Source organism: Tildeniella sp. (genome assembly GCF_059505325.1).
This window is the reverse complement of the sequence record NZ_JCACKI010000072.1, coordinates 112268-168698: the sequence shown is the minus strand read 5'-3', so window position 1 is coordinate 168698 and position 56431 is coordinate 112268. Positions and strand designations below refer to the sequence as shown.

General features: G+C 50.8%; 55 protein-coding genes and 2 pseudogenes (2 of these 57 cut by a window edge). 16 read left to right on the top strand and 41 right to left on the bottom strand.

Going from position 1 to position 56431, the window contains the following annotated elements; all coding sequences use genetic code 11:
• Window positions 1-116 carry the 5' end (the start) of a phosphoenolpyruvate mutase gene (gene aepX, locus AC5JO6_RS25745; RefSeq protein WP_496083891.1) on the bottom strand. The gene continues 1411 nt to the left of window position 1, outside the view, so 116 of the gene's 1527 nt are visible here — the first part of the coding sequence; the start codon lies at window positions 114-116; the stop codon falls past the left edge of the window.
• Between the two features lie 309 nt (window positions 117-425).
• Window positions 426-917, bottom strand: coding sequence for a hypothetical protein (locus AC5JO6_RS25740; protein ID WP_496083890.1), 492 nt, complete (start codon window positions 915-917; stop codon window positions 426-428).
• A 671-nt stretch (window positions 918-1588) separates the two neighbouring features.
• Here AC5JO6_RS25740 and AC5JO6_RS25735 point away from each other — a divergent pair.
• From AC5JO6_RS25735 to AC5JO6_RS25720, 4 genes are all read left to right on the top strand, one after another.
• Window positions 1589-1744, top strand: coding sequence for a hypothetical protein (locus tag AC5JO6_RS25735; RefSeq protein WP_496083889.1), 156 nt, complete (start codon window positions 1589-1591; stop codon window positions 1742-1744).
• A 153-nt stretch (window positions 1745-1897) separates the two neighbouring features.
• Window positions 1898-3583, top strand: a complete 1686-nt coding sequence (gene hflX, locus AC5JO6_RS25730) for a GTPase HflX (protein WP_496083931.1) — start codon at window positions 1898-1900, stop codon at window positions 3581-3583.
• 1289 nt (window positions 3584-4872) lie between these two features.
• Window positions 4873-5391 carry a hypothetical protein gene (locus tag AC5JO6_RS25725; RefSeq protein WP_496083930.1) on the top strand — a complete coding sequence of 173 codons (519 nt, stop codon included), beginning with the start codon at window positions 4873-4875 and terminating at the stop codon, window positions 5389-5391.
• 592 nt (window positions 5392-5983) lie between these two features.
• Window positions 5984-6607, top strand: coding sequence for a precorrin-8X methylmutase (locus tag AC5JO6_RS25720; protein WP_496083888.1), 624 nt, complete (start codon window positions 5984-5986; stop codon window positions 6605-6607).
• 52 nt (window positions 6608-6659) lie between these two features.
• On the opposite strand, the gene AC5JO6_RS25715 is transcribed toward AC5JO6_RS25720, so the two are convergent.
• Both AC5JO6_RS25715 and AC5JO6_RS25710 read right to left on the bottom strand, forming a co-directional pair.
• Complete coding sequence (locus AC5JO6_RS25715) at window positions 6660-7436, bottom strand: DUF8619 family protein (RefSeq protein ID WP_496083929.1); 777 nt, start codon at window positions 7434-7436, stop codon at window positions 6660-6662.
• Window positions 7437-7593: 157 nt separating this feature from the next.
• Entirely contained in the window at window positions 7594-8448 is an 855-nt protein-coding gene (locus AC5JO6_RS25710; protein WP_496083887.1) for a TPM domain-containing protein, read from the bottom strand.
• A gap of 205 nt (window positions 8449-8653) precedes the next feature.
• Between AC5JO6_RS25710 and AC5JO6_RS25705 the strand changes: the two genes are divergently transcribed.
• On the top strand, window positions 8654-9817 hold the full coding sequence (locus AC5JO6_RS25705; RefSeq protein WP_496083886.1) for a cysteine desulfurase family protein: 1164 nt from the start codon (window positions 8654-8656) through the stop codon (window positions 9815-9817).
• A 95-nt stretch (window positions 9818-9912) separates the two neighbouring features.
• Here the strand turns inward: AC5JO6_RS25705 and AC5JO6_RS25700 are convergent, their stop codons facing one another.
• Entirely contained in the window at window positions 9913-10068 is a 156-nt protein-coding gene (locus AC5JO6_RS25700) for a hypothetical protein (RefSeq protein ID WP_496083885.1), read from the bottom strand.
• Between the two features lie 240 nt (window positions 10069-10308).
• On the opposite strand from AC5JO6_RS25700, the gene AC5JO6_RS25695 reads away from it, so the two are divergent.
• Window positions 10309-11163, top strand: coding sequence for an alpha/beta fold hydrolase (locus AC5JO6_RS25695; protein ID WP_496083884.1), 855 nt, complete (start codon window positions 10309-10311; stop codon window positions 11161-11163).
• 73 nt (window positions 11164-11236) lie between these two features.
• Complete coding sequence (locus AC5JO6_RS25690; protein ID WP_496083883.1) at window positions 11237-12403, top strand: serine/threonine protein kinase; 1167 nt, start codon at window positions 11237-11239, stop codon at window positions 12401-12403.
• 119 nt (window positions 12404-12522) lie between these two features.
• Here AC5JO6_RS25690 and AC5JO6_RS25685 read toward each other — a convergent pair whose 3' ends face one another.
• From AC5JO6_RS25685 to AC5JO6_RS25670, 4 genes are all read right to left on the bottom strand, one after another.
• On the bottom strand, window positions 12523-12930 hold the full coding sequence (locus tag AC5JO6_RS25685; protein ID WP_496083882.1) for a C6orf136 family protein: 408 nt from the start codon (window positions 12928-12930) through the stop codon (window positions 12523-12525).
• Window positions 12920-14041: a M23 family metallopeptidase gene (locus AC5JO6_RS25680; protein WP_496083881.1), complete on the bottom strand. Its 1122-nt coding sequence runs from the start codon at window positions 14039-14041 to the stop codon at window positions 12920-12922. Before AC5JO6_RS25680 ends, AC5JO6_RS25685 begins: the two co-directional genes overlap by 11 nt.
• Window positions 14042-14117: 76 nt before the next feature.
• Entirely contained in the window at window positions 14118-16118 is a 2001-nt protein-coding gene (locus tag AC5JO6_RS25675; RefSeq protein ID WP_496083880.1) for a TolC family protein, read from the bottom strand.
• A 384-nt stretch (window positions 16119-16502) separates the two neighbouring features.
• Window positions 16503-18431 carry an alpha-amylase family glycosyl hydrolase gene (locus tag AC5JO6_RS25670; RefSeq protein WP_496083879.1) on the bottom strand — a complete coding sequence of 643 codons (1929 nt, stop codon included), beginning with the start codon at window positions 18429-18431 and terminating at the stop codon, window positions 16503-16505.
• A gap of 176 nt (window positions 18432-18607) precedes the next feature.
• Here AC5JO6_RS25670 and AC5JO6_RS25665 point away from each other — a divergent pair, with 176 nt between their 5' ends.
• Window positions 18608-19831 carry a DUF790 family protein gene (locus AC5JO6_RS25665; protein ID WP_496083878.1) on the top strand — a complete coding sequence of 408 codons (1224 nt, stop codon included), beginning with the start codon at window positions 18608-18610 and terminating at the stop codon, window positions 19829-19831.
• A gap of 106 nt (window positions 19832-19937) precedes the next feature.
• Here AC5JO6_RS25665 and AC5JO6_RS25660 read toward each other — a convergent pair whose 3' ends face one another.
• The 4 genes from AC5JO6_RS25660 to AC5JO6_RS25645 form a co-directional block, all read right to left on the bottom strand.
• A complete protein-coding gene (locus AC5JO6_RS25660; RefSeq protein WP_496083877.1) occupies window positions 19938-20756 on the bottom strand; it encodes a peptidoglycan-binding protein in 819 nt (272 codons plus the stop codon).
• Between the two features lie 598 nt (window positions 20757-21354).
• Window positions 21355-22407: a S1C family serine protease gene (locus tag AC5JO6_RS25655; RefSeq protein ID WP_496083876.1), complete on the bottom strand. Its 1053-nt coding sequence runs from the start codon at window positions 22405-22407 to the stop codon at window positions 21355-21357.
• Window positions 22408-22906: 499 nt separating this feature from the next.
• Window positions 22907-23971, bottom strand: coding sequence for a S1C family serine protease (locus tag AC5JO6_RS25650; protein ID WP_496083875.1), 1065 nt, complete (start codon window positions 23969-23971; stop codon window positions 22907-22909).
• 400 nt (window positions 23972-24371) lie between these two features.
• Window positions 24372-25514 carry a S1C family serine protease gene (locus AC5JO6_RS25645; protein WP_496083874.1) on the bottom strand — a complete coding sequence of 381 codons (1143 nt, stop codon included), beginning with the start codon at window positions 25512-25514 and terminating at the stop codon, window positions 24372-24374.
• A gap of 488 nt (window positions 25515-26002) precedes the next feature.
• Here AC5JO6_RS25645 and AC5JO6_RS25640 point away from each other — a divergent pair, with 488 nt between their 5' ends.
• Window positions 26003-26728, top strand: coding sequence for a TIGR04283 family arsenosugar biosynthesis glycosyltransferase (locus tag AC5JO6_RS25640; RefSeq protein WP_496083873.1), 726 nt, complete (start codon window positions 26003-26005; stop codon window positions 26726-26728).
• Between the two features lie 149 nt (window positions 26729-26877).
• Window positions 26878-28410 carry a glycosyltransferase family 39 protein gene (locus AC5JO6_RS25635; RefSeq protein WP_496083872.1) on the top strand — a complete coding sequence of 511 codons (1533 nt, stop codon included), beginning with the start codon at window positions 26878-26880 and terminating at the stop codon, window positions 28408-28410.
• Between the two features lie 155 nt (window positions 28411-28565).
• Here the strand turns inward: AC5JO6_RS25635 and AC5JO6_RS25630 are convergent, their stop codons facing one another.
• The 5 genes from AC5JO6_RS25630 to AC5JO6_RS25610 form a co-directional block, all read right to left on the bottom strand.
• Window positions 28566-29489, bottom strand: a complete 924-nt coding sequence (locus AC5JO6_RS25630; protein WP_496083871.1) for a glycosyltransferase family 2 protein — start codon at window positions 29487-29489, stop codon at window positions 28566-28568.
• Window positions 29490-29495: 6 nt separating this feature from the next.
• Window positions 29496-30995: a lipopolysaccharide biosynthesis protein gene (locus tag AC5JO6_RS25625; protein ID WP_496083870.1), complete on the bottom strand. Its 1500-nt coding sequence runs from the start codon at window positions 30993-30995 to the stop codon at window positions 29496-29498.
• Window positions 30996-31033: 38 nt separating this feature from the next.
• Entirely contained in the window at window positions 31034-32038 is a 1005-nt protein-coding gene (locus AC5JO6_RS25620; protein WP_496083869.1) for a glycosyltransferase family 2 protein, read from the bottom strand.
• A gap of 192 nt (window positions 32039-32230) precedes the next feature.
• Window positions 32231-33751, bottom strand: a complete 1521-nt coding sequence (locus AC5JO6_RS25615) for an NAD(P)/FAD-dependent oxidoreductase (protein WP_496083868.1) — start codon at window positions 33749-33751, stop codon at window positions 32231-32233.
• A 334-nt stretch (window positions 33752-34085) separates the two neighbouring features.
• Complete coding sequence (locus AC5JO6_RS25610) at window positions 34086-35171, bottom strand: glycosyltransferase family 2 protein (RefSeq protein ID WP_496083867.1); 1086 nt, start codon at window positions 35169-35171, stop codon at window positions 34086-34088.
• A gap of 303 nt (window positions 35172-35474) precedes the next feature.
• Here AC5JO6_RS25610 and AC5JO6_RS25605 point away from each other — a divergent pair, with 303 nt between their 5' ends.
• A complete protein-coding gene (locus tag AC5JO6_RS25605) occupies window positions 35475-35795 on the top strand; it encodes a hypothetical protein (RefSeq protein WP_496083866.1) in 321 nt (106 codons plus the stop codon).
• A 186-nt stretch (window positions 35796-35981) separates the two neighbouring features.
• Window positions 35982-36122: a hypothetical protein gene (locus tag AC5JO6_RS25600; RefSeq protein WP_496083865.1), complete on the top strand. Its 141-nt coding sequence runs from the start codon at window positions 35982-35984 to the stop codon at window positions 36120-36122.
• A 100-nt stretch (window positions 36123-36222) separates the two neighbouring features.
• Here AC5JO6_RS25600 and AC5JO6_RS25595 read toward each other — a convergent pair whose 3' ends face one another.
• From AC5JO6_RS25595 to AC5JO6_RS25560, 8 genes are all read right to left on the bottom strand, one after another.
• The gene (locus AC5JO6_RS25595; protein ID WP_496083864.1) at window positions 36223-38025 is read right to left on the bottom strand and encodes an AAA family ATPase; all 1803 of its coding nucleotides are present in this window, start codon (window positions 38023-38025) and stop codon (window positions 36223-36225) included.
• Window positions 38026-38229: 204 nt separating this feature from the next.
• The gene (locus AC5JO6_RS25590) at window positions 38230-38553 is read right to left on the bottom strand and encodes an antibiotic biosynthesis monooxygenase (protein ID WP_496083863.1); all 324 of its coding nucleotides are present in this window, start codon (window positions 38551-38553) and stop codon (window positions 38230-38232) included.
• 24 nt (window positions 38554-38577) lie between these two features.
• Complete coding sequence (locus tag AC5JO6_RS25585) at window positions 38578-39321, bottom strand: SDR family oxidoreductase (RefSeq protein ID WP_496083862.1); 744 nt, start codon at window positions 39319-39321, stop codon at window positions 38578-38580.
• 459 nt (window positions 39322-39780) lie between these two features.
• The gene (locus tag AC5JO6_RS25580) at window positions 39781-40779 is read right to left on the bottom strand and encodes an alpha/beta fold hydrolase (RefSeq protein WP_496083861.1); all 999 of its coding nucleotides are present in this window, start codon (window positions 40777-40779) and stop codon (window positions 39781-39783) included.
• 19 nt (window positions 40780-40798) lie between these two features.
• Window positions 40799-41539: a glucose 1-dehydrogenase gene (locus tag AC5JO6_RS25575; protein WP_496083860.1), complete on the bottom strand. Its 741-nt coding sequence runs from the start codon at window positions 41537-41539 to the stop codon at window positions 40799-40801.
• A gap of 40 nt (window positions 41540-41579) precedes the next feature.
• Entirely contained in the window at window positions 41580-42803 is a 1224-nt protein-coding gene (locus AC5JO6_RS25570; protein ID WP_496083859.1) for an MFS transporter, read from the bottom strand.
• Between the two features lie 81 nt (window positions 42804-42884).
• Window positions 42885-43397: an NmrA family NAD(P)-binding protein gene (locus tag AC5JO6_RS25565; RefSeq protein WP_496083858.1), complete on the bottom strand. Its 513-nt coding sequence runs from the start codon at window positions 43395-43397 to the stop codon at window positions 42885-42887.
• A 69-nt stretch (window positions 43398-43466) separates the two neighbouring features.
• Window positions 43467-44198: an SDR family oxidoreductase gene (locus tag AC5JO6_RS25560; protein ID WP_496083857.1), complete on the bottom strand. Its 732-nt coding sequence runs from the start codon at window positions 44196-44198 to the stop codon at window positions 43467-43469.
• 116 nt (window positions 44199-44314) lie between these two features.
• On the opposite strand from AC5JO6_RS25560, the gene AC5JO6_RS25555 reads away from it, so the two are divergent.
• Together AC5JO6_RS25555 and AC5JO6_RS25550 are read left to right on the top strand one after the other, a co-directional pair.
• Window positions 44315-44638 (top strand): winged helix-turn-helix transcriptional regulator, encoded by a 324-nt coding sequence (locus AC5JO6_RS25555; protein WP_496083856.1) that lies wholly within the window; start codon window positions 44315-44317, stop codon window positions 44636-44638.
• Window positions 44639-44686: 48 nt separating this feature from the next.
• Window positions 44687-44875, top strand: a pseudogene (locus AC5JO6_RS25550) (NAD(P)-dependent oxidoreductase); the annotation flags it as partial.
• Here AC5JO6_RS25550 and AC5JO6_RS25545 read toward each other — a convergent pair.
• The 5 genes from AC5JO6_RS25545 to AC5JO6_RS25525 all read right to left on the bottom strand — a co-directional run bounded on the left by AC5JO6_RS25545 (window position 44798) and on the right by AC5JO6_RS25525 (window position 48961).
• Window positions 44798-45031: a hypothetical protein gene (locus AC5JO6_RS25545; RefSeq protein ID WP_496083932.1), complete on the bottom strand. Its 234-nt coding sequence runs from the start codon at window positions 45029-45031 to the stop codon at window positions 44798-44800. The pseudogene AC5JO6_RS25550 and the gene AC5JO6_RS25545 overlap by 78 nt on opposite strands.
• Before the next feature lie 29 nt (window positions 45032-45060).
• Window positions 45061-46425, bottom strand: coding sequence for a lactonase family protein (locus AC5JO6_RS25540; protein ID WP_496083855.1), 1365 nt, complete (start codon window positions 46423-46425; stop codon window positions 45061-45063).
• A 61-nt stretch (window positions 46426-46486) separates the two neighbouring features.
• Entirely contained in the window at window positions 46487-47881 is a 1395-nt protein-coding gene (locus AC5JO6_RS25535; protein WP_496083854.1) for an LVIVD repeat-containing protein, read from the bottom strand.
• A 144-nt stretch (window positions 47882-48025) separates the two neighbouring features.
• Window positions 48026-48520: a MarR family winged helix-turn-helix transcriptional regulator gene (locus AC5JO6_RS25530; RefSeq protein ID WP_496083853.1), complete on the bottom strand. Its 495-nt coding sequence runs from the start codon at window positions 48518-48520 to the stop codon at window positions 48026-48028.
• An 81-nt stretch (window positions 48521-48601) separates the two neighbouring features.
• A complete protein-coding gene (locus tag AC5JO6_RS25525) occupies window positions 48602-48961 on the bottom strand; it encodes a MerR family transcriptional regulator (protein WP_496083852.1) in 360 nt (119 codons plus the stop codon).
• Between the two features lie 90 nt (window positions 48962-49051).
• On the opposite strand from AC5JO6_RS25525, the gene AC5JO6_RS25520 reads away from it, so the two are divergent.
• Window positions 49052-49906 (top strand): SDR family oxidoreductase, encoded by an 855-nt coding sequence (locus AC5JO6_RS25520; RefSeq protein WP_496083851.1) that lies wholly within the window; start codon window positions 49052-49054, stop codon window positions 49904-49906.
• Window positions 49907-49990: 84 nt separating this feature from the next.
• Here the strand turns inward: AC5JO6_RS25520 and AC5JO6_RS25515 are convergent, their stop codons facing one another.
• The 7 genes and pseudogenes from AC5JO6_RS25515 to AC5JO6_RS25485 all read right to left on the bottom strand — a co-directional run bounded on the left by AC5JO6_RS25515 (window position 49991) and on the right by AC5JO6_RS25485 (window position 54313).
• Window positions 49991-50278: a putative quinol monooxygenase gene (locus AC5JO6_RS25515; protein ID WP_496083850.1), complete on the bottom strand. Its 288-nt coding sequence runs from the start codon at window positions 50276-50278 to the stop codon at window positions 49991-49993.
• Window positions 50279-50347: 69 nt separating this feature from the next.
• Window positions 50348-50589: pseudogene (locus AC5JO6_RS25510) on the bottom strand (IS1 family transposase); the annotation flags it as partial.
• Window positions 50565-50957: a phospholipase D-like domain-containing protein gene (locus AC5JO6_RS25505; protein ID WP_496083849.1), complete on the bottom strand. Its 393-nt coding sequence runs from the start codon at window positions 50955-50957 to the stop codon at window positions 50565-50567. The pseudogene AC5JO6_RS25510 and the gene AC5JO6_RS25505, both read right to left, overlap by 25 nt.
• A 23-nt stretch (window positions 50958-50980) precedes the next feature.
• Window positions 50981-51712: an ABC transporter ATP-binding protein gene (locus tag AC5JO6_RS25500; protein WP_496083848.1), complete on the bottom strand. Its 732-nt coding sequence runs from the start codon at window positions 51710-51712 to the stop codon at window positions 50981-50983.
• Between the two features lie 96 nt (window positions 51713-51808).
• The gene (locus AC5JO6_RS25495) at window positions 51809-52036 is read right to left on the bottom strand and encodes a ferredoxin family protein (RefSeq protein ID WP_496083847.1); all 228 of its coding nucleotides are present in this window, start codon (window positions 52034-52036) and stop codon (window positions 51809-51811) included.
• Between the two features lie 88 nt (window positions 52037-52124).
• Window positions 52125-53366, bottom strand: a complete 1242-nt coding sequence (locus tag AC5JO6_RS25490; RefSeq protein WP_496083846.1) for an ATP phosphoribosyltransferase regulatory subunit — start codon at window positions 53364-53366, stop codon at window positions 52125-52127.
• The gene (locus tag AC5JO6_RS25485; protein ID WP_496083845.1) at window positions 53366-54313 is read right to left on the bottom strand and encodes a J domain-containing protein; all 948 of its coding nucleotides are present in this window, start codon (window positions 54311-54313) and stop codon (window positions 53366-53368) included. The genes AC5JO6_RS25490 and AC5JO6_RS25485 overlap by 1 nt, the downstream gene beginning before the upstream one ends.
• A gap of 93 nt (window positions 54314-54406) precedes the next feature.
• Here AC5JO6_RS25485 and AC5JO6_RS25480 point away from each other — a divergent pair, with 93 nt between their 5' ends.
• Window positions 54407-54571 (top strand): hypothetical protein, encoded by a 165-nt coding sequence (locus AC5JO6_RS25480; protein WP_496083844.1) that lies wholly within the window; start codon window positions 54407-54409, stop codon window positions 54569-54571.
• Here the strand turns inward: AC5JO6_RS25480 and AC5JO6_RS25475 are convergent.
• The 3 genes from AC5JO6_RS25475 to AC5JO6_RS25465 all read right to left on the bottom strand — a co-directional run.
• Window positions 54514-55350: an inositol monophosphatase family protein gene (locus tag AC5JO6_RS25475; RefSeq protein ID WP_496083843.1), complete on the bottom strand. Its 837-nt coding sequence runs from the start codon at window positions 55348-55350 to the stop codon at window positions 54514-54516. The genes AC5JO6_RS25480 and AC5JO6_RS25475 overlap by 58 nt on opposite strands.
• A 124-nt stretch (window positions 55351-55474) precedes the next feature.
• Window positions 55475-56077, bottom strand: coding sequence for a thermonuclease family protein (locus AC5JO6_RS25470; RefSeq protein WP_496083842.1), 603 nt, complete (start codon window positions 56075-56077; stop codon window positions 55475-55477).
• Window positions 56078-56080: 3 nt separating this feature from the next.
• Window positions 56081-56431: the 3' portion of a 2Fe-2S iron-sulfur cluster-binding protein gene (locus tag AC5JO6_RS25465; RefSeq protein WP_496083841.1), read on the bottom strand. Its footprint extends 18 nt past the window's final position; 351 of the gene's 369 nt are visible here — the last part of the coding sequence; the start codon falls outside the window, past its right edge — the gene reads right to left on this strand; it ends in the stop codon at window positions 56081-56083.

Here is a 56431-nt window from a genome sequence, read left to right as displayed (position 1 = left end):
GCGTCAAAGCCAGCCTCTTGTGCCACAAGAGCCGAAAGTGTATTATGTGCCTCTATTAGAGTAGCTATCCTAGAACCATAGAGCATTTCACGAAGGCGATTGGCACTGGTGGGCATGAAAGGGGGATTACATCATTAGACTATCGTTCTCCAGAAGTATACCTTTTCGACGGCTCGACCCGATAACCGCAGGCTGCTGACGCGAGAATTTAACAATAATAGATTTGCTACTCCTAGAGAGGCACGAATTTGTTTGTTCCTGCACTGCTTGAAGAATCGTAGAGGAACTCCTTACGATTTAGAGGCTGTTTGAAAAGCCGGATCGACCGTTGTGAAATGTCAATTATCCTGGGCCCTTCCCAGCTTTTGGTGATCAGTGTTCATAGAGCAACCATCGTTGCTAGATAGTACCAACGATACTAAGGATTATGGCGCGACAAAGACTTGGGCGTCTGTCACTGCTCCAGTTTCGGGATGGACCACTGGCACCGTCAGTCCGCAGTAGTCCACAAAGAGCTTGTCGCCCCCTTTGTACACTTGCCGCATCGATAGCTTTTGCTGCGCTCGCCAACGGTTGTAGCGCCGACAAAAGCCCCCGTAACTCAATTGCCACTGCCCTTGTTCCAATCCTCCCTGCCACAGCAGGGCAAGCGTTACGCCTTTGCGTTGCAACTCGATTGCCACCTGAGCAAAATCGATAGTCTCAGTTTTGGGCAAGACTTTGCGTTTGCCTTTGCCCAGCAGTTCCAACGCTTCGCTATCACTCATCTGACTCAGCTGCGCATCGCTTAAGCCTTTCGCCGTCGCTCGTCGCACGTAATCCTGCACGGTTGAACGGGCTACAGCACAACTCTGGGCAATCGCGCACTGGCTGTACCCCAACTCATGCATCCGGATCATTTCCCGAAACTTTGCCATTGGCAGTAATCCTCCTTGTTGCTTTCGTTTCCCCATCTCCCACACCCCCTCACTGATGAACCAGTGCAGTGTAGTCAGAGGTAGCCGATGTTGAGTGTGAATTACCTGCCGAGGTATCCGGAGAATTAGGTGCCGAAAGAATCGTTACTCAGGTGCCGAAGCATCCGGAGAATCCGGTGCCGAGCTATCGTGAAATTTTGCAATTATGACGCTAGATCACCAAAAGCTGGGAAGAGCCCCTACAGACTGCTAGATAAAGTCAGTTAAGAGTCCTAAAAGTTTTAAGAATTGCTAAGAGATTGTTTGACTTTTTTATTGAATTTTAATGTAAATAAGGAGTTTCTTGAAGTCTAAGTTGAACACAATTGTTTTAGATTTTTACAAAACCTTACATTCCTGGATGAAAGAGTGAGGCTTCTAGCCTTCTAAATTGTTTTACTTTTTTACTGGTTAACAGCGAGAAAGCCAAAGTCGCCAAAGCTACCCTCTACGTTCGCGGCGTACGGAATCGTGAGGAGTCGTTCACTGTCTCGTTAAGCATTTGGGAAAAATCGACTGCATGGCGAACACTGCCGTTTCTTAAAAAAGGATCGCTCATCATTTGCACAGGCAAACTTGAACCGAACCCGTATATTTCCAGCAATGGCAACACGCCACGCGCTGGATTATCAATGACGGTGCTGGATATCGATCTCGATAATGTGAAGAGTGCTGAAGATGAAGACAATCAGATCAACGATGATTACGCTGATGCTCCAGCGCCTGAAGCAACTGTACTAGAAACAGACGCACAGAAAAAGAAAGGTAAAGCACCTGTGACGGCTTAACGGGGAGTTGGGAGTCGGGAGTCGGGAGTCGGGAGTAGCGGGTCGTAACTCAAAACTCCCCTCTCACCTCACTTCTCTCTCCTCTCCCAAAAAGCAAAACTCTGCCCCGCAATTGATTAAAATGAACACAGTTGCGTTTGGCTAGTTGCTTTTATCGAAACGGTTTATGGAAATCTCCAGGGCTTGAAGACCAGCCAGGTCAAGCAGTTGCAGCGGTTGTATCACCAGCGGCTACCGGGCGATCGCATCACCACGCCCGAATTTGCCCAACGGTTAGCAGCGGTCAGCACTGAGTTGAACCAGCCTTTGTGTGCGTATGTGAATCGGCGCGGACAGGTAATGCGGGTTGGAGTAGGCACGCCTCGCCAGACGCAGATTCCCCCGCTGGAACTGCCCCGCTATGGTGCCGAGCGACTTTGTGGGATTCGGTGTCTTTCAACCCAGTTGAAGTTTGAGCCGCCCAGTGACTCAGCGCTGACGGCAATGGCGATGCAGCGGCTGGACGCGCTGGTAACGCTAACCCTCACAGGCGGCGGCTTTGAACGTCGGGGAGGTGGCGCAACAGGGTATGTTAAAGAGACATACTTAGCGCATTTGGTACCGCATCCCGAAACTGCCTGGACGGTTTCGCCGCCTCTGAGCCTAGATGTGTTGACCAATCAAGACTTTCTCAATCTCGTTGAGGGACTGGAAGAAGAGTTTCGGCGAGACTATACCGCACAGCAGGTCGATCGCGATCATGATCAAGTGTTACTGGTAGGACTGATGACCGACAACCGAGCCGTACAGCGCTTCAAAGATGGGTTGACGGAGTTGGAGCGCCTGGTGGAAACAGCGGGTGGTCAAGTGCTGCAAACGCTTCAGCAGAAGCGCTCCCATCCCCATCATCAAACAGTGGTCGGTGAAGGCAAGGTACAGGAAATTGCGCTGGCGGCGCAGTCTGTTGGCGCAAATCTGATCGTGTTCGATCGCGATCTTTCCCCCGCGCAAGTGCGAAATTTAGAAACCTTGATTGGCATTCGCGTGGTCGATCGTACCGAAGTCATTCTCGATATCTTTGCTCAGCGCGCGCGATCGGGTGCCGGAAAACTTCAGGTCGAACTGGCGCAACTGGAATATATGCTGCCGCGACTTACCGGACGTGGGCAGGCAATGTCTCGCTTGGGCGGCGGTATTGGCACACGCGGACCAGGGGAAACGAAACTAGAAACCGAGCGACGGGCAATCCAGCGACGGATTACGCGCTTGCAGCAGGAAGTGAATCAGCTACAGGCGCACCGGGCACGAATGCGGCAACGACGGCAGCATGAAGAGGTGCCGTCGGTAGCCGTTGTTGGGTATACAAATGCCGGGAAGTCTACGCTGCTGAATGTGCTGACAAATGCCGAGGTCTATGCAGCAGACCAACTGTTTGCGACTCTAGATCCCACGACGCGACGACTCGTCGTACCCGATGCGGTGACAGATGAGCCGATCGCCCTGCTCCTGACCGACACTGTGGGCTTCATCCATGACTTACCGCCCTCATTGCTGGATGCCTTTCGCGCCACGCTGGAGGAAGTCACGGAAGCCGAAGCGCTGCTGCATGTGGTGGATCTGTCTCATCCCGCATGGCAAAGCCAGATTCGATCGGTGATGAAAATTCTATCAGACATGCCGATCGCACCCGGTCCCGCACTGGTCGCCTTCAACAAAATCGATCAGGTAGACGGCGACACGCTGGAACTGGCGCGAGAAGAGTATCCACAGGCAATCTTCATCTCCGCCAGCGAATGTCTGGGTCTGGAAACCTTGCGCCGCAAGCTTGCCCAACTGGTGCATTACGCTGTTTCTTCATAGCATCAGGGTGAAGTTTAACGGGGAGACTACGATCGATTGAGAGTCAGCGTTGAGCGATCGAAACAGATTCCCAATTTCTTTGCTCAGTCCTGCTGTGGGGCTAGACCAGATGCAGAAGTCCAGAATCTAGTAACTGAGTCTCTGGCGCTCGCTGTTGAGTGATCAACTCGCGCGATCGAGTGTTTAATACGCATCGTTAAGTCTTTGAGACTCGTTGTTGAGTGTTTAGGGTTCAGCCCTGAGCCTTTGAAACTCGCCATTGAGTCTCTGATACTCGTCAATGAGTCTTCGATATTCGTTAATGAGTCTTTGATACCCGTCAATGAGTCTTCGATATTCGTTAATGAGTCTTTGATGCCCGTCAATGAGTCTTCGATACTCGTTAATGAGTCTTTAAGCTTCAGTGACGAAGCTTGGACGTTCGTTATCGGATCCTTAGAGTTCACCGCTGATTGACTGACAAAAGTTCTGATGTAGGTTGGTGTTGAGCGGAGCGTAACCCAACACCAGTAACGGTTTCGTTGGGTTACGCTAACGCTAACCCAACCTACGGCAGGATAAGGGTTTCAAGAGTTTTGTCAGTCAACCAGGAGTTCACCGTTGACTGTGAGCGTCATGGAGAAGGCAAGCCGTAGCACCAAGCGCCACAAATCGTCCTGCTTAAATAGCTAAAGAAGCTTCAGTAAACACAATTGATTGAGTTGGAATCGTATGGCAAACTTGACAGGTTTCGCCACCGATATGTCGAGTTTCCGTCAAGGAAATCTGATTATCTCTAGCGTGAACATCACTGATGCAACCCTTAAACCGAGACTTGATAGAATTACCTAAAGCTTGAGTCATCTCAGAGTCAGGCTCATGGCTAGAGAAGAAGTAGATATCCATAGGTTAAAATTGAGTGAAGGTAAAGTTCGCTGTGCCTTGTGAGCAAAATCTATCAGAACTATTCGACATCTCAGGCTTCGGCTTAAGCAATCATTAAATGAATATTTCTCGTATTTATAGCTTTATCTTGCAACAATACTTAAAATTACTCATCGGCTCAGAGATATATTTTGAGACTGTTTAAATTGCATACTTGCGGTCATAGAAGTGTTTAGAACTAGGCGTGAGTATTCTATATTTAAAGATGCAGTTTAAATCTAAACGCTGTCTCAACACTCACTAAACGCATTCCAACTGCTGCTACAGTGTCTCACCTCAAGTTAGTATTGTGTCAGCACTACAGCCCAAACAGCGGCACGATCGCTCCATCAGGAGAATCGCTCTGCACCACTCCTGAACGCTTCATGCTTATTAAATCTTCGGTTTATCTGCCCTTTCCACGATCGCTCGTTTACGCTACTTACCGCGATAAGTTGGTCGATCTGGTTCCTTTTCTGTCTAACGTTCGGCAGGTTGAAGTGAAGTCTCGTCAAGAAAAAGCAGGACTGCTTTACCTGGTTAACATCTGGCATGGCGGCGGCGAAATTCCCGCACTGGCACGCGCGATTCTCAGTGAAGCAATGCTGTCTTGGACGGATCACGCAACCTGGAACGACGCTAAATTCACAACCGATTGGCGCATTGAAACCCATGCCTTTACTGAAGCAGTTCACTGTGCTGGTAGGAACTGCTTTGTGGAAGAAGGGAATGGTACTCGCATTGACTGTTTGGGTGAGCTAGCGATCGATCCTAACAAAACTGGCGTTCCGTGGTTTGTTTCGGGTAAGGTGGCGCAGACGGTTGAGGATTTTCTCAGCAAAAAAATTGAACCTAACTTGTTGCAAGTGAGCGAGGGCGTGCGTCACTATTTGGAGCGATCGTAGAAGGGTAGAATCCAGCCTTTATAAAGCTACGTTTAAGGACAAACGGTTGCTGCTAGCGATCTCTAAAGCCGCGTTAATTCACTACCCTAAGTAGCTGGGTGAAATTAAACGTAGGATGTGTTAAGCATAGCCGTAACGCATCAAAACCTTTAGCAGCATGGGTTACGCTTCACTTTTCTTGAATGCCGAAGGCTATACCCATCCTACGCAGATTTTATATTTAGTTGAACCTTCCTACTTAGTCGTATTTGTGAACTTTAAGCGACAAGTTCAAACTCATAAAATACCTTGAACGAATCTCGGCGACTAAACGCTTATTCCTAAATAAGTGTTAGCTAACTGGTTCATTGTAAGGACGGTGTCCCTTCAGCCTTACTGCAACGTGGCGATCCGGTTTGAATGATGAGAATGGCGCTGTATGAGCGGTCAGCAATTAGCGGTCAGCAAAAAAGCTGACCGCTAACTAATTCAGTCTTGCTCACAAATGATTCAGGACTGCTATAGATACAGCGATCGCGTAAATTGTCGCCATTTTGGTCTGGCAAGTGTAGGCTAATTACCACAGGGCAAATATTTTTCAGAAAGGGTTGCGATGGAATGGCACACAACGGACGCTCAAAGTCTGGCGATTATCGATCGCGAGATTGGTGAACACATCTTCTCACCAGCCGAATATGAACTTGTGCGACGGGTCATCTACGCAACGGCTGATTTTGAATATAAGTCGCTGGTGCGCTTCTCAGACGCAGCGCTACAGTCTGGAGCGGCGGCTCTTGCAGCCCGTAGCACGATCGTAGTAGATGTGCCGATGGTGCAAGTGGGTATCACGACCAACATTCAGAATACCTTTGCCAACCCGGTCTATTGCAGTATGGAAGCGCTGACCCGTCCGCAAAAGGAAAAGACTCGTGCTGCGTGGGGCATTGAAACGTTAGCTCGACGCTACCCAGAAGGCGTTTTTGTGGTGGGTCAGGCACAAACAGCACTCACTGCATTAGTCGATTTGATTGAGGCAGAAGAGATTCGCCCAGCGCTGATTATTGCGACTCCTTCTGGGTTTATCGATGTGGAAACGGCAAAGGAGCGGTTAGCAGATTCACTGATTCCACACATTCGGATTGCTGGACGCAAAGGTAGCGCTGTTGTAGCTGCCGCGATCGTCAACGGCTTGGTTGACCTGGCATGGCAAGCCTACGGGCGCGAACAGAAGGGGTGACGTAACGTGCATTGCAGGGGCTTCACTAGCAGTTCCAGCAGCACACTCCTTTTTACCAGTCGATCGAGGGTCGGCTACGCGGCGATCGCCGACGAGGGCGACGGCTTAGCTCGATCGCGCCACCACCACTGTCATACCGCTCTTGTGAGGGCAGGTCAGGCTCTGGTTCAAACTGGTTGCTACGGTTGCGTGCATTTAGTCTGCGGCTGACTTCAACAAACGACTCATGCAGCAATAGCGGGTAATCACTGACCCAAATGTTGTGACTGGGAACATAAATATCTGAAGTTTTGCTAATGCGACCCAGATCGCCTCGGTTAGACATCACTAGCATCTCTGCCGCATCGCCGATCGCGATCGCCTGATGGTAGCGCTTCAGCGGCACCTGTAGACGACTCGTAAAGCCCGTCTCATCACCCACCACTAAGTTCAAGCGGCGCTCACGGTTTTCAACAATGACCAACTCGCCGCGCTCATTGACCGTTTCCTCTTTGCCAATCAGTTCCTCTGTGGCATAGACATCAACCACTTCGCCTTGCCAAAAACCACTGTAGGGATATTTGCGCGCCTCAATATTTTTCAGGCTCGACCACAGTACGGGTCCCCACAGCCAATACAGCCCAACGACAATGCCGAGCAAAAAACGAATGAAGCCAAAGCTCTCGCCCAGAAGACCACCCAGCAATAAGACGATCGTCACGCCCACAAGCGAAACCAGCAAGCGTAGCAGCAACGCGGGAAACTTTCCCCAGCAGTAGACGTATTGCGGACCTGTAGCCACCGCGGGAATCAAATTTTCAAACGTCTTACGGGTAAGTGGAATGAGCATGGGTGTGGTGAATAGGCACGATCGCGGATAACGAACTGCTATGAGCCTAACATTAGACATCTCGATCAGCCTACTGAGTGACGGTCAGCTATCAGCTATCAGCTATCAGCGTTCCTTTGAGCTGACGGCTGATAGCTGACTGCTAGAGCCATACTCCTTAAGCGTCTGATGAAGGAGTGCGGCTGAGCACAGGCACCAGAAAGGCAGCCAGCGCACCCACCACAAAGCCAGCAATATTACGGAACAGCGGTAGCCAATCAGAGGTACGGGTGACGACAGGACCAATGCCAAAGGCAATGAAGAGAATGCCCCATAGCGGCGAGAAAATCAGCGCCCACTGCCACGCTACAATCTGTCCTTCTTTACGCGGCTTGGCGGCAAAACCACACACCACACCGCCCACGATCGACGTAATGAGGGTAAGAATCCACTGCTCTGGAGGCAAACCAGGCACTACCAGACAGCCACCTCGACGCAGGCATAGCTTGATCGACTCTAGTGCTTCTAAAATCGATTGGTCTTCACCATGTTCACGCACAAAGAACTGATTGCCAAAACGGGTCTGCAATTCAATCCAGAAGGTACGCGGCATCAGCGGGTAAAAGTCATCCCCAACGCTGAAGTTAAGGAGATTGCCTCCGCGTGGATCAGCCACAAGCAGGACACTGTGGTCATCGAGTCCCCAATAGTCTTTGACCGCAATGCCTGGTGTCCGCTCAAACTGAGTCAGCACCCGTAGCTTCCACCCGGTTTCTGCCTCGAAGCGTTCCAAATCTTTCGCCAGCGTTGCTTCCTGTTCACCCGTCAGCGCTTTTGCTAAGTCGATAATGGGCGTTTGCACGTCTGGTAATAACTCTGGGTTGTTGAAGGCGTAGGCGGCTGAACGCGTCAAACCGTTGAGCGGACAGACCCAGAGGCAGACAGCTAGTAAAAGAACGGCTGTGCAATGCAAGAGTTGTTTGACTTGAGGCTGTAGCGATCGCCCTGTAACAAAAGCATGAGAAATGGACATGGGAAATATTAGCTGGCTGTAAGAATTGACGGATGAAAAGCGTAATCTTTCTTTACACTCTTTAATCTTATCTCTCATCTTAGGAAGGTAAAGGATTGCCGTCAATCACTCACGGGTAAAACTATGGTGCACTGTGTCACGATCGCTGACTGCAGAAGCGATCGCCTAGACTATGAGAATCTGCGACATGACTTGAGAGGTTCGCATGGCTCAGCGCCCAATCTACTTAGACTGTAATGCCACAACGCCCGTTGATCAGCGTGTGCTGGCTGCCATGCTTCCTTACTTTACAGAGCACTTTGGTAACGCCGCGAGTGTCAACCACCTCTACGGTTGGGAAGCTGAAGCCGCTGTGCAGCAAGCGAGAGAGACCTTAGCCGCCGCGATCGAGGCACAGCCAGAAGAGCTTGTGTTTACCAGTGGTGCGACTGAGGCAAACAACCTGGCAATCAAAGGTGTAGCAGAGGCATACATTAGCAAGGGGCGACACATTATCACCGTTGCCACTGAGCATAGTGCGGTGCTTGATCCCTGCCGCTATCTGCAAGCTTTGGGCTTTGAAGTAACGGTGCTGTCTGTGCAACAGGATGGACTGCTCGCCTTGACAACTTTAGAGCAAGCGCTGCGATCGGATACGATCCTGGTGTCTGTGATGGCAGCCAACAACGAGATTGGGGTCTTACAGCCGTTAGCCGCGATCGGGGCACTCTGTCGCGCCCATCAGGTGCTGTTTCATACAGACGCAGCACAGGCGATCGGCAAAATTCCTCTCGACGTAGAGGCGATGCAGATTGATCTGATGTCGCTGACTGCCCACAAAGTGTATGGACCGAAAGGCATTGGCGCTCTGTACGTGCGGCGACGCAGCCCTAGAGTCCAGTTGGCACCCCAACTGCATGGTGGTGGACACGAGCGCGGGCTGCGATCGGGCACACTGCCAACCCCTCAATTAGTCGGTTTTGCGAAAGCCGTCGAGTTAGCCATTGGAGACATGCCGAGTGAAACTGAGCGGGTGACACGACTACGCGATCGCCTCTGGCAAAAGCTGAACGTGCTGGATGGAGTGCAGTTGAACGGTCATGCGACTCAACGGTTAGGCGGAAATTTGAACATCAGCGTTGCAGGCATTGACGGACAAGCGTTGCTGTTGGGGTTACAGCCTGTGGTTGCGGTTTCTTCTGGTTCTGCCTGCTCATCTGTTAAAACGGCACCATCCCATGTTTTACAAGCCCTGGGGCAATCAGATGCCCTTGCCTATGCATCGATACGATTTGGGATTGGACGGTTCAATACAATAGCGGAGATCGATCGGGTCGCAGAGTGCGCGATCGCGACGATTCGATCGTTGCGTCAGGTTGCTACCGTTTGAAGCATCCGCCACAGCACAGGTGTAGCAACAGAAAAGGGTTCCCTCATGAGGGAACCCTTTTCTACACAAATTAAATGCAGGCAGCAAACTGCTGCTTAGCTCATGCCAGCACTACGAGGTTGGTTCCGCACAGCCGCTTCGCTAGAAACGCCAATTTCGGCAGCCATACGGCTCAAGGCAGACTGTTCACGGTTTTTAGCAACGTGCTGATGGCGGGACATTAAAGCGCGTGCTTGATCTTGGGTAGACATGATTTAATTTCCTTCTTTTTTATTTATTGCTCCTGACTACCAATATAACAGAAAATTCTGTATCTAAAGCTACAAAAAGTGAGTTTGATAAAACTTTACGTCCTCCATTGTTGCCGCAATCGGCGAACAAGCTTCACACCAAGCGTCTCTCTCGACAGCAAGACAGAACTGTATGGCAACTTGCTCTACGATCCCGTCAGGCGGTAAGCTCAGACGACAGAACGTAGCGTAGAAAATATTGTGGCAACAGGCGATAACTGGATTGAGGTCGGCAAACTGACATGGTTTTATCGCGAAGCGCTGCCGCTCAACAGTAGCGATCGCGTGCCCGTGGTATTGCTGCATGGCATTCCAGCCCAGAGCTATAGCTGGCGCAAAATTCTACCAACTTTGGCAAATCAAGGCTTTCGAGCGATCGCGCCTGACTGGATTGGCTCTGGCTTTTCGGCGCAGCCCGATCGGCGCGATTTTGCCTACACTCCAGAGGCATTTCTCGAAGCGCTGGAGGCGTTTCTCCAAGCCATGAACATTGAGCGGTTTACGCTCGTTGTACAAGGGTTTTTGGGTTCCGTTGGGCTGCAATATGCGCTGCGCCACCCAGAGCAGATCGATCGTCTCGCCATTCTCAACGCACCCTTAACGACAGCCGCAAAACTGCCCTGGAAGCTGCGGCAATTGGGCATACCGCTGGTGGGCGACATGATGACGCAAGATCCACTGTTAGTCGATCGTGCCCTGGAAGGTGCTGGTGGCTATCGCGTTGAAGACGCTGATCTCGATATTTACCGACGACCATTTTTGAGAAGTTCTGACGCAGGGCGGGCGCTGCTGGCAACGATTCAGAATCTACAGCTTCAACAGGTGACAGCAGAAATCGAAGCAGGCTTTCAGCAGTGGAAGCAACCTATACTGGTGGCGTGGGGTATGCGTGATCCGTGGCTACGGCTAGACATCGCCAAACAGTTCACCCATGCCCTCCCTGATGCAGAGTTGGTAGAGCTAGAAGAAGTGGGGCATTACCCTCAAGAAGATTGGCACGAAAAAGTTAGCGATGCGCTGCTGCCCTTTCTCCGCCGCCATCACGCTGAACCCTGAATACCCTCAAATATCCCGTTGCGGAACGGCGTTAGGGGGGTTATAACCAACCTATAAGCACTGGTAATAGACGATGGCTGGTCAGATACTGGGCGATCGCTACGAAGTAGAACGACAGATTGGTAAACAAACTGGGCGCTGGACACTGCTTGCCCGTGACACGACTACGCAAGAGCGGGTTGTGATCAAGCTCCTGTTTTTGGATGAGGCGCTTGAATGGGATGATCTGAAGCTCTTCGAGCGCGAGGTGGAGACCCTCAAGTCCCTTTCGCATCCGTCGATCCCGCGCTATCTGGGCTTTTTTGAACATCAACTGCCCAACGATAAGGCGCTTGCGCTCATCCAAACCTACGTTGAAGGCAAATCGCTAGAGCAATGTTTACAAGAACAGCGGCTTTTTACAGAAGCAGAAACGAAACAGCTTGCTAAAGCACTACTGCACATTCTCATCTATCTGCATGGGCAACAGCCACCGATCGTGCATCGAGACATCAAGCCCAGCAACATTCTGCTGGCAAACCGTCAGGCTTACTTAGTCGATTTTGGCTCGGTTAAATCGCTGAAAAATAGCGGCGACACCAGCGCTTTTACAGTGGTCGGCACCTATGGTTACATGCCGCCTGAACAATTTAGTGGACGTGCGATTCCAGCGTCAGACCTTTACAGTTTGGGCGCAACGCTCACGACAATGCTGGCGGGTACACATCCTTCTAGCCTGCCGCACAAAGGCATGAAGCTAGACTTTGAGAAAATTGCTAACCTCAGCCCCGCGTATGCAGAATGGCTTGGCTGGTTAACCGATCCGAATCTAGACTATCGGGTGCAGTCAGCTCAAGAAGCGCTTATGGCACTAGAGCAGGGCACTGGAAAACCAAGCGCGATCGCACCCGTAGCCAAGCCCAGTGACACCAAAGTTTTCCTTACCAAAGCGTCTACCAGCCTTGAAATCCTCATGCCATCGATTTTAGGACAAGCCCACCTCCAAATCGACCAGCAGCACATTTCTCTCACTAGCAAACGGTTAGGTTTCCAGTCTGGACGTTCTCAAACATCACTACGCACACAAATTAGTCGGTTAGAGTATCGCAAAGAAAGCGAACAGGGCAATGCTGAACCTCACCTTGCGGTTTGGGCTGGCACCCAGAAATATGAACTCCGAAGTAATCCGCCGTTGACAATACCAGAGTTAGACTGGCTGGCGTACGAGCTTTCCACCTGGTTGAAGCTACCGATTACTTGAGAAGTGATCAGCTATCAGCTATCAGCTTTTAAGCATGACGAGAGGCTTTGGCAGTGGAGTGGAGGAAAAAGCTGTCTTCTCCTCATGGCTGAGCGCTGACCGCTGATAGCTGACCGCTCTTAGCCCGCCTGAACAAACTGCCTCAAAATGGCTCCAGGCGATCGATCCCAGGTGTCAACGTGCGTTCTGATCAAGCCATCCGGGTTCAGCGTATAGATTGAATAACCGTTGAAAAAAAGCTTTGCCTTCCAGGGCAGTCGCAAGGTGCCGCGTACAGTCCAATCGGCACGAATGGTTTCTGGAGAGGCTTGGTGAGCGTTGTGCAGGTCAAAATGAAGGTCAGTGAAGAAGAGGCGACCATGAAACCGCAGCGTCCAGAAGATGATGCGGTAGTTGAACTTGCCCTTGAACCGATTCACGGGATCGCTAAACTCAACGTCTCGACTGTAGATGTCGTAGGAAAGATCACGCTCAAACAGCGTTGGTAACTCGTGCTGAAGGGTTGCGATCGTTCGTTCAACCTGCATCTGCCGCACTGTTTGGCTTTTTCAGATCCTCTCGTTGGCTAAGCTTCTTCAGTTCCTCTACTTGCAACGTAATGTCGCCCTTAGCACCCACATTTACAGCGCCAAGACGACCACCCAAGCCCAGTCCTGCCCCCGTAGCTTGAGCAAAGTCAAACGATTTCACCAATTGTGCCAGGGCATATTCCAACTGCGCGCCAGGATCCATTGCAACCCATCCCTCTGCGGTCAGTTGGCGAAACTCAAAGTGCAGGTGTGGTCCAGTCGATAACCCTGTGCTGCCGACTCTTCCAATGACCATTCCTTGTTTCACCCATTCACCGGGCTTCACAAAAATTTCGGATAAGTGCCCATAAAGCGTTTGCTGAGTGCCTTTGTTGTGCTCGACGGCAACAGCTAAGCCATAACCGCCCAGAAAATCAGCCAAGGCTACTTTACCCGCATAGGCTGCAAGGACGGGCGTTCCCATGGGTGCGCCTAGATCAGTACCTGAGTGAAAGCGTTGCCCGCCCTCAATAGGATGTGTACGCCAACCAAAGAGAGAGGTAATGGGCGCTGGAATCGAGAGGGGAAAAATGAGACGAATATTACCATTGCTCAAGATTGCGGGTGGGCGCAAGGTGCGGTAATAGTAGTCCTTCACAGAAGGGACGGCACGACCAGACGTGACGTTGTAATCAACGACGGCTGTCGAACCAACATTAAGCGGTGACGCTACATTCGGCAGTTGGGGTCGCCGAGCAACACTGCCGCTCGGCTCCGTTGCACCAATGTTGTAACTAGTGGAATCAATGTAGCGATCGTCTGCACCACTAGCAGCGGTTGGCGCTACGACTTTAAGGTCAGTGCTGAGCGGCGCTTCTACCGTTGGAAACGCCTCTGGTGCAGCAGGCGCGATCGCGCTGGGCGGAGCGGAAGACGGCTGAGGGGTTTCTAAGCTTGAAGGAGGTGTAGTGCTTTCGGGAGCAGACTCCACGACCAGATCAGCGGACTGTGCCCAGACGGTGCCACCACTGAGAATAGCAACGGCGCTAACAACGCTCATTCCCTGGCTTAGGAGCGATCGACGAGAAGCGTCAGAGAGAAAACGGGCGACAGTGACGTGGGAAAGCATGGTGAGATCCTTATGTCTAGCAAACCGAAAGAGGACGGGGTGAAGCTTCAGCTTCATGGTAAACAAAGAAGAACCATTAAGGTGTGCTGTTAGAAGGAGGAGTGGTGGTGCTAGGCGTAGCGCCTGGGGGTGTTGTTGGCGGTGTAGTCCCAGGAGTCGTTGTGCTGGGCACTAAGGGGGTGGCTGGCGTGCCACCTGGAGGTGATGCCAGACTGGGAGTGGTGGCACCGGTCGGAATGGGCAGATGGGTCACTGCACGTTCGAGGGTCGCTAACGATCGGTTATAGCCGATAATCGCATTGACCCGATTACCCTCAGCCGTCGTTAAAGCATTTTCAGCGTTGATCGTATCGGTTGAGGTGCCAACCCCAGCCTGAAAGCGCAAGCGCGCTAGGCGAAGTGCTTCTTGTGCCTGACCCAAGGCTCTCGTCGTGGTGCCAATATTCTCAAAGTTGGAGAGCAAGTTAGCGTACCCTTGCTCAACGGCGAACCGCACCTGGTTGCTTTGATCGGCAAAGTTTTGCTCTGCGATCGCAATGTTTGCTTCTGCCTGTTGTGCTTGAGCCACTGATGCGCCACCGTCATATAAGTTCCAGTTCACGCCTAATTGAAAAGCATACCCATCCCCAATGCGAGAGTCATCGTCTAAAATATCTGACAACTGATACTGTGCTTGCGCGGTAACGGTAGGACCTAAGCCTGCCAAAGCGGCTCGCCGTTGCTGCTGCGCTTGTTCTCGCTGCACAAGCTGCTGTTCCAGCTCTGCCCGGTTTTTTAGCGCCAGAACGATGCTTTCTTCCAGCGACAGGTTCCATTCGCCTGCAACATCAACCGGGTCAGCCGCCGCCAGGTCGATCGCGGGTGAAAGACTCAATCGTTGCGCGAGCTGTCGCCGACTGATCTGCTGTTGCGCAATGGCGTTCGTCAGGTTCTGACGTGAGTTTGCCAACTGCACCTCAGATTGTAGAACGTCAAAGCGAGTGCCTAAGCCTGCCCGCTCCAATGCTTGCGTATCGCGCAGACTGGCTTCGTTATTTCGCACCGATGACTGTTGAATCCGCACCGACTCATCGCTCTGCTGCAAGTTGTAGTAATCGCCTGCAACATCCAGCCTCAGTTGCTCTTGACTGATCTCAACTTGAAGTTCATCCGAGCGTAGCTGCCTCTCAGCGGCTCGAATATTAGCTGGGCGTTGACCAGAGGTAAAAATGTCATAGCTCAGCGTTGCTGATGCACTAAAGGCATTACTGATCGCACTCTCATCGTTACTGCTGCCACCCAACAGCTCAGACAGCGCGTTGTTTTGGTTGCGACCGCTGTTGGCAGACAGTGAACGGCTGAGCGTGCTTTGAACACTTAATGTTGGGAAGCTCGCCGCCTGAGACTGGCGCAAGGCTGCCTTACTGCGTTCTAACTGTAAGCGAGTCACCTGTAGACTTCGGTTGTTGCGCTGTGCCAACTCGATCGCCTGTTGTAACGTGATCGGCTGAATGCCCCGCAGCTTTACTTCCTCTGGTTTCGTCGGGAAGCTTAATGGATTCGGGTCGGGGTTCAGGTATTCTGGCGCAATACCGGGCTTAGCAGGTCCCAGTGGTCTAGAAGGACCGGGGTCTGGCGTTGAAAGGGGAGGCTGCGTTGTCGTCGGAGCCTGTTGTTGAGAGCTAGAAGGTAGAGGCGCAAGGTTCGGTGTAGTGGAGGGATTTGTCTGCGCGATCACAGCCTTTTTAGGCTCTGGTATGATCGCCACAGAGGGGTTAAATTTGCTTGACGGCGCGATCGCGGTCGTTCTTTGCGCCACACTTGTCTGAGCGTTTCGCCGACTAAACTCAGGCGCGATCGCGGTCAGTGCAATATTTTCGGTCGGAACTATCTTGGACTTTACTATCCTTGGCTGGTCGAGAGATGCTGCTTCTACAGAGGCTGTAGATTCTTGCAGGGAGAAAGGCTGTAGTAGCTCATCGGCGTTAGGAATGGCTGGGGAGTGACTGGGGAGTGGCTCCGATAAGCCCGGTGGCGCATTACCGAAAGCAACTAAAACTCCCACACCCACAACAATTAAATGACGAGAAGGTTGCATACGTTTCTTACTTGCAAGCGAAAAAACTTGGTTGATGGCACCGATCGAGGAGCAACCTTATGCAGAATAGCTGCTTGATCGTCAAATTGGCAAAGCCATCGTTCAAAATACAAAGCCATTTGACAAAAAGCCATCGCTTCAGGAGTGTACTGTACTAACGCTAACTAAAAGCAGACTCAACAACTGACCATCAGCCTGGCCACCGAAACCCCTTAGCTAAGAGGGCTTTTAGGAAAACAAGACGATGTCATAACCTTGGACTAACACTACGGGCAAGTGGTTCACTACTACTTCATCCACTAGCGTCACCTAACCGGGTGAAATAAAGATCTCTTATCAAGCTATGCGCCAAGAACTTGATTGTTTTAAGAGAGCCAGCCCACTTTAAGATTCGGGACCAGATGCCCAGAGATCTCGCCATTTGACGGTGCCTTCGCTGGCAATGACCCAGCGACGCGCGACCAGGTTTTCTCGCAGCGGTGATTGCCCCTCGCGCCACATTGCATACTTATAGGTGATCATTTTGCCAGCGCTTTCCTCAAAAGGAATTTCACCAAACCAGGTGTTGGTATTGATGTATTCCAGTGGGTACGCCTTGGCGATGTCCCATTTCCCCAGTTCAGGGCAATCGCCTGTGACGACGATCGTTTCTCCAGGCTGAGTCTCGACACCGTTCAACTGTACGCGCACGATCGTCTGCCCTTTGATGCGTCCTCCGACATGGCTGATGATGATCGCGCTACGGGTGGGAAGTGCCAAACGTTGAATCTTGTTGTCACTGACCTCAAATTTGTTGCGGGTCAGCACGCAGGTATGTTCGCCATCAGGTAGCTCAGTATCGACATCTTCGATCGTCGTTGCCTCACCGCGATTGAGCGCGACAAAACAGATGGAGTCGCGGTAGCGTCGGGCATAGCAATAGACATCGGGTGTCAGGTGCTTTTGCCAATGTCCACCCATTGAGACAGCAGGATTCAGGCGGCGCAGACCTGAGAGTAGGCGAATCGAACGATACAGTTCCGTCTCAGTGTCCCAGCTAACCATCATGGGGCGATTGTAAGGATCGTTGCCGCCATCGGTATCGTCGTGGAGATACTGCTCGGTGCCGTAGTAGATACAGGGAATACCGCGACTGGTCATGATGAGGGCGATCGCAACAGACAGCATTTCGGGGTCAGGGTTCAAGCTCTGGAACCGGGGCATGTCGTGGTTGTCAATGAACGTCACCAGTTCGTTTGCCCCAAAATAGCGATGATCCAGGTCAAAAATAGCCTGAATGAGCTGAAAGCCGTCGTCTGCCCCTTGTGCCAGTGCTGCACGAATGGCAACGCATAGCCCAAAGTCGAGCAAGGTCATGCCAGAACGGTTCACAAATTCGACGGATTGATCATCAGCGGGATGGCTATAAATCCATTCGCCAAAAATAAAGACATCCGGTCGATGCGCCTGAATATCGGCGTTGAACTCCTGCCAGAACCAAATCGGCATGTGTTTGACGGTATCGACGCGCAGGGCATCGACACCGCGATCGAGCCACTGTTTGATGGCACTTTTAATGTAATCGCGGTAGTCGCTATTGTTTTCGTTAAAAGTTGCCAGCCCCGCGAGTTCGCGGTTCTGCATTTGCCACTCGTCTTCCCAGTCCGTGATTTCGCCGTAGTGGTGATACCAGTTATTTTTGTCGTCGTTGAAATCAGCAATTTTGACCCCATCGTCATAAAGCTCACCTTTTTTGCCGCTGAAATCAGGGTTGCTGTGGTTGCAGACGATATCGAGCACGAGCTTCATTTTGCGCTGATGCAACGCTTCAATCAGGCGATCGAAGATCGTATTTTTTTGCTCCTGAGTATTGTTCAACGATGGATCTTCGTCTTTGCCAATGTAGCGAGGATTAAGACGCTTAAAATCTCTTGTCCAATAGCCGTGAATCGCAGCATTATCAACAAAGAGTGCCTCTACTTGCTCAAATAACGGTGTGAGCCAGAGGGCTGTTACACCCATGTTTTTGAGATAATCAAGCTTATCGATCACACCTTGTAGATCGCCACCCCAATACTTGCCCCAGTCTTGCCCCTCCGGATCAAACAGCTCTGGGTTGGGTCCTTCGCTGTTATCAGGATCGCCGTCACAAAAGCGATCGACAACCGCAAAATAAATGGTTTCCTGACGAAATTCAATGTCTCTAGTGTAAAGAAACTCTAGGTCAATCTCACTATCTTGCCTGGGTTCTGCTATCAGTAATTCGACTTCTGTTTGATGGTCATCCGTTGCGTACTGAGCAGGAGAACCTTGAGAGGGAGGAGTTGCTACCATAGTATGTCTAGAAAGTCCAATATTGAGCAGGGTTAGTCCCTTGGAACAGTTAAGTTCATCAAGTCAACACGAGTTAACCTCGTTTTGTAGAATTTACGATTTGTGTCCTCGTTTGGGTATCTCACTTTGGACAGTATTTTTCAACATTTCGTCCGTCTAAAGACGTAAAGCTTAAGATGTTGCCTACGGATTTGCTCATGTATCGCTACAGCGGTGAAGAAATCGTGCCCAAACGTTTAGCGATCGGCGGGCAAACGCTGGCGATCGCCAACAGCTTGATTGCTCTCTTCCAAGCTGCAAAAGGTGGCACCAGGGGTGAACTGAAGCGGCAACTGCAAGCGTTAGAGGGTGAAAACACTGACTACAGAATGAAGCGCGGTCTTGCCCATCTACTCACCAGCGAAAGCTTCAGCCACTTTGAAACGATCAGTCCTCTTGATCCCCTGGCACTGCGGCAGCGAGTTTTTGCACTCTCAGCCCAAAAAGCAGGCGGTTCGTCAGCCACTCAGTCAACACTACAGCACCTTGCAGAGTGCCTCAGTCAAGAACTGGGGCACGACGTTTTGCCCACCCAGATTCACGCTGGTCTCTACGCTGACCTGCCCGACAATCAGATTTTGACTCGCTTTGAAGCGCCCACAGCAGAAGCACTACTGCATCGTTACAACCTATCTCAAGTGCAAGGTGTGTTCTACCGCGCCAGCCATATCACGCTGAATGCCCATCGCAACGATCCCGGCGAGTATAAGCTGCTCTTTCGTTACCTCAAGCTCTTTCGGTTGATGACCTACATCGAAGGCGATGCGGATCATGGCTTTACGCTCACGATCGATGGTCCCACCAGCCTCTTCAAACCCAACACACACTATGGCTTGAAGCTAGCAATGCTGTTGCCTGCCTTGCTGCATGTGACTAAATGGAATCTGACCGCCACGCTGCAACAACGGGATCTGTATTCTGGCAAAGTGCGATCGGGTCGCTTTACGCTGAACTCCGACTGCGGTTTGGTTACACACTATCCCCCTGGCAAAACCTACGACAGCATGGTGGAAGAAAGTTTTGTCGATCGCTGGCTGAAAACCAAGACTGACTGGCAGCTAGAGCGCGAAGTCGATCTAATCCCCATCCCCGGCAGTGTCATGATTCCCGATTTTCGCCTCGCTCACCCCGATGGACGTACTTTTTTGCTAGAAATCGTTGGCTACTGGCGACCCGAATATTTGCAGAAAAAATTTTCCCAGGTGCGACAGTCGGGGCGCGATGACCTGATCTTGGCAATTTCAGAACGGCTGAACTTAGAAAAGGCGGGCGTTAAAGTAGACCACCTTCCTGCCAAAGTGGTTTGGTTTAAGGACCAACTAATGCCCAAAACTGTCCTGGCGTTGCTAGAGCAAGCTTAATTAAACAAGAACTCTGGCGCTGCTTCAGCAAAAGCAACACCAGAGCGACATAAACCAACATTCGTTGAGTAGTGCGTAAGTAGCAATCACTTACGCCAGTTGAGAGTTAACGGTAGCCAATATAATCACTGGCAACCCAGCCGCCGCTTGTCAGCTGCGACCAGCTACGACCAGATGCGTATTGCGTAGCGCCCGTAAGTCTTACAGGTGCGCCATAGCCCAAGCCTCCAATGACGTAGCCCCCCGGACCGCTGCGAACCAGGAGACCACTGCCAGCGGCTGCGTAACTACCACTGCCGATCGGAACAGTCCCACCATTGCCGCCACCGCTGTAGCTACTGAGATAGGCACTAGCAACCCAACCGCCACTGGAAAGTTGAGACCAATTACGACCGCCAGCATACTGCTCTGCGCCAGTCAAACTCACTCTCGACCCATAACCACGGCTACCGATTGCGTAGCCAGCAGGAGCGTTACGAACAATCAAGCCGCTGCCAGCCGTGACATACGCTCCACCAGAGACGGGCACCGAACCACCACTACTGCCAGGACCACCAGGACCAAGGTTTGCAACTAGACCCAGAGCAGGCAGCGTTGCACGTCCTGCGATACCATCGACTGCTAAGCCCCGGTTAGCCTGAAACGTTCTCAAGGCTGATAGTGTTTCACGACCAAAAATGCCATCACGGGAAACTCCAAGCGCTGCTTGAAGTGCTTCTACACCTGAACCTCTTTGTCCGTAGTAGATGGTTGCTTGAGCTTGATCAGCATGAGACAGTGTGGTTGCTACAACGCCTGCTGCAACAAAACTCATAGCGAGAGAACCTGACGCTTTAAAGTCAATAGTTTCAAAGGCTGTCACTTCCGGATCAAGAGTGGGATCTTCGTGGGCAACAGCGGCATGAATGAAGGCTAATGTTTCCATATGGTACCTGTAAGACAGTCTATGGTGATCGATAGAATTAAAAACCTGCCTCAGTGAGTAACCGCAGCGTATGCAGCATTCGCAGCAGGTATTGAAAGGCTTTGAAGACGCACAAAAGCGGCTTCAATCAAGTCGAAATTCTTCCAGAATTTTGGCTTAAGTAGCCTTGAAACGTTCAAGCTTGAACTTGAGCAGCACTAAATGCCCGATCGCTAGCCGTGCATATTAATTGCTTAGATTCGATCAGCTTGATCTAAAACGGAGAACGTTTAGAGAGATGTTTCTGTTGAAATAATATCAGAGGGCTTGACGATAGTAAAGTCTATAAACGATGAAAAGGAGAATGGATACAAATCCTGCTGATAAAGCAACCACACCCTCATCGGTTCTTGCTGCTTTTTGATAGCATCAAAGCTGATCATGCAGGCTCTAAAGTGGTAAAGACTGATCGGTTGAGTGGTTACTATAAGCGCGATATTTCAGCTTCAAAGTGAAACGCGAGGGCTACGTTTAACCAATTAATCATCATAAAGGGTGATGAATGTAGTGAACTGGACAGCAGAGGCAAGGGCTTTCATCCATTTTTTGCCACGGCTGCTCAAAAACCGACCCGTACATCTTGCTGTCGTTGGTTCCGGCTGATGGTGAAAACAGCGCTACTGGGACGGCGCTGCAAAAATATTTGCAGATCTTCAACTCGATCAAGCCGCTGACTGTCAACTGCTACCAAACGATCGCCTGCGCTCAGCCCTGCTCTCTCAGCGGGGGAGTCTGGCTCTACAAGTTGAATCACGAGCGATTGACTGTCAACCATTGCCCCTAAGCGAACGTCGCTCGGTGTTGCGGGCGGCAAACCAAAATTAGCAGGAGCCTCTGGTGGTGTCGTCTGCTGGTCAGTCTCGGTCTGTGCTGAAGGCATAGCAGGCGCTGAAGGACGTGCGGCGATTGCCGCTGCTTTTTGTCGATTTTGCTCAATGAAGCCTTGGGCGATTGTCGTTGTTGTCGCAAACCCAATGCCAACATTCTTACCGGAATCTGATAGCCAGATTGCCTTGTTGATGCCAATCATGTCACCCTGACTGTTGAGCAACGGTCCGCCTGAGTTTCCAGGATGCAAAAGGATGGAAGATTGTAGATCACCATTCTCAAGGGTGCTTTTGAGCGTCCCTCGAGTAATCACGCCAGCACGACCATAGGGACTACCGATCGCGCACACTTTTTGTCCAATTTGGATCGCTTCTGGCTTAGCCAGACGGATCGCTGGCAAGCGTTCTTTTGTGTTGAGCTGCACGAGTGCCAAATCATTCACGCGGTCAGTGGCGACGACCTGTCCCTGGTAGAGCTGTCCGCCCCAGCTTCTAGCTCTTACCTGTCCGTCACTGGCAGCTTTGACAACGTGATGGTTGGTTAGCACCAAGCCTTCTGAGCTGACAATGGTACCTGATCCAAAATCGCTGTCGATATAGAGTGTTAGAACAGATGTACGAGCTGTCTGGCAGACATTGGCACTCGTCGGCTCAGACTGGTTTGGTTTTGCTTTCGTCTCAGCGGGACGGGGCAGAGACAGGTTAGGGATGGATGGAATAAACGCAGCCAGAGTATGAGCCAATAACAACAGTCCAACTGCCCATACCCAACGATTGAATCTCATAAAATTGATGTTCAGAGCGCCCGCGTTGACGAACTTGGGTAACGTTGCCCACTTTTAGCAAAAGGCATTGATATAGCTGTCGCCACAAAGCTTAGGACATTGGAAGCAAAGGGGGTGTGGGGGCAATGCCCCCAGCCAGCTTTCGACCTGAGCTTCGACGTGAGCGCTCAGCCGAACAGCGCTCAAGCTGAAGGGGTTCCACCCTGCACCCCGTCCTCACCAGTATGGCTGTGGTTATAATCCCAATCGCACTCGCTAAAGCCCATCATACTCTGCTGCTAAAAACCGACGCAGAGAGAAAGAGTCATTGTAGACTAGTATTTCTATACTATAGATCGTCCTCAGTGTCAGAAGGTACGTCGCAGAGAGGCATTTCACTAGACTTACGCATTGGAAGCGTGCAGTTTGATCCGCAAAGCGTCCGTCCAGAGCGTTCCATCTTTTTCTAGCGAAGCGACAGCACGGGGTTGGAGGATCTCGTCTACATCAGTCCTGCTAACTAGAAATTCACCTGAACGTTTGTGACCTGTTGGTTACGATCGATGGTCAAAATGGCAGTACTGGGTTGGGCACTGAGAAATGTTTGTAGCTGCTGTAGTGCATTTAATTGGGTGCCGTTGATGGCAATGACCCGATCGCCAATTTGTAGTCCGCCCAGGGCAGCGGGAGAATCACGCTCTATTTGTTGTACGGTCATAGTTCGATCGTCAAAGCTGGCACCTAACCCTGCGGTAGAGGCAACGCGTTCTTGTGTCGGCTGCGGCAATGTTGCTGGAGAAGGCACTAAGCCTGGTGCCGGAAGAGGCGCTTGCACTGGTGTAATGATTGGCTGCTTCGTCATGGTGATGGGTTGCTTCGCCATTGCAGTAACCGGAGTGCGGCGATTCTTGTTCACAAAATTTTGTGCTACTCGTGCGCTCGTGGCATAGCTAATGCCAGTATTTTCGCCACGATTGGACACCCAGATTGATTTATTCACGCCTACCAACATCCCCTGAGCATCCAGTAGCGGTCCCCCGGAATTGCCGTAGGTGAGGCGCACGGCTGATTGCAGGTCGCCATTCGCCAGCAAATTTTTGAACGTGCCCTGGCTTAGAATGCCTGCGCGACCTGCGAGGCTACCGATCGCACAGACTTTCTGCCCCGCCTGTGGGCTGCTGCTGGCTAATGGCACTGTTGAGAGTGTCTCTTCCACTGGCATTTGTACAAGCGCCAGGTCGTTACGCGTATCACTCGCGATCGCCCGCCCAATATAGCGATGACCGTTTGCCAGTTTGACGTAAATTTTAACTTTATTGGGACTTTTAACCGCTTCTTTAACCACGTGTAGCGCTGTCAAAATGGTGCCATCTGCGTCAACAATGCTGCCAGTCCCAATTTCTGCACCCGCATAAAGCGTGACAACCGCCTTTGCAGCTTGCTGACAATTGCGATAACCATCGGCAGACTTCGCTGATGTGCCTGCGGTCACTTGCGCGATCGAGCGCTCAGGTATGCCGATTACAGAGGCACTATGAATCAACACAGAGGATGCGGAAAAAAGCAGCAAAGACTTGAATTTCATGTTGGTTGAGTCAAGAATGAAGACACCAAAACCGATGCTGTTGCCGTAGCGTTCCAAAAAAAGAAGGCGATCGCTCGGAACGCAAAGATACTTAACTGGGAAAAAAATTAGTGAGAAGACTGTCGCGGTAAATGCAGCTTCAATGGCTCATCGCTTCACGTGCCCATGCCGATCGTGTTGCTAAACTAGCACGTTCAATGGCTCTAAAATTTCAAAGCTATAGCGATCCGATTTGAATGATGAGAATGACGCTGGTATGAGCGATCAACAATCAGCTTTTTTGCTGACGGCTGACGGCTGACCGCTCAATGATCCAGTCTTGCTCACCCATGATTTAGGACTGCTATATGGCAGATTGACGCGCAGTGAAAGTGAGAGGTTCCAGTTTGGGGGGTTTAGCTTAAAAGCGCACCTGAACGCTGGCTATTTTCTGACCACGTGCGATCGTAAAAAGTGCCGCATCGGGCTGTTGTTCGAGAAACGATTGCAGGGCAGTGAAGTCACCGAGCCGTCTACCATTGATGGCAAGGAGTCGATCGCCGGGTCGAAAACCGCTGCTAGCGGCGGCTGAACCTACCTGCACCTGTTGCACCACCAAATTGCGTATATCAACCGTCATGCCCAAACGTCTACCTGTGGCTGAGCGTGACTGTGGGGCGATCGGCTTGACCGCCGTCGGTGCTGGAGTTGATTGCTGATTGGGAACTTCGGGAGCTGTCCATGTCCACTCTGTTACAGGGGGTTCAACGGTGGGAGATTCAATGGCGAGGGACTCAGAAAGTAAGGGTGCCGATGTTGGGTCAATGGTTGGAGCGATCGCAGCAGGAGCCTTCGCAGCCACAGAGTTGCCGAGTAAATTTCTGACTGCCTGTACATTAGTGGCAAAGCTGATGCCAGTATTTCTACCCGATCGAGACTCTAAAATGGCTTTGTTCACGCCAATCATTTCGCCCTGAGGGTTGAGTAGGGGTCCACCCGAATTGCCAGGATAAAGCCGGATTTTTGCCTGTAAGTCACCATTGCTTCTGATCAGGCTCAGCGTACCTTCACTTAAAGCACCAGGACGACCATAGGGACTGCCGATCGCGCAAACCTGCTGACCAAGCTGCACCGCATTAGCACTCGCCAACGGCACGATCGGAAACTGAACGATCGGGAACTGATTTTGAGCATCCAGTTGCAGTAGCGCCAAGTCATTGCGGATGTCTACTTTAATCACCCGTCCCCGATATTGCTTACCATTAGCTGTTCGAGCAACGATCGTCTGACTGCCCGCACGATCCTTGATGACGTGGTTGCTGGTAATCACTAAACCCTCTGGACTCACGATACTGCCAGAACCCGTTTCATCGCCAGCATAGACTGTAACCACGGCTGGGCTAATTGTTTGGCAATTTCGGTAGGTGTCTGGTGCCGTCTCTGCGTCAGGCGTGAATCGAACCGCTGTCAACCGATTGGCAGCTCGAATGGGAGCCGTCATAGAGGTGGTAACGCCCACTAGCCACACAGAGAACGCAAGCAGAAGTAAGTACTTAGATTTCATAGATTGCACATGATTAATGTCTGGAAGGGTTAAAGCTTGACAGGCAGCTCTCTGTCTTGGTTGCTGACACACAGCCAAGACAAAGACAGTATTTGATTGCAATGCTTACAGGCGTTTACAGGCGCTGGCGCTCGGAGCGTTTTAAGTGCGTGTTGTAGGGGTACCACCAACTTTCGCTACTGAGAAAACAGCATCCGGATGCTTTCGACATGCGCCTACTGCGATCGCTCAACTTTTTCTCACCGCTCAATTTTTTCTCACCACACTAAGTCTGACTAAAAGTAAGCTGATGGTTTTGAGCGCTATCAGGTTCCTTGTAGAGTAGCCTTCGACTGAAGTCGCAGCTACACGGGCAAAATCTGCCGCCGCAGGTTGCAAAACCTTCATTTTTCGGTAGTCCGCACAGGCGGACTTCGTTTACGTAGTCGCGGTTTTAACCGCCAGACATTCAAACCACCTCTTAGAACACGACAAGGATGCAGAGTGTTGTGACAAAGGAACCCGTGAATCAGCCCTTGATGTCTGGACGCGATCGACCTATTTCGATCATCATCCCCACGTTGAATGAAGCAGAAACCTTACCTCAAACGCTGAGAGCACTGCAAAATCTCCCTCAGGTGGAGGTGATTGTGGTAGATGGTGGCAGTCTGGATGACACCGTGAGCATCGCAGTGGACTGGAACGTCAGAGTGGTCTGTTCAGCCGCAGGACGTGCCCACCAGATGAATGTGGGTGGTGCTGTGGCTAACGGCGATATTTTGCTGTTCCTACATGCAGATACAGTGCTTCCGAGGCAATTCGATCGTCTAATGCGTCAAACGTTAACGCAGCCGGGTGTGATCGCTGGAGCATTCAAGCTGGCAATTGATGGACATAGTCCAGGTCTACGCTTAGTGGAATGGGGTGTAAATATGCGATCGCGCCTATGCCAAATGCCTTACGGCGATCAAGCTATTTATCTCCCAGCAATCACCTTTCGAGCGATCGGCGGCTTTCCAGAGTTGCCAATTATGGAGGACTTTGCCCTCATGCAACGCTTAAGGCGACGTGGACGGATTGCGATCGTGCCTGATAAGGTACTGACCTCTGGTCGTCGCTGGCAGAAACTGGGCGTTTTTCATACCACTGCCGTTAACCAATTGATCATTCTTGGCTATCTACTGGGCGTTTCTCCAACCTTACTAGCGCACTGGTATCGCAGTTTTGGGAAATAACTTTAGGCACTAGCTCGTCGTGGCTGAAGCGATAGTCCACCTTGCAGAGAATACATTTATCTGATAGTTTTTAAGCCAGCGGTTGGCTGTTTGCAAGGTGTTAGTAGTCTTCAAACAAAGCGGCAGCGTTGTACTTCTACCCTTTTGTAATGAAGCTTTCTGATAAGTTTTCCTTCTTGAATTTCAATCAGCTCACTTCATCGACCCTACTCGATCGCTTATCGCTACTGATTGTTTTTTGGGGAATTTTTCTGCGTATTTCTCAATACTTGAACAATCGTTCGTTATGGGGAGACGAAGTGATGTTGGTGTTGAATTTACTGAACCGTTCCTACCTGGAATTGTTACGACCGTTAGATTATGATCAGGCGGCTCCGCCGGGGTTCCTTTGGATTGAAAAAACGGCAATTCAAGTATTTGGCAATAGCGAATATTCTTTGCGGTTATTTCCCTTAATTGCTGGCATTGTTTCAATGATTGCCTTCTATTACTTGAGCAAGTGGGCAGTGTCAACGATCGCGGTTCCTATTGCTTTGATTCTTTTCGCCTGCTCCAAATTTATACTTTATTTTTCTACTGAAACTAAGCAATATTCCAGTGATGTCATGCTGGCACTTTTGCTATGCCTCTTATTAATACCTCTACGTGGGAAACTCTTAGCAAAAGGGCGATCGCTCTTGCTAGGAGTGATTGGGGCGATCGTAGTTTGGTTTTCGCATCCTGCTGTTTTTGTATTGGCAGGAATTGAAACCGCCAACTGGATCACGCTTTCCTCAGAAAAGCGAAAACCTGTTCTGATCAACCGCTTACCAAGCTATTGTTTATGGATTGCTAGCTTTGCTACACTTTACTTCATCATTACAGCGAATGTAATGACGAGTCGTAATTTGCAAAGAATGTGGGGACGTGAATATCCAGAAACAATATTTGATCTGCCCTGGTTATTTGATTCCTTTGGGCGAGTCTTCTATAATCCTTTGGGCTATGCAGGACCCTTCGATGGCATAGCGCTGATTGCCTTCGTCATTGGCTGCTTTGCCTTCTTCAGGCTCAATCGAAAGGTGGAGCTTTTGCTTTTAATGGCTCCCTCTTTTACAACCTTAGCCGCTGCCTATTTACACAAATACCCGTTTCTATCACGCCTAATTTTGTTTCTGGCTCCGTTCTTTATTCTGGTCATTGCTGAAGGCATCGGCTCTCTTTTAGCTCAATTTTCTAAACGCAAAGCGGTTGGCATTGTGGGTGTTGTATTGGCGAGTTTATTGCTCATACCTCCCCTGCAACAGACGACGAGCTTTATCTTTCATCCAGAAAAGAAAGAGGAACTCCGACCCGTGCTTGCGTATGTCAAAACTCGTCAGCAACCAGGCGATATTCTTTATGTGGGCGATGCCTTTAATAACTTCCGGTATTATGCAGACAAATTTGGCTATACCAAAGCCGATTACGTCGGTAACTATGATGCCTTTTTATTTCATTACAAACGTGATTTCTCACCTCAGATTTGGCACACTTTCATGCAAGCGAATCATCTCAAACCTGGACAACGGCTATGGTTTCTCTTTGCAGGAGTTAATGAGAAAGGACGAGGTGTGTCTAAGGCTCGTTTGGATTCCATTGGGCAACGATTGGATTCCATTGAACAACCTGGAGCGTCTGCCTATTTGTATCAGTTAAAGTGATAGTAATTCTGTTTGTTTAAGGTGCAATGGACGATCGCACCCTGCGGTTTTGGAAATCTGATTGATCGATAAGTCTTTCGGCGATCGCCTGCCTCGTCTGGCAGTCTTTTGTTAGTCAGTCAACTCGAAAACACAACGTTTCTGCGGCGGCGATCTTAGCCGCGATAGGACGGAGCACCGCATTTCAAGCGCACCAGTTCCCACACATACCAGTAAGACACAAAAAACATGACTCGTGACACGTGAACTTTTTGCTGAAGGGTTTTCAAGCGGCGATCGAGCAGAAAGTTGAAGCCTAGCATGACGATCGGAGCCAGCAAATACTGAGCGATGGTAAGAATAAAAAATTGTTGACGTTGCCAGAAGGGAGCTTTTTGGTGTAGGTCGTAGCGTCCCCCAATGATGCGGCGGGCGCGGCGCTGTAGTTCTGACCAATGATGTCGGGCAGGATGCGTCACCTGCACGGTTTCGCCATAGATGAGAGTGTATCCGGCTTGATGGACGCGCTGCCCCCATTCGCGATCGCCATTCGATTTTAATGTGCCATCAAAACCGCCGACTTGCTGCATCACGCTGGCAAACGTAAAAAGATTGGCGGTTGCAGCGAAATGGTGTTTTTCCACAAATTCCTGTTGCGGCAGGGGATACCAGAGGCTTTCGTACAGCTCAACGGGAGTTGGATTGGTTGCATCAACAAAGGAGCATTCGATTTTGCCACCCACCAGCCCGACTTTAGGCGTTTGCAACAAACATGCGACACCCTGCTCAATCCAGTTAATCGCTGGAAGGCAATCGGCATCCGTAAAGGCGATGACGGCACCTTTCGCCAGCGTCAGCCCTTGATTGCGAGCCGCATAGGAACCCGGTTGGCTTTCATATGTATGCGTGGTCTGTTGAAATTGCGCTGCTATATCCGCGATCGGCTCCAACGCATCAGACCCATTATCCACGACGATGACCTCGTATAAATGGGCTGGATAAGTTTGTCGGTCTAACGCACGCAAACATCGCTGCAACCGTTCTCCATCATTGAAAACGGGAATAATCACAGAGACGAAGGGCAAAGACGTTGGAACCATATACACCTAGTCAGAATGAGGCTTTTTGAAAAGTCGAGCGCCAGATTGCAGCAAGGATTGGATCACTGCCCGCTCACGATCGCGAAACTCCCCTAACAGCCATAGTCCTACCAAAATGCTCAGCCCAAGGATAGTCAGTTTTACCAACACTAACCAGCCAGGAGCCACCCAAGCTGTTGCCAGCAGATAAACCAAGCTACCGAGCAACAGGCTACGTCCCAGTGAAAAGAGATCTGGCAGAATGTTCCACAAGCGGTAGATGACAAAAACCAGCGTCATGGCAGCGACACTCGCGACAGCCGTTGTCACCAGTGCCGCACCGAGTGAACCAAATCGGGGAATCATCCAGCCATCAGCCAGCACTGCCACGGGTACCATTGGTGCAGTCGTGGCGATCGTCCAATGGGGCTTTCCGGCAGCGGTCAAAATGCAGGTGGTAACGCCAATCATCGCCATCGCTACAGCCGCAACGATCAACACCGAAAATAAGGGGGCGGCGGGGAGAAAGGTCGCGCTAAAAACCAGGGTGATGATTTCGGACGCAGAGCCAGCGGCTAAACCCGCAAACGGTAAGAATAGGAGTACCAGGCGCATCCCATCCCGGCTGAGTGTTCTGGCTGTCTCCAGGTTGCCTGCATGGATCAGACAGCTCAACGTCGAGAGCAACAACGGCACAAACGCCAGCGTGAACAAACTGGGAATCAGGGAAAGATTTTGAGCTGTGCCATAGAAACCCGCGTCAGCAGCGGTACCGCCCAACAGCTTCAACATCAGCAAATCAAGCTTTTCGTAAAGCCTGAGCGTAATGGCAAGGAAGAACAGCGGAATGGCATAGCCCCACAACTTTTGGAGCGGAAAGCTGGAACGAGTCAGTAACGGCGCTTGAATGTAAACTCGATAGATCAATAGTTCGATCAGGGCAGCGGCGATGCTGCCTAAAATTGCACCTGTAGTAGAAAATCCAGCGGCGACCAGAGCCACGCACAGAATCATCCGCGCCAGCCAACGGAAGGCAGTCGAAATTGCCCGCTGGTAATAATTGCCCAAGCCCACAGAAACGCTACGGTGAACGTAAGCCAGACAAAAGATAGGGATTTCGAGTGCCCCCAGTCGTAAATAACGGGTCATGCTGGGTTCCCTCAGCGCGATCGCCAGCGGTTCGGCAACGACCCAGAGCACTGCGACAGCCAGCATTCCCAGCCATAAATGCAATTGCAGAACGGTTGTGGCAACTGCCTGCCAATCGTCTGTTTCACTAATAAATTTGATCGTGGTGCGGGTGAAAGCGGAGGTAATGGTCCAGCCTACCCAGGTTACGATCGCAGTCACTAAAAGCAGCACTCCGTAACCGTCTGGTCCCAATCGGCGCGTCAGGAAGGCTGCGGTCAAGATGCCAGTGGGCAATAACAACGATTCTGCCAGGAACACCTGAACCGTTCCCGACATCAAACGACGACCAGATGACATCTTTGTTTTGTCGGAAGCAGCCTTTTCAGCATTAGACATAGTAGGCGACCTGTCTCTCAGACGGGGTTTTCATCGCCTCAAGATGACTCCCAGTTGACGTTCACCCGATCGCCATCCGCTAAGAAATAGCTAGGTCGCAGGTAGGCAATCCCAACCCCTAGCAAAAAGAGCAAGAGCGAGACCAGCGCAATCACGGCTGCGAATGGTAGCGCCAAGAGATGACTGGGCTGCTCACGGATAAGCTTGAATACGCGTACCGTTGCCTCCTTTACTCGCATGGCAACCAGGGCTAAACCAATGAACAAGTCCTCAACAGGGTGAATGACTGGCAATGGCTGAGCTGGCAAGGTCTGTCCCCTAGCTCGCCGCAAGCGATACAGTGACAGAGCATCGTAGCCCAGCAGAATGAACCGCCAGCAAAAATGAGCCACACCATTCGGCGCTGCATGGACGGCACGGGCGATCGGTTGTCGCCAGAGGGTAATGCCGTGCTGAGTGAGCTTGTGGGCATGGAGCACACAATTGCCCCGGTAGATGGGCAACGCGGTGGGAATGGGATACGCCAGCAATACGGAACGCCGAAACGCGACGTTATTAAAGAAATAGAAGCGAGTGGGGTGCAGGTCGCTCCTATGGGAAAAGGGCGGAAAAATGTAGGTGAGCGAGATGGCTAAACCATAGATACCACGCGGTGAGGTTCTGGTTTCGCCCGCGACCACCTGAATCTCATCTTTCTGAGTAAACGGGGTGAGCAAGCTCCGCAGCCAGTTGGGTTCATACAGGCAATCCGAATCGACAAAGACAATAATCTCGCCTGTGGTCAGGGCAACCCCTTGCATCTTGGCAGCATAGTAGTCCATCTCGGCAGCGATCGTGCGCACGGTCAACCAGGGATACTTGCCAGCAAGCGTTTCCAGCAAATCGGGCGAAAGATCACCGCTTTCCAGGATTAACACCTCCTCGGCGCAGGCAGGAGAGAGGTCTTGAGCAGCGATCGCATCGAGCGATCGGCATAAGCCTGCCAATGCAGCACTGGCTAAGTTCTCAGTTTCCACAATGATGGAGAAACTGGGAAATTGCATCGGTTCAACGCTTACAAGGTTTGACACGTCTCTTCGTTGGGTGTTTTAGTCAGCTTTAGACAAGCCCGTTGGCTTTTGAATTTAGCCCTTCTCCCTGGGGAGAAGGGTTGGGATGAGGGCAAAGAATCTGTAGCGTTTGCAATTTGATTTGGTATGACTTCTGGCTCCTGACTCCTGCTGTAAGCCGTTAGCTTAGTGGATTGTAGCAGTTGGGTGATCTGAAGACAGTGAATCTGACGACAGTGGATCGGTCTTGGAACGCAGCGCCTGTGCCAATGCTTGCTTTTGCGCGTCTTCAACCGTGAACGCTTCCTGGTACGATCGTTCTGTATTAACTGCCCAGAGGTCGTGGTCTTCGCCCAGAAGATTGCGAACCGCCAGCATCGCCGTCAACATAGAGTGATCCTGATTGTTATAGCGATGCAACCCATTGCGCCCAACCGTCTGCAAGTTGTCAAAGGTTTCCAAGTAATCTTGCAACACTTGCAGGTGCAGCCGATACTCCGCATCATACACAGGATAGGCTTTCGGCTGACGAATGACGACAGCATCTTCAACATCGCCCGTCTGCACACCGAGTTTCAGCGCGATCGCTTCTTGCGTTGCCAGTTGAATTAATTGGGCATCCGATCGCTCCCAAAGTTCATCGCCCTGGGTGCAAAAGTACTCCATCCCCAGGCACGTTTTGCTAGGGTCAGGCACCATCGCTGGACTCCAATTCTTGAAATTTTGAATCCGCCCCACCTTAAACTCCGGGCTGTGGATATACAGCCAGTTATCGGGAAAGAGGTGCGATCGCTTAATCATCAACGACACGATGAGAAAGTCTCGATATTTCAAGCCTTGAGCCGCCGCCAACACATCTGGAGGCGGTGTTGGATCGAGACGACGGAGTAAGGCTGTTACAGGCATTGTCGAAATCACATGGTCTGCCGTAAATTGCAACGTGCGATCGCCCTGACGCGCGGTAAGGCGCTGAATCTGACTACCGGAACGCTGAATGCGAGTGACCGTCGTGTTGAGATGTACGGGAGAACCCTTCGCTTCGACCATTTCCTGACAGCGCTCCCACATCATCCCCGGACCCAGAATCGGGTAGTCAAACTCTTTGATCAAACTTTTGGCATTCTGGCTACCAAAGAGCGCGTTAATCACAGCACTCTTCAAAGACATATCTTGAATGCGTTGGGCAGCCCAATCGGCTCGAATTTTATGACAGGGAATACCCCAAACTTTTTCCGTATACGTTTTGAAGAACGTCCGGTAAAGCCGTTCGCCAAAGCGTTCTGTGACCCAATCCTCAAAGGTTTCAGCGTCTTGCCCAGGGTTTAGCTTCACGTTCAGCCGTGCTTTCAAATAGCTCAGCAAAATCAAGGCACTGGGTACAATACCTAAGTTCCGCAGCGTGTTCAGCAACGACAACGGATAGTCATAAAACTTACCCTGGTAGTAAATTCGAGACAGGCGGGGCACTTTGATAAAGTCATCCCCTAGAACTTCCTGCCAGAACTGTTGCACCGCTGGAACTTTGGTAAAAAAACGGTGTCCACCAATATCGAAACGATAGCCCTTGTAAGTTTCTGTCCGTGAGATACCCCCAACTTTGTCTGCCTGTTCTAAGACAACACAGCGAATGCCTCGCTTCATTAGTTCATACGCTGCTGTCAATCCGGCTGGACCAGCACCAATGATGACTACAGGAAAATGTTTCATTTCTAACCCTTCAATGCACTGCTGGAGAACAGCTTTACTTAAGCTCAGGCAAGCAGCTTTACTTAGCTTCAGACAAGCTGAAAATACTGGAACTGCGAAAATTCTTATCAAATATACACTTTCAGCACCGCTTCGGATACAGTCAATGCGGTTAAACGAGTTCACCTGAGTAAGCGACCTGGTTGAGGTACACGGAACCTAAACCAGCGAGACTGAGGCATCGATCGCCGATGGCTGCATCACACACGCGCTAAAAAGGTTTACTCCATAAGCATTTTCGACATCAAGCTGGTTTTTCTTGAAGCAAAGCAAACGTGTGAAGAGCGATTAAGTTTCAGGATAAAGCTTTTGACCGCATTTTGGGCAAACGGCGAAGATGATAGCGAAGGGTTCCTACTATCAAGGCAAGACCGCAGTAGAAAAAGTACAGCCAGTGCCACGGAATGACCCGAAGCGTGAACCACAAGCCGCGTTTTTGGTAAAAGAATTGGTATATGTCCCGGTTGACGATCAGTAGAAGCAGAGCCAGCCCCAGTCCAAGCGTCCAGGATGCCGACCACCACCCAGCCACTAAGCAGGCTAAAAGTGCGTAGGTTAACAGGATGCTAAAGCGAGTGGCATTTTTCAGGTTCAAATCGTTGTTAAGCTGGCGATCGCGCCAGAGCAATTCAGTCCAGGGAATGGCTCGATAAAACACCTCCGCTCTCAACAACGAACCAACTTGCCAATGCTTTAGGTGTTTCACTTGAACCGTTTTATTTAGCTGAATCAAATACCCCGCACGCTTCAGGCGATAGCCCAACTCAATATCTTCGATCGAGGGATAGCGATACCGTTCATCAAAACCACGCACCTTCCAAAAGATGTCTCGCCGAATGGCACCGCAGGCTCCCCAAAAGGTAGACGCGTCCTCGCAGGCGGTTTGATGCGTGTAGTGATGCAACAAGTTTTTGTATTGAGAAAGAAAATTAGGCGCACCGGGAGCATCGTCGTAGGAGCCAACCAGGGCGGCTAAATCAGGGCGATCGCGAAACGCCTGTACCATCTGTTCAATAGTACACACCGTCAGCGTGGTGTCTGCATCCATAAAAAACAGTAAAGTCCCGTTGGCAACCTGTGCACCTCGATTCCTTGCCCGCGCCGGTCCACCCGCTGTCGGAAATTGCAAGACCGTAAACCCAGCTTGCTCGGCTAACTGTTTGGAATCATCTGTACTGCCATCATCCACAACAATAATTTCTAAAACGTTAGGAGCAACCAAAGAAAGGCTCTGCAAGCATTGACGAAAATTTTCCCCACCATTGTAAACAGGGACAATCACCGAAACCGTTAAATCGTCAGCGATTGGGTTCGGTTGATATATCTCAGTCGAGACAGTCCAGTGATTGTATCCTGGTCGATGGGTTGGAAAAGCTTTCATTCGTACGGCTTTCTTCGTAAGTTTTTTGAAATGAATGAGACAACTGAGCTAATCGATTTTCCCTAAAATGGGAAATCGTACGTCGCAGTATCTATCGAGTGCTATAAATCTGCTTGCGATACATAAGGGCTAGAAATAAGCCTTTGAATACAAAGGACGGTATCATCTGCCCTTTGCCCATAGCAAGCAAGTAAGTCGCTGGGCGTAATTAAACTAAAGATGACTTTGGGGGTGGAGGGGTGAAACCCTCTTTCTTACAATTAATTAGGGCTGCCAACTTACTAACTGGAGGAGTCAACGAACATGAAGTTTAAGGGAACCTGGCATATCATTGAGATGGAGAATTGGGACGAAGATTACTTCAATATGGAGGTACAGGCTTATCTTGAAATTGACCAAAAGGGATTAGGTGATTTTCAATTTGGTTTAGTCACAGGACAGATTGATGGTGAAGTTGTGAAAGACGGATCAGGCGAGAAGCTTGAATTTACGTGGGAAGGTAGTGATGAAAACGATGAAGCTTTTGGTAGCGGTTGGTTGAGATTGAAAGCTGAAAATAGGTTGGAAGGAAAGATTAAATTCCACCAGGGAGATAGTTCTCTATTCTCAGCCAAACGGGTATAAAGCTGGGCTTTTCCAGTTGATTGAGAACATCACCACCAGCCTAACTTTTCTTCACAAGAATAAATCAGCCCTGCCGTAGGGGCGGGTTTCGTCGAAAACGGTTCATTCGTTTGAGAATTGCTGTCGTACCACTCTAAGCAACTGTCACTGCAAAAGCAGGTAGTCGTAGAAGGGAGTTTGAACAGTTTGAACATTGCATTGTCAAGTTTGCTGTTGTTTGATGGCAAAATCCAACCCGATGACAAAAACCTGTGGCGAGTTCCAATCTGCAACCCGATCGTCATCGGTCAAAATGCACTACTTGTCACTGCCTTTGAACCGTTCTGATCGCTATGGCTGTAGCCCTGCTTGACCGTTTGAAAGAGTGTACAAACGGTTAAGCAGGCATAAAACGGTAGCAAGCAACCTATTTCTCTAGCATCACGCCTTAAGACCGACCGCGTTCATAAGCCGCCGTGAAGTCGTCAGCCATAATCTGAATGTCGCAAGGGTTAGTTGCGCCTTGGCGGCGATGGCGACGGATGGCTTCTAAGGCAGCCTGATTGCTAAGCAGTGTCAAGTCAGCGCCATTCCAACCGTCTGTCTGGGCTGCCCAATGGGCTAAATCAACACCTGCTAACGGACGATCGTGATTGTGTACGCGTAAAATCGCCAGACGGCTTGCCTCATCAGGAAGGTCAACTTTCAACTGTAAATCCAATCGCCCAGACCGCAGTAAAGCGGGATCAAGTGCTTCCGGGCGGTTTGTGGCTCCTACCAGCAGTACGTTAGAACATTCATGCAGACCGTCGAGTTCGGTCAGTAATTGACCCACAACGCGATCGCTGACACTCGTATCACCGTGACCGCCCCGCGCTGGAACCAGCGTATCCAGTTCATCAATAAACACAACGCAAGGTGCCGCTTGTCGCGCCTTGGCGAACAGTTCTCGCACTGCCTGCTCAGAAGCACCGACCCATTTGCTCAACAGTTCAGGACCGTTGACGGCAATAAAGTTGGCACGTGCTTGAGAGGCAACGGCTTTAGCCAGCAACGTTTTGCCTGTGCCTGGAGGACCCCACAGCAGGATGCCGCGTGGAGCCTTGGCTTTGGTGTGATGGTAAAGCTCAGGATACAGCAACGCGCCTTCAACGGACTCTTGCAGGGTTTGCTTGAGGCTCTCTAAGCCGCCGATCGCGTCCCACGCAACATTGGGCGTTTCAATCTCCACTGATCGCAGCACCGCAGGCTTAACTTGCTTAGCAGCGTGGAGAAAATCTGCCTGATTCACGGTCATTGCCGTTGGAACGGGGCTGTCGAGAGAGGGCACAAACCGACGCAGGGCAGTATAGGCAGCTTTCTGGCAAAGCGCTTTGAGGTCAGCACCCACCATCCCAACCGAGCGATCGGCGATCGCGCCTAGATCCACACCGCTGAGAGGCATCGTTCGGGTCATAATTTTGAGAATTTCTAGCCGTCCTGCCCGATCGGGCACACGAAACTGGACTTCGCGATCAAATCGTCCTGGTCGGCGCAGTGCTGGATCGAGATGGTCGGGGCGATTGGTTGCCGCTAACACGATGACACCCTTCGTCTTGGCGAAACCATCCATCAAGCTCAGCAATTGAGCGACCACGCGCTTTTCGACCTCACCTTCGACGTGGGCGCGATCGGGCGCAAGGCTATCGATCTCGTCAATAAACACAATGCACGGTGCTGAGCGAGACGCTTTTTGAAACAGGCTTCGCAGACGACCTTCGGCTTCTCCATAGTACTTGCCCATGATCTCGGGACCGACGATCGCAATGTAGTTAACCTCCAGATCTTGAGCCAAAGCACGGGCAGTCAGGGTCTTGCCTGTGCCCGGCGGACCGACCAGAAGCACACCAGACGTTGGCTCCAGCCCCAGCATCGTCAGCAAGTCTGGACGTTTCAGCGGTAATTCCACCAGTTCTCGCAGTTCTCTTAACACGTCTGCTAAACCGCCAACGCCCTTCAGCGAGGGAGCAGCAGTCGGTGAGGCGCTAAAGATATTGTCTATTGCCGTGGCAGTCGCTGCGCGATCGACACGAGCAGGGCTACCGACCGCAGTATGCTCTGGGCGATCGTCCGCCTCAGCACGAGAGGCGCGTTTAACATCCGTTGAGAATGTTTCTGGCTCTGCTCTGCCTTCGATCGCTCTCACAATGTCTAGCAACCCATCCACACCCTGGTCAAACAGGTCGTTAAATTCTTTCAACAGGTCATCCATACACTTATCCACACATGGCGTGCTGGAGACTGATCGCCCAGCCAATGGTTTCATTATAGACACCCGTTTGAGAAAGCGTTTGTGCCATAGGGATAAGTACCTGTTAAAGCCTAGATGCGCCTGTGACGATCGCTACTTTCCCTGTTAAAGCTGCCATGAGTAATTGATCCTTTTTAGTGCAACTGATTAACAATCAAACGTGAATTATGTTGCTGGTTCGGTCATGACAACTTCGTAAATGTGCGAATCGAGGAGTTGAAATTGAGCCAATCTCGCCCCGATCGCTTGGTCTTGCGGACTTTGGGCAAACGTTTCGTACTCTGCCTGTGTTTTCCACTGAGCATAGTTGAACACGCGCGTGCCATCTAAGCTTTTGTGAAAACTGGCAGACACAAAACCGGACTGATGTTTGGTGGTTGTTTCGAGCGCGTCAATCATCAGGTCAATCAGTTCTTGCTGTTGCGATGGTTCCACGGCAAGGCTGAAAATGACTGTGATGACTTCGTTATGTTTGGCGATCGTCGGCATGGTTTCCTCCAAAAGTAATGGGTATTAAGCAAAGCCGCCTGTCGCGTGCAGAACATGTCCAGTGACGTAAGCCGCATCATCGCTGACTAGGAATGCAACCGCATTGGCAATATCTTCAGCCTCTGCCAGCCGTTTCAGCGGAGCCATTTGCTTGAGCTGCTCCTGCTCTTCAGCAGAAACCATACTGGTAAAGGAATCCGTAGTGGTGGGTCCAGGCATGATGGCATTGACCCGAATGCCCCGCACCCCGACTTCTTTTGCCAGCGCAAAGGTAAAGGCTTCGATCGCCGCTTTACTACCTGCAATCACCGATAGATTGGGCTGGGGTTGCACGGTGTAGGGAGTTGAAAAGGTGACAATTCGCCCATTGTCTGCCATGTGCTTCGCCGCTTCTTGGAGCGCGAAGAAGTTGCCTTTGGCGTTGAAGGTGAAGACCGAATCAAACTCTGCCTCGGTTGTCTCGGCGATCGATTTGGTCAATCTGGGTGCGCCACCGCTAATCACCAGGATGTCCAATTGACCAAAGTAGCTCAGCGTCTTCTGAAACAGGGTACGAATGTCATCTAGTTTAGAGAGATCGGTTTGCACAGAGATTGCGTCTGATCCGTTGGCTTTGATGGTGGCAACGACTTCTTCTGCTTTGGCTTGATTGCCTGCATAGGTGACAACGACTTTCGCGCCATCACGCCCCAAGCGTTCAGCCAGTGCCCGTCCAATGCCGCGCGATGAACCTGTGACGATCGCCACTTTTCCGGTTAGGTTTGCCATGAGTACGCTGTCTCCTTAAAAATGACTAAACGGTTTGTAAGTCTCTGAAGCTCAGAAATCGAAGCGTCGAGTTTAAGACCTGACGTTTCGAGCGCTGAACATCAAACTTGAAGTGTTGAACTCGAAGGCTCAAGCTTTGAAGGCGAAACTCCGGGATTGGAGTCCGAATGATCTTGTTTTGAACGCGAATGATTTTGTTTTGAACGCGAATGATCTTGTTTTGAACCTGAAACTTCGAGATTACAGTCCGACACTTCGAGCTTAGAGTCCGAAAATTCGAGCTTAGGGTCCGAAAAGTCGAGTTTAGAACCCGAAACTTTGAGCTTGAAACTTGAAAATTCGAGCTTACAATCCGCAAGGTCGAGCCTGGAATCTGGCATTTTAAGCTTGGAATTTGGGCATTGCTGATCAAACCTATGAATAAGTGAAAATCGAGATTTGATTTAGATGCATAGCAAATCACTGATCAAAGAAAGCGATTAGCTTTTGAGCCAATACATCGGGTTGTTCTTCTGCCAACCAATGTCCGCTGTTTTGAATCACATCACTTTGCACGTTTTTTGCAATCGCTTGAATGCCTTGTTGTAGACGATTGCCCATTACCCCTTTGCTGCCGATCAGCGTGAGCACGGGCATCGTGAGTTTAGTTTGAGCGAGTTCTCGATTTTGCCTACCATCAGCGAGTAACGTGCGGTAGTACTCAAATCCAGCGTGCATTTTGTCAGGCTGGGCATACGTCCGCAGGTACTCTTCAATGTCAGCTTCACTAAAAGCATTGGCAGTCGATGCGGGCTTAAACGCTCCCATTGCGGTGAGATATTCCCGCTCCTTTCCGGCTGTTAGCATCTCTGGAATGTTGGGAGTTATGTGAAAGCCAAAGTGCCAGGAGCCACCATTTGCCACGTCCATGCCTTCTTCAAGTCCAAATCCAGGTAGCCAAAACTCCGTCAAGGCTAGTTTTCGGATGCCTTCTGGGTGAGTTGCAGCATAGGCATAAGCAACCATGCCGCCAATGTCATGTCCAACTAAGTTAATCTGCTGAAAGCCTAACTGATTGACCAATTGGTAAATGGTTTGAGCGATCGCGCGTTTGTCATAACCAGTCGTTGAGGGCGAGGAATCACCCAGTCCTGGTAGATCGGGAACAATCACCGTATAGCGTTCTGCCAGAGCAGGCATGACTTTACGCCACTTGTACCAGGTTTTGGGCCAGCCATGCAGTAACACGATAGGTTCACCTTTGCCGCCTGTAACGTAGTGCAACTGCGTACCATTCACGTTAGCGGTGTGATGAGTAAAGGTTCGAGCGAACATAGCGGGATTGTAGATTGTATCTTGAGCGATCGCGGGTACATCAACTGATTTTCTAGCCAAAATTGCGTCCCCAAAGAGGATAAACAAGGCGGTTAGACTGGCGAGTAAAACAATTGGAATTAAGCCAGAAATAGATTTTTTCATTTTTGCTGTTATAAAGTTTCTAAGATTTCGCGCCACCGTTAGCACAAATATCCTGTCCGGTTAACCAGCGCGCCTCTTCACTCACCAAAAATGCCACCACGTCCGCAATGTCTTGCGGCGTTCCCACCCGATGAAAGGGAGAACTGGCGGCGGCTTGTTGCTGGACTTCCGGCGGCATATTGCCAAACATGCCAGGAATGGTAGGACCGGGCATGACGGTGTTGACGGTAATGCCGCGAGCGCCCACTTCTCTCGCCAGCACTGCCGTAAACAGCTTGATCGCTGCCTTACTCGCTGCGTAAACCGCCATCCCAGCTTCAGGGTGAATCGTTGTGGTGGAGGAAATGTTGACGATTCTGCCGCCGTCATTCATTGCTCGTGCGGCTTCCTGTAAGGCAAATAAAACGCCGCGAACGTTTAGATCAAATACCTTGTTATACTCGTCCTCTGTCACGTCAGCGATCGCGCCGATAACCCCGGTACCCGCATTGTTCACCAAAATATCGAGTTGACCAAAGTGCTGGATCGTCTCGGCAAACAAGCGGCGAATGTCCTCTACTTTGCTCAAACTTGCCTGAATTGCCACACTCTTACCGCCTGCGGCAACGATCGCCTCCACGACTTGTTTGGCTTCCTGTTCACTGCCAGAGTAATTGACCACAACAGTGGCTCCATCTTCTCCCAATCGCTCGGCAATACCGCGACCAATGCCGCGAGATGAACCTGTGACGATCGCCACTTTTCCCGTTAGATTGCCCATGTGCTATCTCCTTGAGGACTGTACAAAATAGAGCTGACATCTAAGCTGCTTTTGTGGCAATCAGCTTGCAAATGGGGCGCTGTAGAGCCATGAGAGCTAAGCCGCAGACCAGCATCAATCCTCCTGCGAGGGCGTAGGTTGTGCTTAACCCCACGACTTTACTTAACGGCTGACTGACCAACGGTGAGAGAAATTGTCCGAGGAAAAAGAACGTGGTTGAGCCTCCCAATGCTCGCCCTCTCGCAGCATCGGAGACTTCAGAGGCAATCCACAAATTCAGCGTGGGCATCAGCAAGCCTAAGCCCGCTCCCGCGATCGCCAATCCAACCAGCACTAACGCATAGCTATGCACCAGTCCAATGATGCTGTAGCCTGCGCCCATCAACCCAAACACCAGCACCAGAATACTAAAGAAGCCCAAACGCTGCTTGATTTTGCCGTAGAACAAAGACGACATGGCGCTAAATAGGGTTGCAAGGGCGATCGCCAATCCACTTTGACTCGCATTCGCGTTCGCCAATTCCTTGAGATAAAACGGCAACTGTACGGGGATCAGGTAAAAAATGATTTGAGTGAGTAGGGCAATGCCACAGATAAACACCAGGAGTTTGACTGGAAAAGCCGGACGAGAACCGGGAGTACTATCTTGGATGCCAGAATTGATCGCTGCCTTTGGCACAGCGGAAGCGGCTCGTTGCGGTTCAGAGATTGCCCAGGCAATGAGAGGTACCAACAACCAGGCAAACAAGTAAATCAAAAAGGGAAAGCGCCAGTTTTGATCCGCTAGAAAGCCTCCGAGCGACAGAAACAGCACGCCTCCCAAGCCCATAAACGCTGCTTGCAAACCGAGAAAGGTAGCGCGGGCGGCTCCACTGTAGTAGTCGGCAATCAGAGTGGTCGCCGTGACCATAATGCCTGCGACGGCAAACCCCAGGAATGCCCGACCAACCAAGATGTGAAACAACGAGTCAAACACATAGCCAGATGCGCCAGCCAACCCATACAACGCTGCCGCTGCTAAGAGAAGCGGTTTGCGCCCAAAGCGATCGACCACGACTCCGGCAAGCAGTGAACCAATGACAATAAATAGGGCTGGCAACGTGAGCACCAATCTGACCCAAAGCGCCGCATTGTTGACTTCGCTAAAGTGCTCCTGCATCGCTGGGAGGGAAGGCGCGATCGTCGCTCCTGCCATCACGGTCAGCGTACTCACGAGCAAGAGCGTTGCTTTCGTCAGACCTGAGTTGGAGTTTGGCTGGCTCATAGTGTTCTCTGATTTAAGAACTCGCAACAAATTGACCAGTCGGCACTAGCACCTACCAACACTCCCATTAAAGTTGCCATTTTATGACTCTCCTTTGCTCAGAAATTGTTTGACGGATAGGGGCTTGATGTGGGGATAGCGATCGTTTTGAAGCTGGTCGAGTTTGCCTTTACCCGATACCATTGCATACTCATACTGCTGAGGAATGTACTCGAAGGGTGAACTAGCTGACGTTTTTTTGACAGCAATCCAGGCTTGCAGTGCCGCCACACTGCCCAACGGTTTTTCGGTTAATTGGTTGCCCGTCGCTGCTTCGTAGGCAGCTTTCAATTGTTTTGCGGTCAGCACCTCACCTGCGACTTCCAGCGTCGTGACGGACAGTAGGGTTTCGGGCTGCATTAAGTCGCCTTCAACGATCGCCACGCCCCTGGCTTTCATTGCCTCAATCTTTTTACGATTTTCGGCATTGCTGTCATTGATCGATCGCACCATTCCTCTAATATCAATATTGCCTTTATCAAGCAGAGCAGCAACAATCTTAGAACCCAGCATTCCGGTAGAACCAACCACTAGAACCGTCGTTTTTGTCGTCATAATTTTCCTTGTAACGTTTACAGAGTCATAACCCTCGCCTGATGCTTTGGTTGCATCACAATTTCTGCACTAAATAATGCCACCATTGGCGCGAATGCTTTGACCCGTAATCCAATGAGCATCATCGGAGACTAGCAAAGCAATGGCATCCGCAAGATCTGAGGGCTGCCCTAGTCGTCCCAATGGAGTTTGAGCAATCATTTGATCAATTTGCGCTTGCTCCAGCACTAATCCATCGGTTTCCGTGACACCAGGAGAAAGCGTATTGACGGTAATGCCCCGTGCGCCCAATTCTTTTGCCAATGCTGCGCTGAAATGTTCGATCGCCGCCTTGCAGCCTGCATATGCGCCTCCTGCCGGAATTGCCATCGCCGTCCCGCTAGTCGAGATGCTGACAATGCGACCGTTGTCTGCGAGATGATGCGCGGCTTGCTGAAGCGTGAAATAAACGCCGCGTGTAATGTCAAACATACTGTTGTATTCGTCTTCGGTCATGTCTGCGGTGGGTTTGAAAATATTCTTTCCCGCCGCGTTGTTGACCAAAATATCAACTTTGCCAAACTGCGCGATCGCTTGTTCAAACAGCGATCGCACCTCTTCCAGTTTCCGCACATCCACCTGAATTGCCATTGCTTTTGATCCAGCAGCGGCGATCGCTTGCACCACTTCTTCTGCTTTGTCTCGATTGCCTGCATAGGTGACAACGACACTCGCCCCATCACGTCCCAACCGTTCCGCAATGCTGCGCCCGATACCGCGAGATGAACCAGTGACGATCGCCACTTTTCCTTGTAATGACATGAAATAACTCCTCAAAGTAGAGATGGAGTAGACACTTTCCAAGGTAAGCTCATACTAGCATTTTTGGAAGTACTTACTTTTTTGTCAGTGTCGATAGAGTGATTGAGGGTATGCAAATGTCAGAACAAACGGCAGGTACAGAATTCGTGCAGGCGACGCTCAACGTATTGGGTGGAAAATGGAAGCTTTTGATTTTGTGGCATTTGAAAGATGAAGTAAAACGATTTGGTGAACTGAAACGGCTGATGCCTGAAATTACGGAAAAAATGCTCATTCAGCAGTTGCGAGAACTGGAAAAAGACGCGATCGTCAATCGAAACGTGTATCCAGACGTGCCTCCTAAAGTGGAATATTCATTCACCGCTTACGGTAGAAGCCTTGAACCTGTTTTACACGTGCTTTGCAACTGGGGCGAAGCGCATCTGAACCGCGAAAATTAGCAACTATAAAACCTCTGCAAACTGCATTCCCAATTCGATTATTCTTACTTGCTTGTGCTGGGCGAAGCGGGCAGCCTGGAAGTTGCCCCCGGTATTCAATTAGTGGACACACCAGATTTTCCAGACCAGTACCGCCCAATGTCGCTGGCTCATCGAGAATCATTGGAGATTTTGCAGCAATCTGATCTCGATTGGACATTTTTTAGTCCAGCCGCAGAGTTTGAACCCGGTGAACAGACGGAAACGTGCCGTTTCTAGCGTTTGCTTTGCGGCTGCGATCGCTGAGTGAAACTGTTCGCGATCGTGCATCAGATGATTGATTTTGCCATCCTCATCCAGCCATTCTTGCTGAAACTCAATCAGGATTAAGGCACTTTGTTCCCTCGTTTGCATCTCTCCTAGCTCATTTCACAAAACATCACTTATGGAGCCACAACAACCTGATGAGCACCTCGACCGACATCAATTCTCTGCATCGTGTGTTGTAGGGCAGGCATAGAACTTCGGTTGACGCGCCAAATCTCTACTCCGCCCTCTGGTTTAGAGGTGAAATAGTCATAGACGGCAACGGCTAAATAATTCCCATTTGCATCAAACACAGCGCTCTCTGGCAAGATGCCTTCAAATGGATAATCATTGACTTTGGTTAGCTGACCCGACTGGCGATCGAGCGTCAATAGACTCAAAGAAGACTCACGAGTGAAGCGTGATGAGTTCTGTGGAAAGAGTGTCCCGCGCATATTGACAGTGACGACGAGTGAACCATCGGGACTAATGGTGATACCTTCGGGTGAAATGTCTGTTGCTGTGGTTGAGACAACCCGATGTTGAATCTGATTATTTGGAATTCTTGCGTTGGCTAAAGCAATGACAGAGATCGTTCCGCGTGTTGCTGGTAATCGCTGTTCTAATGTTTTGACTTGTTCGCCAAAGTTGCGTCCCCAGTTGCTCGTTAAGTAGAAGCGACCGTCAGGAGTGAATTGTCCGGTAAAGGGATCTTTACCGACTTTAACCGGAGTTCCCCACGGCACAAGCTGTAAGTTTCCCCGATCGCGCTGCACCTCAAAAAATGCCACCTCATCCCGGTAATTCAAATTCACGGCTAAATAGCGTCCTGAGGGATGCCATTGCACAAAACTAGCCGCCATTCCCGCCTGAAAGCGTGTCGCATCCGGTTGAATGCCCAACTGGCGCAACGAGAACTCTTTGGGCTGACCAAACTCACCATTTTTGAATGGAACCAGCACAAGTTCTCGTCCAGGTGTTTGGGTTGAGATTGCCAGCAAATCGCCTTGTGGATGAACATGCACCGTTTCTGGTTTGGGCGCGATCGCCAATGTTTTCAGCACTTTGGGCTGACTTGGAGTCGAGAGATCGATCGCAACAAGCTGTTGTCCGTCAGGCAATTCACTGCGTTGAGTCGCACCCGGCGGCGGTGTTCCCTGCGTTTCAACTACAAACGCAGTTTTGCCATCGGGTGAGAGCGACAGGGCATGAGGCGCACCTGTCACGGAGTTGGAGATAGGAATTTGAGCAATTGATGGACGATCGCGATTCATTGGTAACGGAATGATCGATAGCTGATCAATGGCTGTATTTGCAGTCGGCAATTTGCCATCGTTGTAGGTGCTGGCAAGAAAGTCTCCATCCGAAATTGCGGCAAGATAGCGACCGACAAAATTAGGGGATTGCGTGACCTGCTTTGACTCATTCGCTTTGGTGATTTGCATTGAAATTGGGATGAGGGCGATCGCGCTCAAACTGGCGATCGAAATCAGGAATTTCATAGTCTTCTCCCAATGTTTTCAAAGATTGAATTGCCTTATTCCAGAAACTTCTACTGGTTAATCAAGCTTGATACTTGAGAATCCACACTCCTTGATTTTTATGCGAGATGTAGATATAACCCCGGCGATCGACCAGCACATCTTCGGTTTGCACCACCAGGCGCTCCTCTGGCATCGAACCAAACCGCTTTTCTGGGTCGGGTGGAATGAAGTAGCCAACCTCTTGCGGCAAGCGCGGTTTGGAGACATCAAAGATTCGCAACCCTGCATTGAAGTAAGTAAGATACAAAAGATCTCCTTGCTTTTTCACATCCGGGTTGTGCTGTAGATGATTGATGTTGTGCGGTCCTTGCCAACCACCTTTTTCTGAAAAGTCGCTGTAGCCATAGCCCACTGGCGGAACGGGACGCGGCAGAATCGAGAGCAGAAACGGATTGGCAGGATCACGAATATCGACGATCGAGGCATGAGCCGCCGCCCCTCCGCCATAGGACACGTCTTCAGAATTGACGTAAGCAATGCCCTGTTCCGGCAGCGGCAAAACGCTGTGGATACCAAAGCGCGAATGGAACGGAGGACTAAAGGGCAACCGTCCAATCTGTTTTGGTTTGGAGACATCGCTAATATCCAGAACCACCATGCCCGCTGCTCCATAAGCGAGATAAGCTAAATTACCCACCACATAAGCGGGTCCGTGATGCGAGATATGCATCGCCGATGGTTTCTCCCCACCCGCTTTATGCTGCCCCGGAACCCACCATCGCCCCGCTTCACGCGGTTTTGCTGGATTGCTAATATCCACAATGACGTAGATATTGCCCTCATATCCTGGCATTCCAGCCGCTAGATGTAGGTAGCGTCCACCGGCGTAAAAGTTGCGATGTGTGCCAGTGCCACCCGTGCGAAATTGCCCCAATCGTTGCGGGTTGATTGGGTCACGAATATCCCAAAGCAATACTCCTTCGTCAAAGGGCTGTTGCTGACGACCGCCAAAGTTGGGGAAAATCTGCTCCAGCGCTGTGACCATCGTGTTGCCAGACAATTCCATTTGCAGCGTCCAGGTGTTCTTGGGTCCGGCAATGAACTTGATAACTTCTGGCTTTGTTGGATCAGTGACATCAACGATCGACCAACCCGAATGCCAGAAATGTCCGGTGAACAAATACCAGCGCCCCTGATGCTCCCGAATTGATAGCTTGAACGCTGGTTTCCCTGCCATGTCGCAGTAGCCGATCGTCTGAACATTTTGCGCGATCGCTTCGGTCTGCCGTTTGAAAGAGCGACTGAAATGAGCGCGTTGAGGTGTTTCTTGCAAATAGGAACGGTTGAGAATCATCGGCTGGTCAACGTTTTGCTGAGGCGAGGATTGAGCAGCAACCGCTTTGCCCAGCACCGCACTCCCAAACGCTGCGGTGGTGAATGTCAGGAACGATCGCCGATCGCAAAAACCACACATACCTGGCAAGCTCCTTAGAATTACAACATCAATAATTCTGCCGCTCTAACGCAATACATTCAACTAGCTAAAATTTAGCAAGCTAAATAAATGAATCGTTCTACCCAAAGGTGTATATTTTCCGATGGTTTAACCGCGAACTGCTTACATTTCTAGTCCAGAATTCACTTTTTCGAGCAACGTTTGTAGCGACTTGCGATCGCGTTCACTCAAAGGATGCATCAATGCTGCAACTCGTCGGTAGTGTTCTGGCAGCACCCTTTCCATCAATTGCTCTCCCTTGGACGTGATTTGCACTACAAAAACTCGTCGATCTTGCTGTAGCTCCTCTCTCGTGACAAGTTCGGCTTTCTTGAGGCGATCGATCAGTCCCGTCATGGTGGCACAAGAAACTCCAGTCCCTTCTGCCAGTTGAGTAATGTTCAGCCCGTCTGGATTTCGCATCAACAGCAGCAGTACAAAGAACTTGCTGCGAGAAAGACCATAATCCGACAGGTAGTTTTCCAGGTAAGCCACTACATCACTGGAGACACGCAAAAGTTTGAGCCAGGTTTGGAGCGCAGTCATATTTAGCTCTGGAAAGCGTTTGGCAAATGCTTTCAGGGTTTCTTCACTGGGAAAATCGCGTAACTCAAGCATAGTTTTTGCTTGCTAACTATTAGTATGCTAAATATTATACAAAATCGGAATGGCTAGAACAAAAGACTTGCTACATACCCTTCAGGCAACATCCTGTTTTAAGCGATCGAGTTTAGTTGCAAGATAGGTTTTCATTTCACCTAAACGCTGCATCTTCTCAGCGATTTCTGCCAGTTTGCCCTCAATCACTCGAATTTGCTCCCTGGTTGACAGAGTGCCATCCTCCCATTCATCAATCAATTGTTTAATCTCATTGAGGGTAAAGCCAATCCCTTTACCTTGATTGATCATCAACAGTCGTGCGATCGTCGCCTCACTAAACTCTTTGTAAATTCTCGTTCCTGCCTGTCGCTCCTCTGCCGTAATCAACCCAATCTTTTCGTAAAAGCGAATGGTGTCTTTCGATAAACCCGTTTTTTTCGCCAGTTCACTGATGAGCATTGCACGTCTCCAAATTTTCTCAAGCACCCCTTGACTGTGGAGTATACTCCACAGATTAGGCTGTTGTGTGTAGACGTTTGGACGTTTTAGATGACTCACACAATTCTGATTACAGGCGCTTCCAGTGGCATTGGAGAAGTAACGGCAAAATACTTTAGTCAAAAGGGTTGGAACGTAGCAGCAACGATGCGATCGCCCCACAAAGCTGGAGACTGGGCAAAGGCTCCCAACGTAATGGTTTCCTATCTGGATGTGACCAAAGAGGACACGATCGCGGCAGCCATTCAGGAAACGGTTGATCGCTTTGGCGCGATCAATGTATTGGTGAACAATGCCGGGTACGGGCTAAACGGTCCGCTCGAAGGCATTTCTACACAGCAGTTAGCGCAGCAGTTTCAAACAAATGTGCTGGGGTTAGCTGCTGTCATCCAACACGTTTTGCCCACGATGCGCGGTCAAAAAGATGGAACAATTATCAATATCTCGTCCATTGGCGGTCGCATTGCCTTTCCCCTGTCGAGTGCCTATCACGCGACAAAGTTTGCGGTTGAAGGTCTCTCCGAATCGCTTCGGTTTGAACTCAAACCCCACAATATTCGAGTTAAGTTAATTGAACCCGGTGGGATTAAAACCGACTTTATGACCCGCTCCCTCCAGTGGGCAACGCATACTGCTTATGAGCCAGGGGTGAGCAATATGATTGAGATGACCGCCAATCTGAACAATAATCTGCCGGGTCCAGAAGGCGTTGCAGCAGTGATTTACCAGGCAGCGATCGATCGCACTGACAAACTACGCTATACCGCTCAACCAGGTCCTTACCTGTTGATGAAGCAATTGTTGCCAGATAGCCTCTGGCGCACCGTTGTTGGCATGTCGCTCAATGCTCACGCGAGAACTCAAGTTCCAGAATCTCATCGTCAGCCCGATCGCTTCCCGCAGTGAGGTCGAGGATCGTGACAGAAGTTCCTGACTGGACTCTGGATATCCGGTCAGGAGCTTTTCAAAACCTGCTTGTAATGCGATTGGCTATTGGTCGGGTTTCAATAATAGGAGTTCCCAGTTGGCGATCGCCCCTTCCGTTTTCTGTTCAAAGCCTTTGATGTGAACAGATTGCATATGTGCTTCCCACAGTTCTCGATTCGTCCAGTTTTCGTAGAACACGAACAACGCCGGGTTTTCAATGGAACGGTGCAGATCGTAATTGAGGCATCCAGATTCTGCTTGAGTGGGTGCAATTAGATTGCGCAACTCTTGATACACCTGATCCTCTGATCCGGGCTTTGCCTCAATTTTGGCTACGATGGTAAGCTGCATGTTGATTTCCTCTAAGGTTTCCAGGTAGTGCTAAAGAGGTAAGGATGCATTGTAGTGGTGAATGAAAAACTAGATCGCTTCAATATGATTCTCCAGCTTCTTAGAAAACGACAGGGTCTTGCGCACCAAGCGTGAGACGCGCTGCCGTAACGGACAATTAAAGCGCTCAATGTGATTGGTCTGCCCACTTTCTTTGCCGACAGAGCGCGGTGCCGTTGGCGTGGGAAGACCGCACGGTATGCCTGCCAAAAGTCGGTATAACAGAGAGCACACTGACGGTAGACCGCTAGCAAAGACGACCAAAGGGCTTGACTGCCAACTTGATTTCCAGTCGTCCTTTACTCAGCAGCCATGCCAGATAAGCAAGCCGATCGGGAGCCAGTTGGTCTAGCTGCTCCAGTTCATGCAGCAGTACGGCTGTGATCACGTCTTCTCGCTGTTTTAGTCCCTGGGCGATCGCATCGGCATCGGCTTGCGATAAATGAGACGAAGCAATCAAGCGCATCCTGCCACCAACTCGAATCAGCGCCGTAATGCCTCTGGCAGCGGCGGCGAGTGATGTGCTTGAAAAGAAACCAACCGCGCGATCGTAGGTCAGCGAGCGCTCCAGGCAAGGGATGTAGAAAGCCTCCAGCAATTGATGGCGTTCACGCAGTGTCTCTCCAGGAGAATCGTGCACATAAAGGTGAAGAAATCGAGCCTTTAATGCGCCGTCGTTGCGCCCAGATACAGTTCGCCTACTTTAGGATCATTCAATAGATCGATGCCGCGACCCTCAAAGCGATCGCGCCCAGACTCCAAGACATAGCCACGGTCTGCCATTTCCAGAGCTTTGCGGGCGTTTTGCTCCACCAGGACGATCGCCATGCCGCCCTGATTAATCCGCTTAATCTGTTCAAACACGCTGTTGACCAAAATGGGAGAGAGCGCTGCCGATGGTTCGTCAAGCAAGAGCAGACTGGGTTTGAGCATGAGTGCTTTGCCCATTGCCAACATTTGGCGTTCGCCGCCTGAAAGCGTCCCTGCACGCTGTTTTCGTCGACTCGCCAGTGCTGGAAAAGTCGCAAAAATCTCTTCCTTCAGCGGTTGCAGCGGCACATCGCGCACAAACGCTCCCATTTCCAGGTTCTCCTCAACGGTCAGAGAGCGAAACACGTTTGCGATTTGGGGAATGTAGCCCATGCCAAGCTGCACAATCTGGTCAGACTTCAGCCCTGTGATGCTTTTATCCTTGAAAACAATGCTGCCTGTATGAGGCACGAGTAGTCCAAAGATTGTTTTTGCCAACGTCGATTTGCCTGCACCATTGGGACCGATCACCGCAACCAGTTCACCAGGATACAGCTTGAAATTTACTCCTTGTAGAATGTCCAGGTCTTTGATGTATCCAGCGTAGACGTTGTGAACTTCAAGGAGGGGAGATGAGTCGGGCATGAGGAGGGGCGATTGTAAGGAGCTGGGACGGAGGGGAGACAACCGCAGAGACACAGAGACGCAGAGGGAGAATGCCTTGAATCAAAACCCAACGTCTTACTGCGGTGTTTCTTGCAGGTCTGGGCGTTCTTCGGGGACGATCGCCCCGGCGACAGGGCACACTTGCAAACAAATACCACAATCAATACAGGTGGCGAAGTCAATCCAGTACCAATCGGTGCCTTTTGTGTTTTTGCTGGGTCCAGGATGGATGCAGGCAACGGGGCAGGCATCAACGCAGTCGGCAACGCCTTCGCAGGTATTTGTAACGATCGTATGCGACACAGTGTTTTCTCTAAGGTTTTTAGTTTTTAGTTTTTAGTTGTTGGTAAGGCTGCTTCGAACAACTAAAAACCAACCACTCATCACTCTATTATTGCTGGTTCACCGTTTCAATCACCGCTTTACCATCGGGCTTTACCCAGGCAATTTGGGCGATACGGCGATGGTGAGCATAGTCATACGTTTCAGCGGCGGTGCGAGTATCTAAGTCCAATTCGACCCTAACCGTAGTGTCATGGCGTAGGGTCTGGGCATAGGCAAGAGCAGCAGTGTATGCTTTGGGGCTTTCTGGTACAACCAGCCAATCGCTACCAGGCGTTTGGTGAGGTAGTTGTCCCGTTGGTAGCAGGACTTGATGCAAAGACTCAAGCTGAAGGGCAAAGCCAATGCCGGGATACGTTTGCCCCTCAGGATGGTATAGACCTAAAAGCTGGTCATAGCGTCCGCCCTGTCCCAAAACATACTGTCCAGCTTCGCTGGTATTAACGACTTCAAAGACAACGCCTGTGTAGTAATCAAGGGTGCGGATCAGGCTGAGGTCGAGGATGAGGGTATGGGGTATGGGGTGTGGGGTGTGGGGTGTGGGATCGCTTTCTTGTAGTAGGTCAATGAGCGATTTGAGGTTATTGACAGCATCCTGTTGGGAGGCATCTAGATTTAAGGTTGCGAGCCGTTGCAGAACGTCGGCAGGTCGTCCACGCAGGTCAAGCAGCAGGAGTGCACGATCGCGCAACTCTGGAGACATAGGGAGGGTTTCTAACGTCATCCGATCGAGTCTAGCAAGCGCCTGCCGTACCTTATTGCGTAGGGGTAGGGGGAAGACGGAAAGGAGCGATCGCGTGAGTCCGGCTTCGCCAAGAATGACTGACCACTGATGCAAGCCCAGACTGCGAAGACAGTCGAGCAAGAGTAGTAAAACTTCCGCATCGGCGAGTAAGCCACCCGCACCGACTAACTCCACGCCTGCTTGATAAAACTCTTGCTGACGGCTGTAGCTGCTTTCCTGCGCTCGTTGAAAAACATTGGCGTTGTAATAAAGGCGAAGCGGATGGGTTGCACCTGTCATGCGGGTCACAGCAGCACGGGCGATCGATGCAGTCAGCTCTGGACGCAACCCCAACTGTTCATCGTCTGAGTCTTGAAGCTGGATGACGGTCGATCGCTGAATCGCCCCGCCTGCCATAAGTGTATCCAGTCGCTCCAGCGTTGAGGTAATAATGCGGTGATACCCCCAACGCTGAAACATTTGCTGGAGACGATCTTCAATCCAGCGTTTTTGAGCCACATCCAGGGGCAACAAATCTCTGGCTCCCACTGGTGGTTGATACACCATTATTTTTTCTTCCCGCCAAATAAACCGAACAACCCCCCGCCCGCTTTGTCATCTGGTTTCTTGTCAGAAGTGGTCTTTGTCGATGCCTTTTCCTTAGAAGTGGAGCCGATCGCCTTGCCAGCCGAATGTTGCTCCAGCCGTTGTTTACCTTCGTGCGCCATGGTGTCTTGCGGGTTCAACTGTAGTGCTTTATTGAAGTGAATCTTCGCCATTGTCCCCTGATTTTGCTTCAGGTAGATCATACCCATTAAGCTGTGACAGCGGCTGTTGTTGGGATCAGCCTGGAGCGCATCGCGTAGCTCTAAGGTCGCCTGAGCAAAATTATTTTTGGCAACGTACGCCTCGGCGCGCCGATAGTACTGATCAGCTTGCGATTCGCGTGGCAGCACTGGGTCAGGCGCAGGAGTCTTCGGTTCACGTGGTGCCGCAGTTGTTCGCTGAGCCTTCTTCTCACCTGTCTTGAGTTCGCCGTTAGACTCCTTACGCATCAGGTAAACCAGGTTGAGTTCGCTCAGTTGAGCCGTCAATTCCAACGTCTGGTCTAACTGTTCATACTGTTTTTCTGCCAATTCTTTAAGCGATGTTGCGTAGAAGTGGTCAGGATTAGTGGACGTAGAAAGCTGTTTTGCCAGATTGCCGAGTGTGAAATCGCTCTGTTGCCGCAACCCTTGCTGCCCTTTGAGCTTCAGCACAAGCATGTACTCACTACGATCGCGCTCCTGCGACAGTTTTTCCCAGGCAGGATTCACTAGCTTTGACAATAACTCGCTGGCACGTTGTCGCGCGGCATCAGTCTCCGATGCTCCACTATCAGGATGGAGCAGACGGGCAATTTTCAAGTACCGCTTACGGATGTCCTTAATTTCGGCATCTACTGACACTCCGAGGATCGCATGATGATCCATGAAATCTAAAAGAAACAGTCCGCGCTCGATTTGGAAAGACATAGTGCAATCCGCTGGGCTACCGTGGAAATTCCTTCTAGTGTAATACCGACTGAGCAAGCTGCACGTTAGCGTAGTGTACTAAACGTTCAGGAAATGAAAGTTTTTTTAAGGTATAGAGCGGCGATCGACAGCAGCGTCCAAAAATCGCTCCCCACTCCCTACTCCCTACTCCCCACTCCCCACTCCCTACTCCCCACTCCCTACTCCCCACTCCCTACTCCCCACTCCGACAACGGCGGCACCTCCTGCAACGCCTGACTCAAGCTCGAATGCAGTTGTCCATTGGTTGCCAAAATCCGTCCGGTGCCAATGTCCATCGGGCTGCGATCGTAGGCTGTCACCAGTCCCCCCGCTTCCTCAACTAAGACGATGCCAGCAGCAATGTCCCAGGGCGATAGTCCCCGTTCCCAGTAGCCATCCAGCCGACCACAGGCAACATACGCCAGATCCAATGCCGCAGAACCGCCGCGCCGCACACCCTGCGTCAAATGCGTGAGGTAGCAAAACTCAGCGTAGTTGTTGTCTGTCGTTTGGCGACGATCGTATGCGAAGCCTGTCACCAGCAAACTCTTCTCCAGGGTTGCTGTTTGAGAAACCCAAATTGGGCGACGATTGCACGTTGCGCCCAAGCCCTTAGCCGCACGAAAGAGTTCCTGTCGAAAGGGATCAAAGATTGCGCCCACTTGAGGGACTCCTTTGACCAGCAAACCGACTGAAACGGCTGAAACAGGATACTGATGGGCATAATTGGTTGTCCCGTCCAGTGGATCGATCGCCCACAGACAGGGACTCTCCTGGTTGCCCAACTGCCCCGACTCTTCAGCCAGGATGTTGTGATCGGGGACATGCTGATGCAACACCTTCAAAATCGCGGCTTCCGCTGCCTTATCTGCCTCGGTTACCAGATCACCAGGACGACCCTTTTCTTCGATCGCCGTCAGGTTTCCCCAATAATCTTGCAAAATGGTGCCTGCTGCCATCACCGCTTCTGTCGCAACGTCAAGAAAAATTTGGAGCTGGTTAAAGTCAGAACTCATAAAACTAACAATGAGGAATTAACGATTCAGACACTAAAAAATGGACATCATAGGAATGAAGCTCAAGAAAGAATAGGAGTACAAAGAAGCAACTCCCCACTCCCCACTCCCCACTCCCCACTCCCTACTCCCTACTCCCGTTCGGCTGAGCGCTCACGTCGAAGCCCACTCCCATTCTCTCCTGCCGCCGCTGGCTACGAAACTCAGCCGGACTCACTTTCAATGGTTGATCAGGCTTCCAAACTCCCAGCCCTAACACTCTTGCATACTCCTGGGCGTGGATCAGCCGTTGATCATATTTGCGATTGGGCGGATGGGGCGAGACGATCGCATAGCCGTTTGCCACCAGCGCTTCGTTCAGCAGTACCCGACTCTGCCAAACGTAAGCCAGTCGTCGCCCGATCGCGTCTCGTGGTTCTGCATCCGTTTCTAGCAGCACGGTCTGATTGCGAAGACGCTGCTCCAGATAAGCCTTTGCCGCTTCGCCCCAAGGCTGCTGACTCACATCGGGCACATCAATGCCTTCCAACCGGATACGCTCGGTCACATCTGGTGCTGCTACAACCCCTGCAACCTCAAACTCGCGCCCACTAATAATGTGCTTAGCCTCAACTGTAAGCCCCTGAGACGGCACCATCGATTGACAGCCAGTGAGGAAAATGAAAAGGGCAACCTTGAAGATCAACCCTTTCCAGTGCTTCCAAACGACCCATTGTGAATGTTTCATGCTCTACTCTTCGTCCAGCGGCAATCCTGCTCTTATTTTGCCCTTACCGAAGTAGCGACCAAACTGAAGCTCGTAAACTTCATCTTCGTCCTGGGTTTCCACTTCCAGGTCAGACCGAGCATAGCTGACGCACAGCAGTGCATACCCTTGTTCCTGAAGCTTAGGCGACAAGCCCATTGCTTCTGGCTGAAAGAGTTCGCCTGCTAGAACGCGGACAGCACACGTTGTACAAGCCCCATTGCGGCAGGCGAAGGGCAACGCCACTCCCTGCGCTTCCGCAGTATGCAAGATGTAGCGATCGTCAGGCACTTCGACGGTATAGCGCTGATGCGTGCGGCGATCGTGAATGCGGAC

Excerpts from the sequence above, each read along its gene's own strand:
- AC5JO6_RS25740 (WP_496083890.1), bottom strand. The coding sequence starts at position 917 with ATGGCAAAGTTTCGGGAAATGATCCGGATGCATGAGTTGGGGTACAGC.
- AC5JO6_RS25735 (WP_496083889.1), top strand. The coding sequence starts at position 1,589 with ATGACGGTGCTGGATATCGATCTCGATAATGTGAAGAGTGCTGAAGAT.
- AC5JO6_RS25725 (WP_496083930.1), top strand. The coding sequence starts at position 4,873 with ATGCTTATTAAATCTTCGGTTTATCTGCCCTTTCCACGATCGCTCGTT.
- AC5JO6_RS25720 (WP_496083888.1), top strand. The coding sequence starts at position 5,984 with ATGGAATGGCACACAACGGACGCTCAAAGTCTGGCGATTATCGATCGC.
- AC5JO6_RS25715 (WP_496083929.1), bottom strand. The coding sequence starts at position 7,436 with ATGCTCATTCCACTTACCCGTAAGACGTTTGAAAATTTGATTCCCGCG.
- AC5JO6_RS25710 (WP_496083887.1), bottom strand. The coding sequence starts at position 8,448 with ATGTCCATTTCTCATGCTTTTGTTACAGGGCGATCGCTACAGCCTCAA.
- AC5JO6_RS25705 (WP_496083886.1), top strand. The coding sequence starts at position 8,654 with ATGGCTCAGCGCCCAATCTACTTAGACTGTAATGCCACAACGCCCGTT.
- AC5JO6_RS25700 (WP_496083885.1), bottom strand. The coding sequence starts at position 10,068 with ATGTCTACCCAAGATCAAGCACGCGCTTTAATGTCCCGCCATCAGCAC.
- AC5JO6_RS25690 (WP_496083883.1), top strand. The coding sequence starts at position 11,237 with ATGGCTGGTCAGATACTGGGCGATCGCTACGAAGTAGAACGACAGATT.
- AC5JO6_RS25685 (WP_496083882.1), bottom strand. The coding sequence starts at position 12,930 with ATGCAGGTTGAACGAACGATCGCAACCCTTCAGCACGAGTTACCAACG.
- AC5JO6_RS25680 (WP_496083881.1), bottom strand. The coding sequence starts at position 14,041 with ATGCTTTCCCACGTCACTGTCGCCCGTTTTCTCTCTGACGCTTCTCGT.
- AC5JO6_RS25675 (WP_496083880.1), bottom strand. The coding sequence starts at position 16,118 with ATGCAACCTTCTCGTCATTTAATTGTTGTGGGTGTGGGAGTTTTAGTT.
- AC5JO6_RS25670 (WP_496083879.1), bottom strand. The coding sequence starts at position 18,431 with ATGGTAGCAACTCCTCCCTCTCAAGGTTCTCCTGCTCAGTACGCAACG.
- AC5JO6_RS25665 (WP_496083878.1), top strand. The coding sequence starts at position 18,608 with ATGTTGCCTACGGATTTGCTCATGTATCGCTACAGCGGTGAAGAAATC.
- AC5JO6_RS25660 (WP_496083877.1), bottom strand. The coding sequence starts at position 20,756 with ATGGAAACATTAGCCTTCATTCATGCCGCTGTTGCCCACGAAGATCCC.
- AC5JO6_RS25655 (WP_496083876.1), bottom strand. The coding sequence starts at position 22,407 with ATGAGATTCAATCGTTGGGTATGGGCAGTTGGACTGTTGTTATTGGCT.
- AC5JO6_RS25650 (WP_496083875.1), bottom strand. The coding sequence starts at position 23,971 with ATGAAATTCAAGTCTTTGCTGCTTTTTTCCGCATCCTCTGTGTTGATT.
- AC5JO6_RS25645 (WP_496083874.1), bottom strand. The coding sequence starts at position 25,514 with ATGAAATCTAAGTACTTACTTCTGCTTGCGTTCTCTGTGTGGCTAGTG.
- AC5JO6_RS25635 (WP_496083872.1), top strand. The coding sequence starts at position 26,878 with ATGAAGCTTTCTGATAAGTTTTCCTTCTTGAATTTCAATCAGCTCACT.
- AC5JO6_RS25630 (WP_496083871.1), bottom strand. The coding sequence starts at position 29,489 with ATGGTTCCAACGTCTTTGCCCTTCGTCTCTGTGATTATTCCCGTTTTC.
- AC5JO6_RS25625 (WP_496083870.1), bottom strand. The coding sequence starts at position 30,995 with ATGTCTAATGCTGAAAAGGCTGCTTCCGACAAAACAAAGATGTCATCT.
- AC5JO6_RS25620 (WP_496083869.1), bottom strand. The coding sequence starts at position 32,038 with ATGCAATTTCCCAGTTTCTCCATCATTGTGGAAACTGAGAACTTAGCC.
- AC5JO6_RS25615 (WP_496083868.1), bottom strand. The coding sequence starts at position 33,751 with ATGAAACATTTTCCTGTAGTCATCATTGGTGCTGGTCCAGCCGGATTG.
- AC5JO6_RS25610 (WP_496083867.1), bottom strand. The coding sequence starts at position 35,171 with ATGAAAGCTTTTCCAACCCATCGACCAGGATACAATCACTGGACTGTC.
- AC5JO6_RS25605 (WP_496083866.1), top strand. The coding sequence starts at position 35,475 with ATGAAGTTTAAGGGAACCTGGCATATCATTGAGATGGAGAATTGGGAC.
- AC5JO6_RS25595 (WP_496083864.1), bottom strand. The coding sequence starts at position 38,025 with ATGGATGACCTGTTGAAAGAATTTAACGACCTGTTTGACCAGGGTGTG.
- AC5JO6_RS25590 (WP_496083863.1), bottom strand. The coding sequence starts at position 38,553 with ATGCCGACGATCGCCAAACATAACGAAGTCATCACAGTCATTTTCAGC.
- AC5JO6_RS25585 (WP_496083862.1), bottom strand. The coding sequence starts at position 39,321 with ATGGCAAACCTAACCGGAAAAGTGGCGATCGTCACAGGTTCATCGCGC.
- AC5JO6_RS25580 (WP_496083861.1), bottom strand. The coding sequence starts at position 40,779 with ATGAAAAAATCTATTTCTGGCTTAATTCCAATTGTTTTACTCGCCAGT.
- AC5JO6_RS25575 (WP_496083860.1), bottom strand. The coding sequence starts at position 41,539 with ATGGGCAATCTAACGGGAAAAGTGGCGATCGTCACAGGTTCATCTCGC.
- AC5JO6_RS25570 (WP_496083859.1), bottom strand. The coding sequence starts at position 42,803 with ATGAGCCAGCCAAACTCCAACTCAGGTCTGACGAAAGCAACGCTCTTG.
- AC5JO6_RS25565 (WP_496083858.1), bottom strand. The coding sequence starts at position 43,397 with ATGACGACAAAAACGACGGTTCTAGTGGTTGGTTCTACCGGAATGCTG.
- AC5JO6_RS25560 (WP_496083857.1), bottom strand. The coding sequence starts at position 44,198 with ATGTCATTACAAGGAAAAGTGGCGATCGTCACTGGTTCATCTCGCGGT.
- AC5JO6_RS25555 (WP_496083856.1), top strand. The coding sequence starts at position 44,315 with ATGTCAGAACAAACGGCAGGTACAGAATTCGTGCAGGCGACGCTCAAC.
- AC5JO6_RS25545 (WP_496083932.1), bottom strand. The coding sequence starts at position 45,031 with ATGCAAACGAGGGAACAAAGTGCCTTAATCCTGATTGAGTTTCAGCAA.
- AC5JO6_RS25540 (WP_496083855.1), bottom strand. The coding sequence starts at position 46,425 with ATGAAATTCCTGATTTCGATCGCCAGTTTGAGCGCGATCGCCCTCATC.
- AC5JO6_RS25535 (WP_496083854.1), bottom strand. The coding sequence starts at position 47,881 with ATGTGTGGTTTTTGCGATCGGCGATCGTTCCTGACATTCACCACCGCA.
- AC5JO6_RS25530 (WP_496083853.1), bottom strand. The coding sequence starts at position 48,520 with ATGCTTGAGTTACGCGATTTTCCCAGTGAAGAAACCCTGAAAGCATTT.
- AC5JO6_RS25525 (WP_496083852.1), bottom strand. The coding sequence starts at position 48,961 with ATGCTCATCAGTGAACTGGCGAAAAAAACGGGTTTATCGAAAGACACC.
- AC5JO6_RS25520 (WP_496083851.1), top strand. The coding sequence starts at position 49,052 with ATGACTCACACAATTCTGATTACAGGCGCTTCCAGTGGCATTGGAGAA.
- AC5JO6_RS25515 (WP_496083850.1), bottom strand. The coding sequence starts at position 50,278 with ATGCAGCTTACCATCGTAGCCAAAATTGAGGCAAAGCCCGGATCAGAG.
- AC5JO6_RS25500 (WP_496083848.1), bottom strand. The coding sequence starts at position 51,712 with ATGCCCGACTCATCTCCCCTCCTTGAAGTTCACAACGTCTACGCTGGA.
- AC5JO6_RS25490 (WP_496083846.1), bottom strand. The coding sequence starts at position 53,366 with ATGGTGTATCAACCACCAGTGGGAGCCAGAGATTTGTTGCCCCTGGAT.
- AC5JO6_RS25485 (WP_496083845.1), bottom strand. The coding sequence starts at position 54,313 with ATGTCTTTCCAAATCGAGCGCGGACTGTTTCTTTTAGATTTCATGGAT.
- AC5JO6_RS25480 (WP_496083844.1), top strand. The coding sequence starts at position 54,407 with ATGAAAGTTTTTTTAAGGTATAGAGCGGCGATCGACAGCAGCGTCCAA.
- AC5JO6_RS25475 (WP_496083843.1), bottom strand. The coding sequence starts at position 55,350 with ATGAGTTCTGACTTTAACCAGCTCCAAATTTTTCTTGACGTTGCGACA.
- AC5JO6_RS25470 (WP_496083842.1), bottom strand. The coding sequence starts at position 56,077 with ATGAAACATTCACAATGGGTCGTTTGGAAGCACTGGAAAGGGTTGATC.